The 48,357-nt window shown below is 66.9% G+C and carries 57 protein-coding genes (1 of these 57 cut by a window edge); 21 read left to right on the top strand and 36 right to left on the bottom strand.

The features are described 5' to 3' along the window. Positions 1 to 748: DUF222 domain-containing protein (locus RMCB_RS26450; protein WP_131805584.1), on the bottom strand; the 748-nt coding region annotated here is incomplete at its 3' end. Positions 749 to 873: 125 nt separating this feature from the next. Here RMCB_RS26450 and dapB point away from each other — a divergent pair. From dapB to RMCB_RS26430, 4 genes are all read left to right on the top strand, one after another. Continuing rightward, positions 874 to 1,611 (top strand): 4-hydroxy-tetrahydrodipicolinate reductase, encoded by a 738-nt coding sequence (gene dapB / locus RMCB_RS26445; protein WP_062831136.1) that lies wholly within the window; start codon positions 874 to 876, stop codon positions 1,609 to 1,611. Beyond that, positions 1,608 to 2,072, top strand: coding sequence for a hypothetical protein (locus RMCB_RS26440; protein ID WP_062831122.1), 465 nt, complete (start codon positions 1,608 to 1,610; stop codon positions 2,070 to 2,072). The genes dapB and RMCB_RS26440 overlap by 4 nt, the downstream gene beginning before the upstream one ends. A gap of 2 nt (positions 2,073 to 2,074) precedes the next feature. Continuing rightward, positions 2,075 to 2,530 (top strand): flavodoxin family protein, encoded by a 456-nt coding sequence (locus RMCB_RS26435; RefSeq protein ID WP_062831121.1) that lies wholly within the window; start codon positions 2,075 to 2,077, stop codon positions 2,528 to 2,530. A gap of 106 nt (positions 2,531 to 2,636) precedes the next feature. After that, entirely contained in the window at positions 2,637 to 3,098 is a 462-nt protein-coding gene (locus RMCB_RS26430; protein ID WP_062831120.1) for a hypothetical protein, read from the top strand. On the opposite strand, the gene RMCB_RS26425 is transcribed toward RMCB_RS26430, so the two are convergent. Together RMCB_RS26425 and RMCB_RS26420 are read right to left on the bottom strand one after the other, a co-directional pair. Continuing rightward, a complete protein-coding gene (locus RMCB_RS26425; RefSeq protein ID WP_062831119.1) occupies positions 3,092 to 4,012 on the bottom strand; it encodes an HpcH/HpaI aldolase/citrate lyase family protein in 921 nt (306 codons plus the stop codon). The genes RMCB_RS26430 and RMCB_RS26425 overlap by 7 nt on opposite strands. A 42-nt stretch (positions 4,013 to 4,054) precedes the next feature. Beyond that, a complete protein-coding gene (locus tag RMCB_RS26420; RefSeq protein WP_062831118.1) occupies positions 4,055 to 4,792 on the bottom strand; it encodes a dienelactone hydrolase family protein in 738 nt (245 codons plus the stop codon). Between the two features lie 42 nt (positions 4,793 to 4,834). On the opposite strand from RMCB_RS26420, the gene RMCB_RS26415 reads away from it, so the two are divergent. Both RMCB_RS26415 and RMCB_RS26410 read left to right on the top strand, forming a co-directional pair. Beyond that, a complete protein-coding gene (locus RMCB_RS26415; RefSeq protein WP_062831117.1) occupies positions 4,835 to 5,635 on the top strand; it encodes a thymidylate synthase in 801 nt (266 codons plus the stop codon). Continuing rightward, a complete protein-coding gene (locus RMCB_RS26410) occupies positions 5,632 to 6,123 on the top strand; it encodes a dihydrofolate reductase (protein ID WP_201028353.1) in 492 nt (163 codons plus the stop codon). The genes RMCB_RS26415 and RMCB_RS26410 overlap by 4 nt, the downstream gene beginning before the upstream one ends. Here RMCB_RS26410 and RMCB_RS26405 read toward each other — a convergent pair. After that, on the bottom strand, positions 6,102 to 7,361 hold the full coding sequence (locus tag RMCB_RS26405; protein WP_165606326.1) for a DUF4303 domain-containing protein: 1,260 nt from the start codon (positions 7,359 to 7,361) through the stop codon (positions 6,102 to 6,104). The genes RMCB_RS26410 and RMCB_RS26405 overlap by 22 nt on opposite strands. A gap of 62 nt (positions 7,362 to 7,423) precedes the next feature. Here RMCB_RS26405 and RMCB_RS26400 point away from each other — a divergent pair, with 62 nt between their 5' ends. Both RMCB_RS26400 and RMCB_RS26395 read left to right on the top strand, forming a co-directional pair. Next, complete coding sequence (locus tag RMCB_RS26400; RefSeq protein WP_062831115.1) at positions 7,424 to 8,626, top strand: winged helix-turn-helix domain-containing protein; 1,203 nt, start codon at positions 7,424 to 7,426, stop codon at positions 8,624 to 8,626. 7 nt (positions 8,627 to 8,633) lie between these two features. Further along, on the top strand, positions 8,634 to 9,335 hold the full coding sequence (locus RMCB_RS26395; protein WP_062831114.1) for an RsiV family protein: 702 nt from the start codon (positions 8,634 to 8,636) through the stop codon (positions 9,333 to 9,335). Here the strand turns inward: RMCB_RS26395 and RMCB_RS26390 are convergent, their stop codons facing one another. Beyond that, positions 9,336 to 10,739 carry an APC family permease gene (locus RMCB_RS26390; RefSeq protein ID WP_062831113.1) on the bottom strand — a complete coding sequence of 468 codons (1,404 nt, stop codon included), beginning with the start codon at positions 10,737 to 10,739 and terminating at the stop codon, positions 9,336 to 9,338. 30 nt (positions 10,740 to 10,769) lie between these two features. Further along, positions 10,770 to 11,687: a proline iminopeptidase-family hydrolase gene (locus tag RMCB_RS26385; protein WP_234792251.1), complete on the bottom strand. Its 918-nt coding sequence runs from the start codon at positions 11,685 to 11,687 to the stop codon at positions 10,770 to 10,772. A 103-nt stretch (positions 11,688 to 11,790) separates the two neighbouring features. On the opposite strand from RMCB_RS26385, the gene RMCB_RS26380 reads away from it, so the two are divergent. Continuing rightward, entirely contained in the window at positions 11,791 to 12,558 is a 768-nt protein-coding gene (locus RMCB_RS26380; RefSeq protein ID WP_062831111.1) for a FadR/GntR family transcriptional regulator, read from the top strand. 189 nt (positions 12,559 to 12,747) lie between these two features. Here RMCB_RS26380 and RMCB_RS26375 read toward each other — a convergent pair whose 3' ends face one another. From RMCB_RS26375 to RMCB_RS26340, 8 genes are all read right to left on the bottom strand, one after another. Continuing rightward, the gene (locus RMCB_RS26375) at positions 12,748 to 13,821 is read right to left on the bottom strand and encodes an NADPH:quinone oxidoreductase family protein (protein ID WP_062831110.1); all 1,074 of its coding nucleotides are present in this window, start codon (positions 13,819 to 13,821) and stop codon (positions 12,748 to 12,750) included. After that, positions 13,818 to 15,080, bottom strand: a complete 1,263-nt coding sequence (locus RMCB_RS26370; RefSeq protein WP_062831109.1) for a sulfotransferase family protein — start codon at positions 15,078 to 15,080, stop codon at positions 13,818 to 13,820. The genes RMCB_RS26375 and RMCB_RS26370 overlap by 4 nt, the downstream gene beginning before the upstream one ends. Continuing rightward, positions 15,077 to 16,153 carry a DUF1214 domain-containing protein gene (locus tag RMCB_RS26365; protein WP_029370784.1) on the bottom strand — a complete coding sequence of 359 codons (1,077 nt, stop codon included), beginning with the start codon at positions 16,151 to 16,153 and terminating at the stop codon, positions 15,077 to 15,079. The genes RMCB_RS26370 and RMCB_RS26365 overlap by 4 nt, the downstream gene beginning before the upstream one ends. Further along, positions 16,150 to 16,761: a TetR/AcrR family transcriptional regulator gene (locus RMCB_RS26360; RefSeq protein ID WP_062831108.1), complete on the bottom strand. Its 612-nt coding sequence runs from the start codon at positions 16,759 to 16,761 to the stop codon at positions 16,150 to 16,152. Before RMCB_RS26360 ends, RMCB_RS26365 begins: the two co-directional genes overlap by 4 nt. Before the next feature lie 107 nt (positions 16,762 to 16,868). Further along, positions 16,869 to 17,150, bottom strand: a complete 282-nt coding sequence (locus tag RMCB_RS26355) for a hypothetical protein (protein ID WP_062831107.1) — start codon at positions 17,148 to 17,150, stop codon at positions 16,869 to 16,871. 125 nt (positions 17,151 to 17,275) lie between these two features. Further along, entirely contained in the window at positions 17,276 to 18,142 is an 867-nt protein-coding gene (locus RMCB_RS26350; protein ID WP_062831106.1) for a DMT family transporter, read from the bottom strand. Positions 18,143 to 18,200: 58 nt separating this feature from the next. After that, a complete protein-coding gene (locus tag RMCB_RS26345; protein ID WP_062831105.1) occupies positions 18,201 to 18,776 on the bottom strand; it encodes a TetR family transcriptional regulator in 576 nt (191 codons plus the stop codon). Then, positions 18,773 to 20,242 carry an FAD-dependent monooxygenase gene (locus tag RMCB_RS26340; RefSeq protein WP_062831104.1) on the bottom strand — a complete coding sequence of 490 codons (1,470 nt, stop codon included), beginning with the start codon at positions 20,240 to 20,242 and terminating at the stop codon, positions 18,773 to 18,775. The genes RMCB_RS26345 and RMCB_RS26340 overlap by 4 nt, the downstream gene beginning before the upstream one ends. Before the next feature lie 110 nt (positions 20,243 to 20,352). Between RMCB_RS26340 and thyX the strand changes: the two genes are divergently transcribed. The 3 genes from thyX to RMCB_RS26325 all read left to right on the top strand — a co-directional run bounded on the left by thyX (position 20,353) and on the right by RMCB_RS26325 (position 23,764). Beyond that, positions 20,353 to 21,117, top strand: a complete 765-nt coding sequence (thyX, locus tag RMCB_RS26335) for an FAD-dependent thymidylate synthase (RefSeq protein WP_029370778.1) — start codon at positions 20,353 to 20,355, stop codon at positions 21,115 to 21,117. A 91-nt stretch (positions 21,118 to 21,208) separates the two neighbouring features. Beyond that, entirely contained in the window at positions 21,209 to 22,078 is an 870-nt protein-coding gene (gene dapA, locus RMCB_RS26330; RefSeq protein ID WP_234792253.1) for a 4-hydroxy-tetrahydrodipicolinate synthase, read from the top strand. A gap of 9 nt (positions 22,079 to 22,087) precedes the next feature. Next, positions 22,088 to 23,764 carry a ribonuclease J gene (locus tag RMCB_RS26325; protein ID WP_062831102.1) on the top strand — a complete coding sequence of 559 codons (1,677 nt, stop codon included), beginning with the start codon at positions 22,088 to 22,090 and terminating at the stop codon, positions 23,762 to 23,764. Here RMCB_RS26325 and RMCB_RS26320 read toward each other — a convergent pair. From RMCB_RS26320 to RMCB_RS26305, 4 genes are all read right to left on the bottom strand, one after another. After that, positions 23,761 to 24,198 (bottom strand): hypothetical protein, encoded by a 438-nt coding sequence (locus tag RMCB_RS26320; protein ID WP_062831101.1) that lies wholly within the window; start codon positions 24,196 to 24,198, stop codon positions 23,761 to 23,763. The two genes, RMCB_RS26325 and RMCB_RS26320, sit on opposite strands and share 4 nt — an antisense overlap. Before the next feature lie 73 nt (positions 24,199 to 24,271). Next, on the bottom strand, positions 24,272 to 25,144 hold the full coding sequence (locus RMCB_RS26315) for an SAM-dependent methyltransferase (RefSeq protein WP_072278547.1): 873 nt from the start codon (positions 25,142 to 25,144) through the stop codon (positions 24,272 to 24,274). Then, positions 25,141 to 25,968, bottom strand: a complete 828-nt coding sequence (locus RMCB_RS26310; protein ID WP_062831099.1) for a mycofactocin-coupled SDR family oxidoreductase — start codon at positions 25,966 to 25,968, stop codon at positions 25,141 to 25,143. Before RMCB_RS26310 ends, RMCB_RS26315 begins: the two co-directional genes overlap by 4 nt. Then, on the bottom strand, positions 25,968 to 26,282 hold the full coding sequence (locus RMCB_RS26305) for a putative quinol monooxygenase (protein WP_029370772.1): 315 nt from the start codon (positions 26,280 to 26,282) through the stop codon (positions 25,968 to 25,970). The genes RMCB_RS26310 and RMCB_RS26305 overlap by 1 nt, the downstream gene beginning before the upstream one ends. Before the next feature lie 178 nt (positions 26,283 to 26,460). Here RMCB_RS26305 and RMCB_RS26300 point away from each other — a divergent pair, with 178 nt between their 5' ends. Then, a complete protein-coding gene (locus RMCB_RS26300) occupies positions 26,461 to 29,016 on the top strand; it encodes an FtsK/SpoIIIE family DNA translocase (protein WP_201028352.1) in 2,556 nt (851 codons plus the stop codon). A 58-nt stretch (positions 29,017 to 29,074) separates the two neighbouring features. Here RMCB_RS26300 and RMCB_RS26295 read toward each other — a convergent pair whose 3' ends face one another. Further along, positions 29,075 to 29,557: an amino-acid N-acetyltransferase gene (locus RMCB_RS26295; RefSeq protein ID WP_029370104.1), complete on the bottom strand. Its 483-nt coding sequence runs from the start codon at positions 29,555 to 29,557 to the stop codon at positions 29,075 to 29,077. An 81-nt stretch (positions 29,558 to 29,638) separates the two neighbouring features. Between RMCB_RS26295 and pgsA the strand changes: the two genes are divergently transcribed. The 5 genes from pgsA (at position 29,639) to pspM (ending at position 32,899) form a co-directional block, all read left to right on the top strand. After that, positions 29,639 to 30,244, top strand: a complete 606-nt coding sequence (gene pgsA, locus RMCB_RS26290; RefSeq protein WP_062831097.1) for a CDP-diacylglycerol--glycerol-3-phosphate 3-phosphatidyltransferase — start codon at positions 29,639 to 29,641, stop codon at positions 30,242 to 30,244. Further along, positions 30,222 to 30,710 (top strand): CinA family protein, encoded by a 489-nt coding sequence (locus RMCB_RS26285; protein ID WP_029370225.1) that lies wholly within the window; start codon positions 30,222 to 30,224, stop codon positions 30,708 to 30,710. Before pgsA ends, RMCB_RS26285 begins: the two co-directional genes overlap by 23 nt. Before the next feature lie 84 nt (positions 30,711 to 30,794). Further along, positions 30,795 to 31,106: a transcriptional regulator ClgR gene (gene clgR, locus RMCB_RS26280; RefSeq protein ID WP_029370106.1), complete on the top strand. Its 312-nt coding sequence runs from the start codon at positions 30,795 to 30,797 to the stop codon at positions 31,104 to 31,106. Between the two features lie 152 nt (positions 31,107 to 31,258). Next, the gene (gene pspA / locus RMCB_RS26275; protein ID WP_029370107.1) at positions 31,259 to 32,068 is read left to right on the top strand and encodes a phage shock protein PspA; all 810 of its coding nucleotides are present in this window, start codon (positions 31,259 to 31,261) and stop codon (positions 32,066 to 32,068) included. 18 nt (positions 32,069 to 32,086) lie between these two features. Beyond that, positions 32,087 to 32,899, top strand: coding sequence for a phage shock envelope stress response protein PspM (pspM, locus tag RMCB_RS26270; RefSeq protein WP_029370108.1), 813 nt, complete (start codon positions 32,087 to 32,089; stop codon positions 32,897 to 32,899). Between the two features lie 4 nt (positions 32,900 to 32,903). Here the strand turns inward: pspM and RMCB_RS26265 are convergent, their stop codons facing one another. After that, a complete protein-coding gene (locus RMCB_RS26265) occupies positions 32,904 to 33,314 on the bottom strand; it encodes a DUF5313 domain-containing protein (RefSeq protein ID WP_029370109.1) in 411 nt (136 codons plus the stop codon). Between the two features lie 11 nt (positions 33,315 to 33,325). After that, the gene (locus RMCB_RS26260; protein WP_062831096.1) at positions 33,326 to 33,760 is read right to left on the bottom strand and encodes a limonene-1,2-epoxide hydrolase family protein; all 435 of its coding nucleotides are present in this window, start codon (positions 33,758 to 33,760) and stop codon (positions 33,326 to 33,328) included. Between the two features lie 42 nt (positions 33,761 to 33,802). Here RMCB_RS26260 and RMCB_RS26255 point away from each other — a divergent pair, with 42 nt between their 5' ends. From RMCB_RS26255 to RMCB_RS26245, 3 genes are read left to right on the top strand one after another with little or no spacing between them, the layout of a single operon-like run. Further along, positions 33,803 to 34,975 (top strand): glycosyltransferase, encoded by a 1,173-nt coding sequence (locus RMCB_RS26255; protein ID WP_062831095.1) that lies wholly within the window; start codon positions 33,803 to 33,805, stop codon positions 34,973 to 34,975. A gap of 9 nt (positions 34,976 to 34,984) precedes the next feature. Next, positions 34,985 to 35,176 (top strand): DUF3046 domain-containing protein, encoded by a 192-nt coding sequence (locus RMCB_RS26250; protein WP_029370112.1) that lies wholly within the window; start codon positions 34,985 to 34,987, stop codon positions 35,174 to 35,176. A gap of 41 nt (positions 35,177 to 35,217) precedes the next feature. After that, complete coding sequence (locus RMCB_RS26245; protein ID WP_062831094.1) at positions 35,218 to 35,421, top strand: hypothetical protein; 204 nt, start codon at positions 35,218 to 35,220, stop codon at positions 35,419 to 35,421. 1 nt (position 35,422) lies between these two features. On the opposite strand, the gene hypD is transcribed toward RMCB_RS26245, so the two are convergent. The 15 genes in view from hypD to RMCB_RS26170 are tightly spaced (at most 23 nt apart) and all read right to left on the bottom strand, a layout consistent with a single transcriptional unit that may run on beyond the window. Continuing rightward, the gene (gene hypD, locus RMCB_RS26240; RefSeq protein ID WP_062831093.1) at positions 35,423 to 36,547 is read right to left on the bottom strand and encodes a hydrogenase formation protein HypD; all 1,125 of its coding nucleotides are present in this window, start codon (positions 36,545 to 36,547) and stop codon (positions 35,423 to 35,425) included. Position 36,548: 1 nt separating this feature from the next. After that, a complete protein-coding gene (locus RMCB_RS26235; protein WP_029370115.1) occupies positions 36,549 to 36,824 on the bottom strand; it encodes a HypC/HybG/HupF family hydrogenase formation chaperone in 276 nt (91 codons plus the stop codon). A 12-nt stretch (positions 36,825 to 36,836) separates the two neighbouring features. Further along, positions 36,837 to 37,928 (bottom strand): hydrogenase expression/formation protein HypE, encoded by a 1,092-nt coding sequence (gene hypE, locus RMCB_RS26230; protein WP_062831092.1) that lies wholly within the window; start codon positions 37,926 to 37,928, stop codon positions 36,837 to 36,839. Next, positions 37,925 to 38,599: a D-sedoheptulose-7-phosphate isomerase gene (locus RMCB_RS26225; RefSeq protein ID WP_062831091.1), complete on the bottom strand. Its 675-nt coding sequence runs from the start codon at positions 38,597 to 38,599 to the stop codon at positions 37,925 to 37,927. The genes hypE and RMCB_RS26225 overlap by 4 nt, the downstream gene beginning before the upstream one ends. Next, the gene (locus RMCB_RS26220; RefSeq protein WP_062831090.1) at positions 38,596 to 39,327 is read right to left on the bottom strand and encodes a hydrogenase assembly protein HupF; all 732 of its coding nucleotides are present in this window, start codon (positions 39,325 to 39,327) and stop codon (positions 38,596 to 38,598) included. The genes RMCB_RS26225 and RMCB_RS26220 overlap by 4 nt, the downstream gene beginning before the upstream one ends. Continuing rightward, on the bottom strand, positions 39,324 to 40,079 hold the full coding sequence (locus RMCB_RS26215; RefSeq protein ID WP_062831089.1) for a DUF6390 family protein: 756 nt from the start codon (positions 40,077 to 40,079) through the stop codon (positions 39,324 to 39,326). The genes RMCB_RS26220 and RMCB_RS26215 overlap by 4 nt, the downstream gene beginning before the upstream one ends. Before the next feature lie 3 nt (positions 40,080 to 40,082). Beyond that, positions 40,083 to 42,359 carry a carbamoyltransferase HypF gene (gene hypF, locus RMCB_RS26210; RefSeq protein WP_062831088.1) on the bottom strand — a complete coding sequence of 759 codons (2,277 nt, stop codon included), beginning with the start codon at positions 42,357 to 42,359 and terminating at the stop codon, positions 40,083 to 40,085. Further along, complete coding sequence (locus RMCB_RS26205) at positions 42,356 to 42,610, bottom strand: HypC/HybG/HupF family hydrogenase formation chaperone (protein ID WP_062831087.1); 255 nt, start codon at positions 42,608 to 42,610, stop codon at positions 42,356 to 42,358. The genes hypF and RMCB_RS26205 overlap by 4 nt, the downstream gene beginning before the upstream one ends. 2 nt (positions 42,611 to 42,612) lie before the next feature. Next, positions 42,613 to 43,074, bottom strand: coding sequence for a hydrogenase maturation protease (locus RMCB_RS26200; protein WP_201028355.1), 462 nt, complete (start codon positions 43,072 to 43,074; stop codon positions 42,613 to 42,615). A gap of 23 nt (positions 43,075 to 43,097) precedes the next feature. Then, entirely contained in the window at positions 43,098 to 43,217 is a 120-nt protein-coding gene (locus RMCB_RS36995; protein ID WP_109784434.1) for a DUF6893 family small protein, read from the bottom strand. 11 nt (positions 43,218 to 43,228) lie between these two features. After that, the gene (locus tag RMCB_RS26190; protein WP_062831085.1) at positions 43,229 to 44,551 is read right to left on the bottom strand and encodes a hypothetical protein; all 1,323 of its coding nucleotides are present in this window, start codon (positions 44,549 to 44,551) and stop codon (positions 43,229 to 43,231) included. Beyond that, positions 44,548 to 45,204 (bottom strand): DUF6084 family protein, encoded by a 657-nt coding sequence (locus tag RMCB_RS26185; RefSeq protein WP_062831084.1) that lies wholly within the window; start codon positions 45,202 to 45,204, stop codon positions 44,548 to 44,550. Before RMCB_RS26185 ends, RMCB_RS26190 begins: the two co-directional genes overlap by 4 nt. Beyond that, on the bottom strand, positions 45,201 to 45,833 hold the full coding sequence (locus RMCB_RS26180; protein ID WP_062831083.1) for a DUF5947 family protein: 633 nt from the start codon (positions 45,831 to 45,833) through the stop codon (positions 45,201 to 45,203). The genes RMCB_RS26185 and RMCB_RS26180 overlap by 4 nt, the downstream gene beginning before the upstream one ends. Then, positions 45,830 to 46,729 carry a NifU family protein gene (locus RMCB_RS26175; RefSeq protein WP_062831082.1) on the bottom strand — a complete coding sequence of 300 codons (900 nt, stop codon included), beginning with the start codon at positions 46,727 to 46,729 and terminating at the stop codon, positions 45,830 to 45,832. Before RMCB_RS26175 ends, RMCB_RS26180 begins: the two co-directional genes overlap by 4 nt. A gap of 3 nt (positions 46,730 to 46,732) precedes the next feature. Further along, positions 46,733 to 48,357: the 3' portion of a nickel-dependent hydrogenase large subunit gene (locus RMCB_RS26170; protein WP_062831081.1), read on the bottom strand. 172 nt of this gene lie beyond the right edge of the window; 1,625 of the gene's 1,797 nt are visible here — the last part of the coding sequence; its start codon lies off the right edge, out of view; its stop codon occupies positions 46,733 to 46,735.

Genomic DNA, 48,357 nt, shown 5'->3' with positions numbered 1-48,357 from the left:
CGGCGGTGCAGGGGTGTTCGTCGTCGGGGTTGCACATGCCCGGTGCGGCCCATTTCTCCATCACCGCGCCGAGGGTGGCGCCCAGTTCGGCGGTGAGGCGGCCGCGGATGGTGCGGGTGCCGTCGGGTTCCTGGGGGCCCAGCGTGATGCCGCGGGTGCGGGCGGCGAGGTCTTCGGGGGGTTCCTCGCCGTCCTGGTTGAGCAGATACAACGCTTCAGTGATCGCGGTGTGCAGCACATCGGGGCAGTTGCTCGCGGCGACGGCGACCAGCTTCTCCTCCATGTGCTGGCGGCGTTGGGTATCGACCCAGGCGGGGCAGGCGGTGAAGAACTTCTCCAACTCCTCGATGTGGTCTGGGGTCAGCCAGCCGCCGGCTTGGGCGGCGGCGGTCGCGGCCCGCCGCGGCGGCAGCGGTTGGCCGGTGAGGGTGTGGCGGGGTCCGAAGTTGATGGCGTCACGGACGCGGCGGCGGGCTTCTTTGTGGGAGATGCGTAGCCGGATCCGTAGGGCTTCGGGCCAGGATTTCGCCCCGATCCGCGCCGGGGTGCTCTGATCGGCCAGCGCGGTGATCGCGGCATGCTCGACGGTGGGTGCCAGGTTGCGCAGCTCCTGGATGCCGGAGCACACGTCGAGCAGCTCCGCGGGTGACAGGGACCCGAACGGCAGGCCGCGCACCCTGTCGAGTGCCGCGCGTACCGCGGCGAGCGCGGCGGCAACCTCCGACTCCGACTCCGACTCCGACTCCATGCTCGAACACTAGTTCGAGCCACCGACAAAACCCCGCGCGATGTGACCCGTGAGGCCACATTGACCAAAGTTGTTCGGTGACCAGCGCGGATGCCGCCGAGGTGCCGGGCAGTAGGCTGCAACGCATGCGTGTTGGAGTTCTGGGTGCAAAGGGAAAAGTCGGCGCGGCAATGGTCCTGGGGGTGGAGCGAGCCGAGGACCTGACGTTCTCGGTGGGCGTCGACGCCGGTGATTCACTGAGTCTGTTCACCGATTCCGATACCGATGTGGTCATCGACTTCACCCATCCCGATGTGGTGATGAACAATCTGAAGTTCTTGATCGACAACGGGATTCACGCCGTCGTCGGTACCACCGGCTTCACCGCCGAACGGTTGGCCCAGGTTCAGGACTGGCTCAAGGAAAAGCCCGAGGTCGCCGTACTCATTGCGCCGAACTTCGCCATCGGCGCCGTCCTGTGCATGCAGTTCGCCAAGCAGGCCGCGAAGTTCTTCGACTCGGTCGAGGTCATCGAGTTGCACCATCCGCACAAGGCCGACGCGCCCTCTGGAACCGCGGCGCGTACCGCCGAACTCATCGCCGAGGCGCGAAAAGAGTTGCCGCCCAACCCGGATGCCACCAGCACCGGTCTCGAGGGTGCACGAGGTGCCGACGTCAACGGCATCCCGGTGCACTCGGTGCGGCTCGCCGGTCTCGTCGCCCACCAGGAGGTGCTGTTCGGCACCGCGGGGGAGACGCTGACCATCCGGCACGACAGCCTCGACCGCGCATCGTTCGTCCCCGGTGTGCTGTTGGCGGTGCGCAACGTGCAGCAGCGGCCCGGGCTGACCATCGGCATTGAGCCACTCCTCGACCTCTCGTGACCGACGGCGCGCGGTCACTGCGCATCCAATTACTGATCGGCTTCATGTGCCTGGCGCTGGTCGTCTATTTCCTCATGCTGGGCCGCACTGCCGTCGTGTTCATCGGGTCAGGTAAGCCCGCGGCCATCGGACTCGGGGTTGCCCTGCTGGTCTTTCCGCTGATCGGTGTGTGGGTTCTGGTCACCACACTGCGCGCCGGCTTCGCGCATCAGCGTCTGGCCCGGCTCGCTCGCGAGCAGGGCATGGAACTCGACGTGACCGACCTGCCGCACCGCCCGTCAGGCCGGGTCGAGCGGGATGCGGCCGATGCGCTGTTCGTCACGGTGAAACGCGAATTGGAAGCCGACCCCGACAACTGGGTGCGCTGGTACCGGCTGGCCCGCGCGTATGACTATGCGGGCGACCGGAGCCGGGCCCGCGAGACGATGCGCACCGCTGTCCGCATGCAGGAGAGTGGGTGAGCATGGCAACGCTGCTCATCGTCCACCACACGCCATCGCCGTACTGCCAGGCGATGTTCGAGGCGGTGGTCTCCGGCGCCACGGACCCCGAGATCGAGGGGGTCGACGTGGTGCGTCGTCCCGCCCTCACGGTCTCGTCGGCGGACATGTTGGCCGCGGACGGCTATCTGCTGGGCTCCCCGGCCAACCTCGGATACATGAGTGGTGCGCTCAAACACGCGTTCGACGTCTGCTACTACCCGTGTCTCGACAGCACCAGGGGCAGGCCATTCGGCCTGTACCTGCACGGCAACGAGGGCACCGAGGGTGCCGAGCGGGCCATCGACTCCATCACGACGGGCCTCGGCTGGATCAGGGCCGCCGAACACGTGGTGGTGTCGGGTAAGCCGAGCAAGGACGATCTCGAGGCGTGCTGGAACCTCGGTGCGACGGTGGCCGCCGGGTTGATGCGCGACTGAACCGGCGAGGTCACCCGAGACGTTATTGACGGACCGGCAGCCCGCCCGGTGTCGCCGCGTGGTCGGGACGATACGGTGACCGCCAGACTGAACAGAGAGGATCACCATGCCGGGTATCGCCGAATTGGCCCTGGGCGCCGCGCCGATCGCCGGCGGTGCGCTGCTGGGGATGGCGGCGGGCAATCTGAAACCGCCTGACGTACGCGGTCTCATTGTCAAGGACATGGACCTGCTGGACCGACTCCCTGCGGAGCAGACCGAGCGCAGGGCACGTCTGCAAGCCAGCATCGATCAGCGCATCGACGATCTCGTCACCGCCAACGAGCGCGGCCGCCAACTCCGGCTGGCCGCCGCGTCGTATGAAGGCAACTGGCGCGACATCGTGGTGTTCATCTGCGCGGTGCTGTTCACCATCGTCTGGTGGAACGTCAGCCACAGCCGGGCCAACTGGATGGTGATGTTCATCGTGATGATCATCGTGTCCGTGGTGGCGGGCATCTACGCCGGACGCGGGATCCTGCGGGTCGTGACGACCCGCGTCCTGCACCGCGATCGACAAACTCAGTAGTGGAAGGTGTCCGACGGGGCGGGCACGTGGTCAGGGTCGTCGCCGTACTCGGACTCGTGAATGCCGTAGGCCTTCGCCAGGTCGAGGATCTTGTTGGCCCGGGCGATCCGTGGCAGGTCTGAGCCGTTGCGGATCTCCCCGCCGTCACGCTGAAACTCGGCGAAAAACTCTCGTGCCCAACTGATCTCGTCCTGCGACGGGGACAGGCCCTCGTTGACCGTCGGGCACTGGTCCGGGGTCAGGCAGATCTTGCCGGTCATCCCGAACTCGGCCGACACCGCGGTGGCTTCCGACAGTCGCAGCGCGCTCGAACCCACGGTGGGCCCGTCGATCGCGCTCGGAAGATGAGCAGCCTTGGCCGCGATGGTGAACCGCGAGCGGGCGTACGCCAGCGTCGCCGGATTGTCGCCGAATCCGGTGTCGCGGCGGAAATCGCCGATGCCGAATGCGAGTCGGAATGTGCCCTTGGTCGCGGCGATCTCGGTGATGCGTTCGAGCCCGCGTGCGGTCTCCACGAGTGCGACGATCGGCACGTCCGGAAGACGCTTGGCGGTTTCGGTGATGTGGTCGACGGACTCCACCATGGCGAGCATGATCCCGCCGACCGACGTCCCGGACAGCATCTCCAGGTCGTCGGCCCACCACCGGGTGCCGAACCCGTTGATCCGCACCCAGTCGGTGTTGTCCTCGCCGAGCCAGCGGATCACGTTGTCGCGGGCGGAGTCCTTGTCCTTCGGTGCGACCGCATCCTCGATGTCGAGCACGACGATGTCGGCGCGTGAGCGCGCAGCAGGGGCGAAGCGTTCGTACTGCGCGCCGTTGACCAGCAGCCAACTGCGGGCGAGTACCGGGTCGATGCGGAAGCCAGGGGCGGCGTTGGGATCCGGTTCACTGATGCTGGTCTGGTCGTACACGCCTCAATCGTCGCTTACGGGGTGACGGCGCGACGCGGCGGGTCAGCCGAGCCGCGAGCCGAAGAAGCTCTCCATGGCTTCCCAGTGCTGTTCGTCGGCGGCCTTGTCGTAGGGGGCGTTGTCGGGAACCGCGAATCCATGTGCGGCTGCGTAGGTTTCGATGATGTGCTCGACGCCTGCGGCCGTCAGCGCTTTGTCCAGGGTTTCCGCCTGCTCTGCGGTGAACGATGAATCGTTCTCGGCGCCGCCGACGTAGACGGCTGCCTGGATCTTGTCGGCCAGCAGATGCGGGCTGCCCGGGTCGTCGCTGGCCAACCCGCCGCCGTGGAACGACATGGCCGCCGCAACCCGATCCGGCACCCGGCCTGCCACCACCAGGGATGTGCGCCCACCCATGCAATACCCGGTGGTGCCGAATTTCGCGTCGGTGACCTCGGGCCTGCCCGCCAGATAGTCGAAGAACGCCGTCGCGTCGGCCGCCATGACGTCCGGGGTCACTTTCCGCATCATCGAGAACAACCTGTCGCGTTCGCCGGCATCGCCGAACACCGTCGCCATCTCGAACGGCTTCCAACCCGGGTCGCGGTAGTAGACGTCGGGCACCAACACGGCGAAGCCGTACCCGGCCAGCTTCGCGGCCATGTCATCGAACGTCGCCCGCGCGCCGCCTGCGTCGGGATACATGACCACGCCCGGCCACGGGCCGTGGCCGTCTGGGGTCGCGAGTGTCACGGCACAAGTGCCGTCGGGCGTGGTGATGGTGTCCTTGATCGTCGGCATGGCTACCGTTCTACCCCTAACCGCTGCCCGTAAGCTGAGGGTGTGCCTATCGCGACGCCGTACGAGGATCTGCTGCGGCTGGTGCTGCAGACCGGAACGCCGAAGTCCGACCGCACCGGCACCGGAACCCGCAGCCTGTTCGGCCACCAGATGCGCTACGACCTCGCCGAGGGTTTCCCGCTGATCACCACCAAGAAGGTGCACACCAAATCCATCGTCTACGAGCTGCTGTGGTTTTTGCGCGGTGACTCCAACGTGCGGTGGCTGCAGGATCACGGGGTCACCATTTGGGATGAATGGGCTTCTGAGACAGGCGATCTGGGGCCGGTCTACGGCGTGCAGTGGCGGTCCTGGCCGACGCCGTCAGGTGAACACATCGACCAGATCAGCAACTCCTTGGCGCTGCTCAAGCGTGATCCGGACTCCCGCCGCAACATCGTCTCGGCATGGAACGTCGGCGAGATTCCGCAGATGGCCCTGCCGCCCTGCCACGCGTTCTTCCAGTTCTACGTCGCCGACGGCAAGTTGTCCTGCCAGCTCTACCAGCGCAGCGCGGACCTCTTCCTCGGGGTGCCGTTCAACATCGCCAGCTATGCCCTGCTGACGCACATGATGGCGGCGCAGGCGGGTCTCGATGTCGGCGAGTTCGTATGGACCGGCGGGGATTGCCACATCTACGACAACCACGTCGAACAGGTCACGCTGCAGCTGACCCGCGAACCCCGCCCATACCCGGAACTTGTTCTGGCGCCGCGTGATTCGATCTTCGACTACACCTACGAGGACATCGCGATCCTGAACTACGACCCGCACCCGGCCATCAAGGCCCCCGTCGCAGTATGACCTTGGGATTGATCTGGGCGCAGTCGCGCACCGGCATCATCGGCCGCGACAACGGGATTCCCTGGCGACTACCCGAGGACCAGGCCCGTTTCAAAGAGCTGACCATGGGCCAGACCGTGCTGATGGGCCGGTTGACCTGGGAATCGCTGCCGGCGAAGGTGCGGCCGTTGCCCGGCAGGCGCAACGTCGTGATCACCCGTGATGCGGGGTTCGTCGCCGAGGGCGCCGACGTGGTGACAGCGCTGCCGGAACACGCGGACGGCTGGGTCATCGGTGGTGCGCAGATCTATGCGATGACGCTGCCGTACGCCGATCGGTGTGAGCTCACCGAGATCGATGTCGACCTGACACCGCTCGACGGCGATGCGTTGGCGCCTGTGCTCGACGACTCGTGGGTGCTGACGCCGGGCGAGTGGCAGACCAGCGCGTCGGGCTTGCGCTACCGCTACTGCAGCTACCGTCGCGATCAGCGGCCCTCGACCACGTAACCGGCCAGCCGCCGCACATCGGCGTCGGTGTCGCTGGTGGTCAGCTCGGAGATCCGGGCCCGCAGCGCGTCTGTGTCACGGTCATCAAGGTCCGCCGGGCCCCGTAGACCGATCAGTTCACCGATCGTGACGACGGCGTGCCGCCGGATCACCGGCTCGCAGTGGTCGAGGCCGGGTCGCACGCCGGGCAGGTCGGCAGCGTCGAGTGTGCAGTACCCGCGTCCCGGTTGCAGTTCTTCGGCCACGATCGCGGCGACTGCCGGATCGGCCAGCCCCGCTGCGAGTAACGCGTAGTCCAGCGGCGGGTGGCTGGGCGCGTGGTCGCGAAACGAGCGATACGGCCCGGCCACCGCCGCCGCTCTGCTCTCGGCCGGCAGGTCGCGACGCGCCAGGACCTCCAGGCCGGCACCCAGGCGCCCCAGCGCGGTGGCCACCCAGTCGTGGGCGTTGCCGCGCAGCGGTAGCGCTGCCCACAGTGCCGCCATGACCTCGGGTGTCGCCAAACCTAGATCGGCGAGAAGTTTGGCACCCGTCCAGGCGGTGTCATGGTGCTCGAGGGCGGCAATGCCGACCGGTACCGCGGCCATACCCGTATCCAGTAGCAGGGTCAGCGCGCGTTCCCGGCCCAGCAGCTGCCCGAGTTCACGCCGGCCGGGGCGCGTCGTCAGACCCGCCGCCTCGGCCAACAGCGGCACCCGCTGCTCCGTCGGCATGGCCAGCACGTCGCGTTCGGCCTCCGCTGCGGCGACGTACGCGGGGAAATGGCGGTTCATCTCATCAGCGGTGAGTGAGCGGACCAGCAGATCCGCGTCCTCGTCGTCGAGGTAGACGACCACGTCCTGCGGCAGCGTCCCGTCGGTCACCAGCAGCGTGCGCACACGCGCGGCGATGTGCAGCATCGCCTCGGCAAAGCGGTCCCATTCCTGCTCCCACCGCGCTCGGGGCAGCCCCGATGCCGCAGCGACGAGCTGCTCACCCCACCGCGAATCGGTCTCACCCCACTCGTAGTCCTGGTACTCCCAATCCGGTGGACTGAACCGGCAATCCGGGTCCGTGACCGACTCCTCGGTGGCGACTGCGAGATTGGGCAGGTAGATCACGCCTGTCAGCTCCGAGTAGAACTCGCTGAAGGCCACGGCGTATGGCCGCTCCGGTGCGGCTGATGCGACGAGTGCACGTACGGCATCGGCTGCTGCCAGGGTCAACTCGGTCTCGAACGCATCCCAGTCGAACGCCACGTCGACCAGTATCACCAAGGTGGTGCAGCCGACTTGTCGGTGGCTTGAGGAACGATGGAGCGGTGGCCTCTCTCACTACAGCGCAGGCTCGCCGCATCGCCGTCGCGGCGCAGGGATTTCATGAACCGAAACCCAGCGGTGCGGTCACGCGTGCGCACCTGCGCCGGTTGATCTCCCGGATCCAGGTACTGCAGTTGGACTCGGTGTCGGTCGCGGTGCGCGCCCACTACGCGCCGGTCTTCAGCCGGCTCGGGCCGTACGACCGCGATGTGCTCGACCGGGCCGCCTGGTCGCATACTGCGCGCGCACCACGACTTCTGGTGGAGTACTGGGCGCACGAGGCAGCGCTGATGGCGGTCGAGGATTGGCCGCTGCTGCGGTGGCGGATGCGCGAGTACACCCACGGCCGGTGGGGCACCGAGATCGTCCGGAAGAACGCCAAACTCGCCGAGGACATCGTCGCTGCCGTCGCCGAGCTTGGCCCGTCGACGGCGGGGCAGATCGAAGCTCATCTGGAAGCGGAGCCGCGGGGACGCAAAGGACCGTGGTGGGGGCGCAGTGACACCAAGTGGGTGGCCGAGGCGCTGTTCGCCTCAGGAGTGTTCACGACGGCGACGCGTGTCGGATTCGCCCGGCACTACGACCTCACCGAGAACGTCCTGCCACCCGAGGTGGTGTCCCGTGAGGTCGGCGACGACGAGGCGATTCGTGAGCTGACCCTGCGTGCGGCGACGGCGCTTGGAATCGGCACGGAAGCCGACATCCGGGACTACTTCCGCCTCGGCGCAAAACAGGTGAAACCGGCCATCGCCAAGCTGGTCGCCGACGGTGACTTGGAGCCCGTCGACATAGACGGCGTGCCGGCCTACCTGCGGTCGGGACAGATCGTGCCGCGGCGGGACCGGGGCACCGCGCTGCTGTGTCCGTTCGATCCGCTGATCTTCTTCCGGCCCCGGGTCGAGCGGCTGTTCGATTTCCACTACCGCATCGAGATCTACACCCCGGCTCCCAAGCGCCAATTCGGTTACTACGTATGGCCTTTCCTGCTCGACGGGCAGCTGGTGGGGCGCGTCGACCTCAAACGGACCGACGGTGCGCTGCACGTCGTCGGCGCGTTCACCGAAGACGGGCAGGACCGGTCCCGGGTGGCGTCCGCGTTGGCGGGGGAGTTGCGAACGATGGCCGTGTGGCTCGGCGTGAACGACGTGACGGTCGGCCGGAACGGGGATCTTGCCGCGGAGTTGGGGCAGAGCCTGCACCGATAATCGAGTGATGCCGATCAAGGGATTGTCAGCGGCGCTCGGCGCCGTCGTCGTGCTGGTGTTCGGTGGCACCGGCATCGCTGTCGCGGACACCGGCACGAGCAACGGTGTGACGTACACGGTTTCGTCGACCCCGGTCGATCCCGGCAATGGCTGGAAGCTTGAGGTCGGGCATATAGCCGGAGGCGACAGTGCGGTGGCTGCGGCATTCAACGGGGCCAGCGTGGCGTCCGGCAAGACCATGGCCGGAATGCTGGATCGCGACGAGGTGCTCCGCGACAACGCGACCTTCTACGCAAAACCCGCGGTGAGCTTTCGTCCCGCGACCGTCGCGCAGGTGTTGAGCGGCGTGTACTTCCATCAGGGCGCCGCTCACCCGTTGGACTATGTCACCACGGTCGTGATCGACAGTCGAACAGCCCGTCCCATCACCCTCGACGACCTCTTCACCGACAAGCAGGCGGGGTTGAACCGGCTGTCCCAACAGACCAAGCTGATCTTCCCCAAGGTCTACGGAGGAGACGCGCCGATGCCCGACCTGCGTGGCAATGCACCCGTCGAGGAGAACTTCCACAACTGGATGCCGACCGGGGACGGACTGGAAATCCATTTCGAGGACTACCAGTTCGCCCACGGTCAGCCTGTCATCACCGTGCCGTGGTCGCAGCTGACCGATGTGCTCGCACCGGACATGCAGGTGCTGGCCCGGTAGTCACTCGGCGAGGTCGGGTACGCCGCGTCCACGAATCACGTTGGTGGCAAATATGATTGCCCCGATGATCAGCCATACGATGCCACCGATCTTGGCCAGCGCGTCGGCGTTGACCAATACGTAGCCGATGATCAGGAAACCCACCGTCGGGACGACGAGGTGCAACAGGTAGTTCTTCGACTTCTTGCGGACCAGGTAATACCAGGCCACCGAGATGTGCAGCAGGCAGAACCCGAACAGCGCTCCGAAGTTCACCAGCGATGAGATCAGGCCGATCTGGCCGACGAAGAACAGCACGAGCACCAGGCTCAGCGCGCTGACCACCAGGATCGCCGCGATCGGCACCTTGCGGGCACTGATCGTCGACAGGAATGCCGGCAGTTGCCGGTCGCGGCTCATCGAATACAGCAGGCGGCTGGTGGCGGCCTGGGCGGCCATGGCGTTGGCGAAACCGACCGCGAGCACGTTGACCACGAAGAACGCATTCATCCATCCGGTACTCGAGGCGGCTTGCACGAGCTGGAAGAACGCGTTGCCCATCTCGTCGTCGCTGAACGATTCGCGCCCTCCGGCCAGCAGACTGGCGAGCCAGGTCTGGGTGATGAACAGGAACGCCACCACGAACAGCGCGACGATCATCGCCCGGCCCGCCGGGTTCTTCTTACCGGTGGACTCCTCGGCGAGTGTCGAAATGCCATCGAAACCAAGGAAACTCAGCACAGCGATCGACAATGCGGCCGCGATCAGCGGGGCGCTGACCACATCGGGATTCCAGATCGGTGTTGTGCTCCAGCCGACGTTGGGCAGAGTTTGTCCGTTGATGGCGCGTACCGCGATGACGACGAACAGCACGACGAACACCAACTCGACGGCCAGGAACATGCGGTTGACGATCTTGAGCGATCCGACGCCGAGCAGGTTGATCACCGTGTTGACGACCACGAATACGATGGCCCACACCCAGCGCGGTGTGCCCGGAAACAGGCCGACCATCGACTCGGCGGCGAAGACGTACAGCAGCGTGGGAATCAGCAAGTAGTCCAACAGGATTGCCCAGCCTGCGAAGAACCCCAGGCTCGGATGGATGCCGCGGCCCACATACGCGAAGACCGATCCGGCCAGCGGAAATGACTTGGCCATCTGGGAATACGCCAATGCGGTGAACACCATGGCGATCAGGCCGATGAGGTAGACCAGCGGGACCATGCCCGAGGCGCTGTTGTAGACCGTGCCGAAGATCGTCCACGGCGCGATGGGCACCATGAACACGAGCCCGTAGACGATCAAATCGACCGTGGAGACCGAACGATTGAGTTCCTGCTTGTAGCCGAATGATTCGAGGCTGCGCTGGCCCTCACCGGTGGTGAGGTGGCTGGCATCCGCCGCGCCGGTATCAGTTGCCATAGGGGTCCTGTCAGGTCGTGGGAAGGGGTGTCAGACCCGGGCGGCGGCGGCCAGATCGTGTTGGTGCAGGAAGTCCGCGATGACTGCGCGGAATTCCTCGGGCTTCTCCAGGTGCGTGCAGTGACTGCTGTCGGGGAACACGTGGGCCCGGACATCGGCGATGTTGTCCACATAGGGCTGCCATGTGGCCGGGGTCGCTTCGTCGAACTCGCCGGCCACGACAAGCACGGGCGCGCTGATCGCCGGCAGACGGTCGATGACGCTCCAGTTCCGCAGCGTGCCGATCACGTGAAACTCGTTGGGGCCGTTCATGGTGTAGTACACGGTCGGGTCGGCCACCATCTGCGCCTCGCTGTCCGCGAAGTCCTTGGGCATCGGCTCCACCCGGCACACGTGCCGTCGGTAGAACTCGTGCGTGGCGGCGACGTACTCGGGGTCGTCGACACTGCCGTCGGCCTCGTGGCGGCGCATCGCGGCCAGCATGTCGGGCGGGAGTTGCGCCCGGAGTTCGGCGGCGCCGTCGAGCCACAGCTGCATGGACGCCGGGGAATTGCAGATGGACAGCGAAGCCAGGCCTGCCGGTTCTCGCACGGCGATCTCGGCGCCGAGCATGCCGCCCCACGACTGTCCGAGCACGTGGTAGCGGTCGATGCCCAAAGCCGTCCGCACCGTGTGGAACTCGTCGACGAAGAGCTCCGGCGTCCAGAAGTCGGTGGGTGCGTCCGGGAGGTGGGTGCTGTTGCCGCACCCGAGTTGGTCGTAGTGGATGACGGTGCGCCCGGTCTCGTCGGCGAGCGCGGCCAGGTTGGCGACGTAGTTGTGTGCCATACCGGGCCCGCCGTGCAGGACGAACAACGGCAGGGCCTCGGCATGGGCGGTTTCGGGGGTCGTGATCTGGACCCAGGTCTCGTGTCCGCGGAAAGGGACGGTGCGGGTGGTACGTGGCATGGAGGCCAGCATGGAACATTAATGGTCTCGCGGCAAGACCATTAATCGTGTTTTAACAATTGGTGCCGATACTGTGGGGGCGGTGCGGGAGAGGGGAGACGCGATGACGCAGCCAGCCGGCGCCGGAGTGCCTGGTTTGCTGGAGAGCGAGCTCGAATCGCCGTCGCGGATCGACGAGATCACCGATCGGCTCGTCACCGCGATCGCGCTCGGCGAGTACCTGCCCGGTGCGCGACTGCCTGCCGAACGAGACTTGGCCGCCGCCCTCAAAGTCGGGCGCATGACGGTGCGCGCAGCGCTGGCGAGGCTCGTGGACCGTGGATTGGTCGAAACCCGGCGGGGCCGCGGCGGGGGATCGTACGTACTGCAGCAATGGCCGGAATCGTCGACCGAGTCGGTGTGTCGGACGCTGACCATGCGGCTCGACGAGCTCCGTGATCGTTGCGACGCCATCTGCCGGCTGCACGGCGCCATCTGCCGGGCCGCGGCCGAGTCCCGGTCGGATCGCGATATCGCGGTGCTGCAGGAGCACCTCGCGGCGTATCGCCGCGCCGAGAGCGGGCTGTCAGCTCAACAAGCCGACAGCGCGCTACACCTCGCGATCATCGATGCCGCGCACAACGACATCCTCAAACAAGTGCTGCTCGACCTCGAAGCGTCCGTGAGCATCGGTGCGCCTGCGCATCTTTGGGGCGAGCAAGTGACCATGCGTGAGATGGAGATGCGCGCACTGGCCGAGCACGAACAATTGGTCGGCGCGATCGCCGACGGTCGCGGCGACGACGCGGACGCGCTCGCCCGCGCCCACGTCGCCATCGACTTCGAATTGATCTCAGCCGCTATGCGCCGGGCCGGGGTGCTCACGGAATAGTCCCGCCAATGGCCCCGGACTTGGTGGCCGAAAAGGCCGGGGGCCACGAGCGCGTGCGTAACGCCACGGCGGCCCAGAGCGCGATTTCCCGCCATGGCGTTACGTGCGCGGACCAGACTTTCGCGGGCACCTCAATCGCAAACGCGGGTGACGCCCCGTCATATCCGCTGTCGGGCCGGGGCGCAGCGACTAGTCGTGTGCGCCGGTGCTCACCACCAGACGCCCGGTGGTCTCCCGCGCAGCCATCCGCCGAAGTGCTTGCGGCAGTTGATCCCATGGCACGTTCTCGCCGACCACGGTCTGGAGCTTGCCGGTACGCATCAGCTCGAGAATCTTGACGTGCGCATCGAGACCTTCGGAGCGGGCCGGCCAGTTGAACCCGAGCGTGCGGCGGACGGCAAGCGGATCGGTCACGTAGACCAGGCATACCCCGCAGACATCGAAGTTGCCGTAGGCGATCGGCCGCGGCGAGATGTAGTCCCCGTCCTCGAGGGCGATATCCTCGGCGAACCCGGCCATCAGGTGTCGCCCGTTGAAGCCCATGCAGCGAAACGTATCTGTCGTGACGCTGCCGCCCACCGCGTCGAACGCGACGTCCACGCCGCGGCCGTAGGTGAGCTCCATGACCTCGTCCACCCAGCCGCTGCTGCGGTAGTTGACGGCATGGTCGGCACCCAGTTTGCGGCAGAACTCCAGCTTCTCGTCGCTGCCCGCAGTGGCGATCACTCTGGCGCCCAAAGCCTTTCCGAGCACCAGCGCGCCCGATCCGGTGCCGCCCGCGGCGGCGTGCACCAGCAGCGTCTCACCGGACTGCAGGCGCCCGCGTTCGCGCAGTGCGAACCACCCCAGGTGAAATGGGTAATGCAGGGCGGCGCCGTCGACGTCGCTGACCCAGTCCGGCAGATCGAGCACCGTCGCGGCGTCGACGATGGCGTAGGACGCGTAGCCGCCGAAGGCCATCACCGGAATCCCCACCACGCGGCGGCCGACCAGGTGCTCGGCACCCAAGCCTGCGCTTTCGACGGTACCGACGGCTTCCATGCCGGGCACGAAGGGCGGCTGCAGGGGCAGCGTGGTGTAGCGGCCCTTGATGATGTCGATGTCGTTGAAGTTCAGGCAGAATGCCCGGACCGCGACCCGGACCTCGTTGGGGCCCGGGGCGCGCACTTCCACCGACTGTCGTTCCAAAACCTCTGTGGGCTCACCGAGTGCGGTGGCCACCCAGGCCTCCGCCGAGATGGGCTGTGGTGCAGTCTGATTCATCTGTTCTCCGGGGTGGTCAGGAAACGTTCGCGGTAGGCGCGGAATCTCTCGGCGATGGCCGCGGTGTCCAGTTGCAGGTCTGCCGGGTCGTAGATGACCCCTCCGTACCGCCCGCGTGGATGTTCGGTGAGGAAATCGTTCATCGCTGCACGGACGTCGTCGTCGAACGGTTGGTCGGCGACGCGATAGATGTTGCGCAGCGTGGCTTCTTCGTCGGCCATGAAGTCGTCGAATCGCACATCGATGGCTTGCCCGGCGGGCAGTTTGTCGCGATCGCGGATACAGCCGGTCAACAGATCGTCGATGCGGTCCAGCCAGTATCCGGTCAACTTGCCCACATCCGGGCGCGCGACCGCCATGCGCGTCGCATAGCAGATCATCGTCATCATCGATAGCGTCACCTCGACCGGGTCACGGTGCGTCACAATGAAAGTCGCATCCGGGAAGGTCGCGGCCAGGGTCGGGAACTGCTCGAGATGCTGCGGCGACTTCAGTACCCAGCGGGTGCCCCCTCGCAGGTACTGCATGGCCTGCAGGCTGCGCTTGACGTAGCGATACGATGCAGCCTGATCGTGCGCCTTGTAGTGAGCGGCGAAACTCGGTACGTAGTACATGGTTTCCCAGAGCATGCCCGAGATGTCATTGGCCAGCAGCTGGATCTCTTCGTGCGCGTGCTCGACGGTCATGTCGTGCATGCGGCGAAACTCCGGCATGGACGAGTTGATCACCTCCAGGCCCGCCGCGCAGCGATCTCGTCGCGGTCCCGGCGTATCTTCACCGGCAGCGGGCACCGGTTCGAGGCTTTCCCAGTACGGCAGATGCCGCAGCGCCGGATCCGCCGCGAGCAGATTGTGCAGATGCGTGGTGCCGGTGCGGGGTAGCCCACAGATGACGATCGGCCGCTGGATCTCGATGCTCTCGATCTCTGGATGCTCGGCGATCAGGGCTTCCAATCGCAACCGGTTGACCAGGTTGCCCACCAACTGTTCGAACGTGATGGCCACGCCGGTGTCGGACAGGTCCGCTTCGTCGCGCAACGCCGTACACAGCACATCGAGACGTTCCCGGAACGCCGGGTCGCCGAAATCGCTCAGCCCTGACCGCTCGGTCGCGGCGGCGAGCAGAGTTGCCGGGTTCAGGTCGAGATTCGCGCCGTAAGCGGCGAGGCCGTCGCGGATGGGTTGGGCTGCAGCGGGATACACCGGGTTGGCGAGGTCGGCGAATCGGATCGGCGCCGGACGCTGCACACCGGCGGTCACAGCGTGGCCACTTCGGCGACGTCGACGACCCGGCACTGCGGGTGGGCAGGCGTCTCCTCGGGCAGGAACCAGCGCAGCCAGATCAGGCCCTTGGCCCGGCCTGCCGTCGAGACCCAGTTCGGATGGCCTGGGTCTTTCTCGCTGATGACGATCCGCCAGGAGCCGTCGGGTTCATAGCTGACGTGCGCGCCGTTGATGGTGACCCGCTCGTGGGTGTAGTCGTAGGTATGCAGGAACGGATTCCATAGACAGAGGTTCCAGAACACGCAGTCCGGTGAGGTGCCCTCGATGATCAGGGCTTGATCCGGCTCGAGTTCGTAGGCACCCATCGAGTAGGCCGCGTCGGCGGCCGACCAGCCGTAGGCGTTCTTCGGCACCGGGAACGGTGGGTGCAGTTGGTTGGCGGGTTCCACCTTGGTCGGCAAGAAGGAAACCTGTTCGTGCAGCCAGTTTTTGGCGTAGCGGAAGCGCCGGGCCAGTTCAGCGGCGCTGTCGGTGCGCCGGGCAGGTGGGTCGAGTGACTCGATCCGCCATACGGGTCGGCGCTCGGTGCTCGGATCGTTGAGATAGTCGCGCGTCAAGGCGAATTCGGCGTCCGGGTCGAGTTTGAGCCATGCGCCCGGCTGCGGATCGGGACTCATGATGAACTCGAAGTTGCCGTCCTCGTCGAAATCCAGGCCGTGGTCGTTCATGGTGCCCACGATGCGATCGCTGTAGCGACCTTGCCCTGGCCCGCCGTAGACGGTCATCGACAGATACACCGCGTCACCGCGGTTGCCCGTGACGCGGTAGGTGCGCTGCGGATCCAGCGGGGCGAGCTGATAGTAGGCATCCGAATTGTCGCCGCCCCATTTGAGATACGGGCTGATGACGTCGACGAGGATGGGCTTGTCGCGGTCACCCCACACATAGGCGTCCACGCCGACTCGCAGCAGGCTGAACGGCAGGCGGTACCCGTCGAGCAGGTCGGCCTCACTCAGCGGAGGGTCTGCGGCGAGCAGTTTCTGCTCGATGCCGCGCACCTCGTCCAGCAGGGCGTTGAACGCCTCGGAGAGTTCTTCCCGGTCGGTCATGCGGTGCCCTTCTTTCGTGGTGGATGTTGTCCGGCCCCTTGGATGAGCAAGGAGCACAGTCGATCTGCGGTTTTCTCAGCGTCGATGTCCGGTTCCATGTGAGCGGCGTAGAACGCGGTGCCGATCAACGTCTGGTAGATCATGTCGACGTCGACATCGGGGCGGATCCGGCCCTGCTCCACGCCACTGGCGAGCAGCGCGCGGAAGGCGTCACGGGTCCGTTCATCGAGCAGCTGTTGGGTCCGGATGTGCAGCTCGGGGTCGCGGCGTCGCTCGGTCAGGATGCCCAGGGCGGCCGCTTCGACCACGGGATCGCCCCAGAACGTGAGAACCGCGTAGGTGAAGGCGCGCAGATCGGCTTCGAAAACGCCTGACACCAACAGGAGTTCGCCCTCCGGCGGCTGGCCGAACGCGGCGTCGAAGGCCAGGTGGGCCTTGGATGGCCAACGCCGGTAGATGGTGGGGCGGCTGACACCGGCCTCGCGGGCGACCGCCTCGATGGAGAGCTGGTCGTAGCCGTCGCGCGCCAGCAGTCGACGGGTGGCGCTCATGATGTCGTGCTGGGTTTGCGGGTCACGCGGCCGCCCGGGGCCTGTGAGCGAGGACACACTATTACGTTACGATACGTAACGTAATCAAGACAAGGGCTTCGCCGAATTCGACGAAAAGGCTGTTGTCCGCGTCGATCAACAACCTTTGCGTCGGATTCGATGCGTCAGATCATGGTCAGGGTCTCGAGGTGGACCGTGGTGGACGCGAAGCCCTGAGTCGGAGTGGTGCGCTGGTGCCACTTGCCGTCCTGACGCTTCTCCGTCTGGACGATCCGGCCGTCGACGTTGAACGTGATCTCCAACTCGAGCGGTTCTCCGGCTCCCGCTGAGCATCGTTGTTCCCAAACGATGGTGCGCCGGTCGCCGTTCGGGCCGCTGTCGAAGATCAATTCCCAGTCGCGCTCGTTGGCGCGCTCGCACACCAGATCCATGACGTGGTAGCTCATTTGGTTCCTTTCGGGACGATGCCAGTGCTCGATGGCGTCAAGCCTCGCGCATCGACAGCCCGGAGTCTGTCCGCCGATCGGACGGCTTCGAGATGAACCGGTTGTCCGCCGATCGGGGGAGGGAACTAGCCGGCGGCCCGCTCATACTCCGCCGCGCCGAAGACCGCGACCGCGACGGCGCCCACGATGGCCGCCGCGAAGGCCAGCGCGACGAGCCAGCCATAGCCCGGCCGCGCGGAGTCGCCGAGCAGCACCACCCCCACGATGCCCGGCACCACCGTCTCGCCGACGACGAGCGCGGCGGCGACACCGTTGACCGAGCCGACTTGCAGCGCCACGGTGAACAGGTAGAAGCCGCCGAGGCCCGCGACGATCACCGCCCACAAGGCCGGATCGGTCAGCAGCACTCGGAGCTGGAACGGCTCCAGGCCGTGGACCACGCGCACCGCGACGGCCATCGCGCCGTAGAGCACCCCGGCGATCAGTCCCGCGGGTACTGCCGCTTTACGACCGAGCAACCGGACCAGGGCCGCTCCTGCCGCCAGGATGACGGCGGACACCACGAGCACGCCCCAGTGCATGGCCGCGCCCGGATCGCCGTCGCCCAGCTTGCCGGCAGTCGCGCCCAAGATACACAGGGCGACAAGCACTATGGCGATGGCGGTCCAGTCCCGTCGGTGCAGCCTCACGTGCAGCACGAAGATGCTGAGGATCGCGGTCACCACCAGATTGGCGCTGATGATGGTCTGGGACAAGAACAATGGGATCAGCCGGGCCGACACCAGGCTGCCGACGAAGCCCAACAGATCGAGAGCCATCCCCGCGATGAAGATCGGTGCGAGCATGGCCGTGATCGTCGAGCGCAGCGTGGGGCCGCCCTCCGGGGTGGCGCCGTGGCCTGACCCGGAGCCGTTCGCGGCATACGACTGCAGGACCGACGCTGTCCCATAACCGACGCAGGCCAGCAGTGCGGCTGCGACACCGATCAGCACGGTCGGCGGTCTTGCTCGGCGTACTGGGCTCCAGGCATCCGCCAATTGTAGGAAGGTGTCACGTGCCCGCTGCCACCGCGGCGAACGCCGCGTCGACCAATGCGATGAGATCGCGATCCTCGTCATGGGCCCAGGCGGTCAATGCGGGTGCCACCGCGGCGAGAGCGGCGGAGGCCTGCACGACGCACGACAGGTCGGGTTCGGACAGGCCCGCGCGGCGAGCCAGGGCCCTGGCGAACAGCTCACGGGTCTCGTCCTGCGCGATGACATTTCGAGCGCGCAGCGCGGGATTGTCGAGGATGAGCCGCGTGCGGATCAGCAGGGCGTCATGGTCGGTGGCCAGGACATTCTCCAGGCCTGCGCGCAGCGCGTGATGGATCGCCGTGATGGATGGCAGCTCGGGCGGCTGCTCGGCGATGAGCTGCTCGATCATCGGGTCGTACTCGTCGTACTCGACGACCTCCTCCTTGCGGGGGAAGTAGCGGAAGAAGGTCATGTGGGATACGCCGGAGGCAGCCGCGATCTCCTCGACCGTGGTTGCGTCATAACCCTTTTCGACGAACAGCCGCAGCGCGTGTTCTTGGATCGACTGCCGGGTGGCAGCCTTCTTGCGCGTCCGCCAGTCGACACTCATGCCGAACGTTCCAGTGCCGGACGGCCCAGCGTGGTGTCCAGCCAGCGGTGCAGGCTCTCGGGCGTCGAACCCTTCCACGCGAGATGGCCGTCAGGGCGCACAAGCATCGTGTCGCCTGACCCGCGCAGCGCCACCACGTCGCCGAGGCGATCGCGGGCGACGGCGGCCAGAGCCTCTGACCCGATCACTGCCCACCGCGGACCAAGGGCCTCGTACAACCGCGTCGCCGTACCGTCGGTGCGCAGCAGATCGCGGTCGGGCACCCGGTCACCGGGCTGCAGCCCTGGAAGCCAGCGTTGGGCGAGCGAGCCCGAGCGGTAGGACACTTCGAGCTGGGAGGCTCTGTCCGTGATGCGGCGCTGCATCCACGGATTGTTCAACATGGGAATTGCGAGCTTGTCACGGATCAGCCGGGACGCTCGAGTCTGCCCGGTCAGGATCTGGGTGAGCCCGGTTGTGGTCTGCAGGACACCGCTTGCGACGGGCCGTCGTTCGCGCTCATAACTGTCCAGCAGTCGCGTGTCGGCGCGTCCAGACACCACGAGCGTGAGCTTGAATGCCAGGTTCTCGGCGTCGCCCATGCCGGTGTTCATGCCCTGGCCGCCGAACGGGCTGTGGATGTGCGCAGAATCCCCGGCCAGCAGCACGCGGCCCCATCGATACGTGTCGGCCAGGCGGCGCTGGATGCGGAACACCGAGGTCCACACCACCGAGCTGATGCTCCCGCCCGCGTCCTCGGCCAGCCTGCTGCCGAGATGGCCGACGATCTCGTCCGGGCTGGGGTTGTCGGGAAGATCATCCGGTGCGGGTGCCATCACACGCCACAGGTCGGCGCCGGGCAGCGGAAACGCCGCCAGCAGTTTCCTGCCGTGCAGCCACGAGGTGGCACCCTCGCGGTTGTAGGCGAGCTCGGCGTGAACATCGGCGAGAAGGAACCGCTCGATCAGCGGTATGCCGGGGAAGCCGATGCCCATCGCTTTACGGACCGCGCTGTGCGCGCCGTCGGCGCCGACGACCCATCCGCTGCGGATCCGCTGACCACCCGCCGTCACTGTCACGCCTTCGGGATCTGCCGTCACGTCGGTGACGGGCGTGCTCCATTCGACCGATCCGCCGAGCTCTGCCAGTCGCTTCCGCAGATTTTCCTCGATTTCGGCCTGTGAGATCAGCAGTGCCGCGGGACCGTGCAGCCGTGCCGCCTGCCCGACCGGGAAGCTGGCCAGTGGCCGGCCGTCGACGTTGACGTCGACCCGTTGCACGGGCAGTCCCCGCTGCGGCAGATCACCCAGCGCGCCCAGCCGGTCGAGCACCTCCACGCCGCGCGGCTGCAGGCCGAGCGCCCGCGACGTGACCGCTGGGCCTTCGGCCTTGTCGAGCACCCGGACGCTCACACCGGCCGACCGCAGGCTGCACGCCGCCGTCAACCCCGTCGGTCCTGCGCCTACCACCACGACCTCTTGATCCACGGCTCCTCCTCGATGTTAGTTACTAACATGTTAAACACTAACATCATTGTGGGCAACGCCGGAATCGTGGGCTCACGAGCGCGGCAAGGCGGCGACAGTAGGGTGATCGCGTGGCCGAGACCGCCCCGCTGCGCGTGCAACTGATCGCCAAGACCGAGTTCCTGGCACCGCCGGACGTGCCGTGGCAGACCGAAGCCGAAGGTGGTCAGGCGCTCACCGAGTTCGCCGGCCGCGCGTGCTATCAGAGCTGGTCGAAGCCCAACCCGAAGACGGCCACCAACGAGGCCTACATCGGGCACATCATCGACGTCGGTCACTTTTCGGTGTTGGAGCACGCGTCGGTGTCCTTCTACATCACGGGGATCTCCCGCTCGTGCACCCACGAACTGGTTCGTCACCGGCACTTCTCCTACTCGCAGCTGTCGCAGCGGTACGTGCCCGAACACGATGCGGAGGTGGTGATCCCGCCCGGGCTGGAGGACGACCCGGAGCTGATGGGCATCTTCACTGCGGCCGCCGACGCCAGCCGGGTCGCCTACACCGAACTGCTGAACCGCTTGGAAGCCAAATTCATGGGCGACCAGCCCGGGGGAGGCTCTGCGGTCCTGCGTCGCAAGCAGGCGCGGCAGGCCGCGCGCGCGGTGCTGCCCAACGCCACCGAGACCCGCATCGTGGTCACCGGCAACTACCGCGCCTGGCGGCATTTCATCGCGATGCGGGCCAGCGAGCACGCCGATGTGGAGATCCGCCGGCTGGCCATTGCCTGCCTGCGTGAACTCGTCGATGTGGCGCCCGCGGTATTCGCCGATTTCGAGATCTCGATGCTTGCGGACGGCACGGAGGTGGCAACGTCGCCTTTGGCCACGGAGGCTTGACGGAGTGGCCCGTCGACATCGCGACAGAAGCGTGAAGGGGAGCGGGTAATCTTGGCGCGTGAGCACCAGCGGAATTGACGTTACCGCCCAGATGGGCACCTTGCTGACCGCAATGGTGACGCCGTTCAAGCCCGACGGCTCGGTCGATCTCGATACCGCAACCAAGCTGGCCACGCACCTGGTCGACGCCGGGTGCGACGGTCTGGTGCTGTCGGGCACCACCGGCGAGTCGCCGACGACCACCGACAACGAGAAGCTGGCGCTGTTGCGTGCCGTGCTCGATGTGGTGGGCGACCGGGCCCGCATCATCGCGGGGGCCGGCAGCTATGACACCGCGCACACCGTGCGACTGGCCAAGGCCAGCGCCGAGGCAGGCGCGCACGGACTGCTCGTCGTCACGCCCTACTACTCGCGGCCGCCTCAGGCGGGGCTGCTCGCACACTTCACCGCGGTCGCCGACGCCACCGAGCTGCCGATCCTGCTCTATGACATTCCTCCGCGGTCGTCGATTCCGATCGAGTGGGACACCATCCGTAAGCTGGCCGAACACCCGAACATCGTGGGCGTGAAAGACGCCAAGGGCGACCTGCCCGGCGGGGCGCAGATCATCGCCGAGACCGGCCTGGCGTACTACTCGGGCGACGACGCGCTCAACCTCCCGTGGCTGGCCATGGGTGCGGTCGGCTTCATCAGCGTCTGGGGTCATCTGGCCGCGGGTCAGTTGCGAGACATGTTGACCGCGTTCAATTCCGGTGACGTCGCCACGGCCCGCAAGATCAACGTTTCGCTGGGCCCGCTGGGCGCCGCGCAGTCCCGGCTGGGAGGTGTGACGATGTCCAAGGCTGGTTTGCGATTGCAGGGCATCGACTGCGGTGAACCCCGGCTGCCGCAGATCCCGGCCGCGCCGGACGAGATCGAGGCGCTGGCCGCCGATATGCGCGCCGCAGCGGTGCTCAGGTAGGGCCGGCCGTTGAGCACCGATCTCGCGCCGCCCGAGCCGCTGGCCCCCGGAGGGCTGAGAGTCACTGCGCTGGGCGGCATCAGCGAAATCGGCCGCAACATGACGGTTTTCGAGCACCTGGGCCGGTTGCTCATCGTCGACTGCGGCGTGTTGTTCCCGGGGCATGACGAGCCTGGTGTCGACTTGATCTTGCCCGACCTGCGGCACATCGAGCATCGCCTCGATGATGTCGAGGCGCTCGTCATCACCCACGCGCACGAGGACCACATCGGCGCCATCCCGTTCCTGCTCAAGCTGCGGCCCGACATTCCGGTGGTGGGCTCGAAATTCACCATTGCCCTGGTGCGCGAGAAGTGCCGCGAACACCGCATCAAACCCGTCTTCGTCGAGGTCGCCGAGCGGCAGAGCAGTACGCACGGTGTCTTCGAGTGTGAGTACTTCGCCGTCAACCATTCGATTCCCGGGTGCTTGGCGGTCGCGATCCACACCGGCGCAGGCACGGTGCTGCACACCGGTGACATCAAACTCGACCAGATGCCCCTCGACGGTCGTCCCACCGACCTGCCGGGTATGTCGCGCCTGGGGGACTCCGGTGTCGACCTGTTCTTGTGCGACTCCACGAATTCCGAGCATCCGGGTGTCAGCCCGTCGGAGAGCGAGGTGGGCCCGACGCTGCACCGGCTGATCCGCGGTGCCGAAGGCCGGGTGATCGTGGCGTGCTTCGCGTCGAATGTCGATCGGGTGCAACAGATCATCGACGCCGCGGTGGCTCTGGGCCGCAAGGTGTCGTTCGTCGGGCGATCGATGGTGCGCAACATGGGCATCGCGCGCGAGCTCGGGTATCTGCGGGTCGACGATTCCGACATCCTCGACATCGGCGCAGCCGAGATGATGCCTGCGCACAAGGTGGTGCTGATCACCACCGGGACCCAGGGTGAGCCGATGGCGGCGCTGTCGCGGATGTCGCGTGGCGAGCACCGCAGCATCACGTTGACCGCGGGCGACCTGATCATCCTGTCGTCGTCGCTGATCCCGGGCAACGAGGAGGCCGTCTACGGTGTGATCGACGCGCTGGCCAAGATCGGGGCCAGGGTGGTCACCAATGCCCAAGCGCGCGTTCATGTTTCCGGGCACGCCTATTCCGGCGAGTTGCTGTTTCTCTACAACGGTGTGCGGCCGCGCAATGTCATGCCGGTGCACGGCACCTGGCGGCATCTGCGGGCCAACGCTGCGCTGGCCGCACGCACCGGGGTGCCGCCGGAGAACATCGTGATCGCCGAGAACGGGGTCAGCGTGGACCTGGTCGCGGGCAGGGCATCGATATCGGGGGCCGTGACCGTCGGCAAAATGTTCGTCGACGGATTGATCACCGGTGACGTCGGCGATGCCACGCTCGGTGAACGGCTCATTCTCTCATCGGGTTTCGTCGCGGTGACCGTTGTGGTGCACCGGGGAACCGGGCGCCCCGCGGGACCGGCGCATCTGCAATCCCGCGGCTTCTCGGAAGATCCCAAGGCCTTGGAATCGGTTGCGCAGAAGGTCGAGCGCGAACTGGAAAGCCTTGCCGCGGAGAACATCACCGATCCCACGCGGATCGCGCAGGCGGTGCGGCGCACGGTCGGCAAGTGGGTGGGCGAGACCTACCGTCGCCAGCCGATGATCGTGCCGACCGTTATCGAGATCTAGCCTGCCAGCAGCAGTATCCCGCCGACGAGCAGGCCGACGATCTTGACGGCCTCGAGCGCTACGTAGACGTAGTGCACGCGTGAGCGCCCGGCGGGTGCCTGGCCCGGGGCGGCCGCCAGTACGGCGTCGGAGCGCTGTGTCAGCTTGGGGCGCACGGCCAGCAACTGCACTGCCAGCGCGGCGATGGCGATCACGAACGCCGCGATGACCGCCGTTGACGGTCGACTGATTGCAAGGGTGACGATGACGATTGCCGCAAAGGCTGTTTCGGTGGCGTTGAGGGCGCGGAACACCAACCGTCCGATGCCGAGCCCGATCTGCAGGGTGACTCCCGGTGCGCGGAACTTCAGCGGGGCCTCCAAGAACGAGATCGCCAGCACCATGCCGATCCAGCAGTAGGTGACGGCGACTGCCACGGCCGCGGCGGTGTTCATCGGGTAGCTCCTTCGGTGGTGAGGCGCACCAGGCCGAGGCCCGGTTCCGCGAACGCGTCCAGCATGAGGGCGGCTACCGCCGCAACGCGTAGGCCGTCCACTCCACTTGGGATGCGCCGAGGTTGCGGCCCGCCGGGTTGACGTAGTGCTCGATCAGGTACTCCGGGCCGGCCTGCTGCATCAGCTGCCAGCCGTATGGCTCGATGAACGGCGCGATGTCGTCGGGATTGAGCCCGAACCGCCAGATCTTGCGACGGACGCAGAACCTCCGATACAGCGATTCCGCGCCGTAGCGGTGGGTGCCGTCGATGAAATCGGCACGGACATAGGTGAACACCAGCCGGCTGCCCGGCGCTGCCGTGGCGAGGTAGTCGAACGTCGCCCGCACGCCGCCTTCGGTGAGGTACTGAGTCACGCCCTCCCATACGAAGAACGTCCGGTCGGATGCGCGGTGACCGTGCCGGGCGAGTTCGGCTGCCAGGTCGTCGTGTTCGAAGTCGACCGGTATCAGCCGCACCGAGTCCGGAACCGCGCCGAGCACCCGACGCACCACGGCGCGTTTGCGGTCGATGTTGACCGGCAGGTCGACCTCGAACACCGGTATGGAGCTGCGTCGCGCCAGTCGATAAGCCCGCGTGTCCATACCGGCACCGAGAATCACCACGGCGTCGATGTCGGGCAGTGCGGCGTCGAGCATGTCGTCGATGAACCGCTTGCGGCAGGACAGGTTTGCCCACAGGCCGGGCTGGGACCGTTCCGCGGCGCGGATGGACCATTCGCGGGGTAAGCGCCAGCGCATCATCCGAGTCATGGCACGCAGTGACGCCGGCAGAAACGACTCCGCGAGATCGTCGTCGACCAGCCGGCGTGGGCCCTCGTACTGCTCAGTGGCGGCCAACACCATTGGGCCGAAGGCGGTTTGAGCTACCGGATCTGTGCGGCTCATCGCTTGTTGACGATACCTGCGTCCACCGGCAGTGTCACGCCTGTGATATAGCGGGCCTGATCTGACACGAGCCAGGCCACCGCGTTGGCGATGTCCTCGACCTGAACCACCTGCACCGGCAGGGCGTTGCCGAAATCCGTTGGTGCGTGCAGCTCCTCGGCGACATGCTTGAGCCATTGGCGGGTGAACTCGTTGTTGATCATTGGGGTGTCCACGCCGGTGGGATGGATGGAGTTGACCCGAATACTATGCGGGGCAAGGTAGTTGGCGTACGCGCGCATCAAGCCGACGACGCCGTGCTTGGCCGCGGTGTAGCCGATCGAGCCGCGGTCGCCGCCACCTACGCCGATCAGCCCCGCCGCCGAGCTGATCAGCACGATCGAACCGCCGTCGCCCTGTTCCACCATGGTCGGAAACGCCACCTCGACCGTGTTGTGTACGCCGGTCAGATTGACGTCGATGACGTCGCGCCAGCCGTCGGGACCGGACTGCATGGGTGCGATCCCGGCGTTCGCGACGACGATGTCGAGCCGGCCCAGTTCGGCGATCCCGGCCTGCAGCGCGGTACGCAGGGCGTCTTCGTCGCGCACGTCGGCCTGCCGCGCGACGATGCGGGCGCCGGTCTCCTCGACGAGCTTCACCGTCGCGGCCAGATCATCGGGTGTGGCCATGGGGTAGGGGACCGATGCGATCTGATCGCACAGGTCGACGGCGATGATGTCCGCGCCGTCCGAGGCCAGCCGCACCGCCTCGGCGCGGCCCTGGCCCCGTGCCGCGCCGGTGATGAACGCGACCTTTCGGGCCAGGGGACCGTCCGCACTCATTACGGCCGCAATTGGCCCTTGGCCGGATCGCCGGCGACGACGGGCTGCAACATCTTGATGTCGGGCGCACCGTCGAGCAGTTCACCGATCGTGCCGAACAGGGTTCCGACCGCGGGCGCCGTGCTGTGCGTCTTCAGCGCATCGGCGTCGGCCCACTGCTCGACGAAGACGAAGGTGCCGTCGGCCTCGTGCAGCGAGTACAGCTCACATCCCGGTTCGCCGTGTACTGCCTCGATGGCCTGCTTGCAGGCTTCGCGCACCGCGTCGACGGATTCGGGCTTGGCCTTCATGGTGGCGACGACGACAACTGGCATGGGTGCAGACTCCTCGGGTCAGTATGGCCGGACAGGTGTCCAAGCGTACTCATGGAGCGCGATGCCCGGTTGACGGTGTCGTTGCGGACAACCGACGCTCATCTGCCAGAACTGCAACATTTCTGTGACCTGTGTGGCAGATGGTGAATATGAGGCCACTGCGACTAGGCTGGCGGACATGGCTAACAAGACCGCTGCGCGATCTGGAGCCCGTTCGAGCAGGTCAAAGCCCAGCTCACGCTCCGGCCGACAGGCGCCTGCCCGCCCTGCGCCAGCCAGGCGCAAGCCGGCCCGTCGGTCCCAGGGCTCACCGGTGGCCGTCGCCGGACAGAAACTCGGCCGCGGCGCACGCGCGGGGTGGCTGATGCTGGCCAAGGGCGCCGGTTCGACGGCTCGCTCGGTCGGGCGGGCCCGCGAGATCGAACCGGGACACCGCCGCGACGGTCTCGCGCTGGCACTTTTGGGCATCGCCGTGGTGGTCGCGGCCAGTTCCTGGTTCGACGCGGCCCGTCCGGTCGGCGCGTGGATAGACACCGCACTGCGGACCGTCGTCGGCGAGCCCGTCGTGCTCGTTCCGATCGTGCTGGCCGTGGTCGCCGTCGTGCTGATGCGTACCGAACCCGACCCGGATTCCCGCCCGCGGATGATCCTCGGCGTCGCCATGGTCGCGCTGCCCGCACTGGGACTCTGGCACCTGTGGGCGGGTTCGCCGGAGGATCCCGCCGGACGCCGGTCGGCGGCCGGATTCGTGGGATTCGCCATCGGGGGACCGCTCTCGGACGGACTGACCGCGTGGATCGCCGCGCCGTTGCTCTTCATCGGCGTGCTGTTCGGCGTGCTGCTGATCACCGGCACGACCATCCGCGAAGTGCCCGCGACATTGCGCGCGATGTTCCGGACCCGCGCGTTCGATGACGACGACGAGTACTACGACGACGACTATGACGACGAGTACACCGACGCGCAGCCCGCCGACGACTTCTCCGACGGCTACTACGACGATCCGGCGTACACACCTGATCAGGCCAAGAACTGGCCCACCGCAGCCATCGAGGCGCCCAAAGCGCTGACCGGCACGCCGATGGAGAACTACCCGTTGGCCGAAGAGTCCGAAGCGCCAACGGTTCCCGAGCCTGCGGTCAAACCCCGCCGCAAGAAAATCGCCGAGCCCAAGCCTGCCAAGAAAGCGGACGACACCATCGTCGTCGACCGGGTGGTCGAGGGCCCGTACACGCTGCCGTCGATGGACCTGCTCATCGCGGGCGATCCGCCGAAGCTGCGCACGGCCGCCAACGACCAGATGACCGACGCCATTTCGTCGGTGCTCGAACAGTTCAAGGTCGACGCAGCCGTGACCGGCTGCACCCGCGGCCCGACCGTCACCCGTTACGAGGTGGAACTCGGACCGGGCGTCAAGGTCGAGAAAATCACTGCGCTGCACCGCAATATCGCCTACGCGGTCGCCACCGAGAGCGTCCGTATGCTGGCCCCCATCCCGGGCAAATCGGCCGTCGGTATCGAGGTGCCCAACACCGACCGTGAGATGGTGCGGCTCTCCGACGTCCTCACCGCACCGTCCACGCGACGTGACCACCACCCCTTGGTGATCGGCCTCGGCAAGGACATCGAAGGGGACTTCGTCTCGGCCAACCTGGCGAAGATGCCGCACCTGCTGGTCGCCGGTTCGACTGGTTCCGGTAAGTCGAGCTTTGTCAACTCGATGCTGGTCTCGCTGCTGGCGCGGGCCACCCCCGACGAGGTCAGGATGATCCTGATCGACCCGAAGATGGTGGAACTCACGCCCTACGAAGGCATTCCGCATCTGATCACGCCGATCATCACCGAACCCAAGAAGGCTGCCGCGGCGCTGGCCTGGCTGGTCGAGGAGATGGAACAGCGCTACCAGGACATGAAGGCGTCGCGGGTGCGGCACATCGACGTGTTCAACGAGAAGGTGCGCACCGGGGAGATCAGCACGCCGCTGGGTAGCGAGCGGGTCTACAAGCCGTACCCGTACATCCTCGCGATCGTCGACGAGCTCGCCGACCTGATGATGACCGCGCCGCGCGATGTCGAGGACGCCATCGTGCGCATCACGCAGAAGGCGCGAGCGGCAGGCATCCACCTCGTGCTGGCCACCCAGCGGCCGTCGGTCGACGTCGTCACCGGCCTGATCAAGACCAACGTGCCGTCGCGGCTGGCCTTCGCGACGTCATCGCTGACCGACAGTCGCGTGATCCTCGACCAGCCCGGCGCCGAGAAGCTGATCGGTATGGGCGACGGCCTGTTCCTGCCGATGGGCGCGAACAAGCCGCTGCGCATGCAGGGCGCGTTCATCACCGACGAGGAGATCCACGCCGTCGTCGAGGCCACCAAGGCGCAGGCCGAGCCCGAGTTCGTCGACGGCGTCACCGCGGTCAAGGCGGGCGAGCGCAAGGACGTCGACCCCGACATCGGCGACGACCTGGACGTCTTTTTGCAAGCCGTCGAGCTCGTGGTGTCCTCGCAGTTCGGGTCCACCTCGATGCTGCAACGCAAGCTGCGCGTCGGCTTCGCCAAGGCGGGCCGGCTGATGGACCTCATGGAGACCCGCCAGATCGTCGGGCCGTCCGAGGGCTCCAAGGCCCGCGAGGTGCTCGTCAAGCCCGACGAATTGGCCGGCACGCTCGCCCTGATCCGTGGTGGCGCCGACGCCAACGGCGCCGACACCGAAGACGACCCCGACGAGTTCTGACCCCGGTGATTTGTGGGGTCTCACCCGTAGCGAGTACGGGTGAGACTCCGCAAATCCCTCAGAGCGTCAGCAGCATGCGGGTGTTCCCGAGCGTGTTCGGTTTGACGTAGGACAGATCCAGGAACTCGGCCACACCGGTGTCGTACGAGCGGCACATCTCCTCATAGACCTCGGCGGTCACGGGGGTGCCGTCGATCTCCTTGAAGCCGTGCTTGCCGAAGAAGTCGACCTCGAAGGTCAAGACGAAGATGCGGCTCAGATGAAGATCGCGCGCGGCGCGCAGCAGCTGCTCGAGCAGAACGTGGCCCACGCCGGTGCCGCGGACCTTCGGATGGACCGCGACCGTGCGCACTTCGCCGAGATCGGCCCACAGCACGTGCAGGGCACCGCAGCCGACCAGTTCACCGTCGAGCTCGACCACCCAGAATTCCTGGACCGCCTCGTACAACGTCACCAGGTTCTTTTCCAGAAGAATCTTGCCTGCGTAGATGTCCACCAGCTCCTTGATGCGGGGGACATCGGACGTGCGGGCCCGGCGCACCAAGGGCCTGGTCGCCGGTGGCGCACTGCCTTCGTTCACAGCTGGAAGAGTATCGGTTTCGGCAACCGATATTCTGTTGCGGTGCCGGGCCAACCTTCTACTGATCCGTTGGTGCCGCATGCCTTCATCGCCAGCTTGCCCAACATCCTCACCGGCGCCCGGCTGGTGCTGGTGCCGGTGTTCCTGGTGTTGCTGTTCGTCGGCGATGGCCATGAAACATTTTGGCGGATAGTCGCTTTCGCGGTGTTCGCGGTCGCGGTGATCACCGACCGGTTCGACGGGGCCCTGGCTCGCAGCTACGGCGTGGTCTCGGAGTTCGGCGCACTGGCCGACCCGATCGCCGACAAGGCGCTCATCGGGTCGGCGTTGATCGGCCTGTCGATGCTGGGGGACCTGCCCTGGTGGATCACGGGCGTGATTCTGCTGCGCGAGATCGGAATCACCATTCTGCGTTTCGTGGTGTTGCGTCACGGCGTCATCCCGGCCAGCCGTGGCGGCAAACTCAAGACGCTGGTGCAGGCGGTAGCGATCGGGTTGTTCGTGCTGCCGCTGCACAACTGGCCGGGAATCTGGCTGACTGTGGCGTGGGTGATCATGTGGGCGGCCGTCGTGCTGACCATCGTCACCGGCGCCGACTATGTGGTTTCGGCGATCAGGAATTCACGTGGACGATCCGCTCGTAACTGACGACGCGAAGGCGCTGGTCGCCGATCTGACGGTGAACGGCCAGAGCGTGGCCACCGCAGAATCGCTGACCGGAGGTCTGCTCGCGGCCACGCTGGCAGGCGTGCCCGGTGCCAGTGCCGTGCTGCACGGCGGGCTGGTCACCTACACCGAGGACACCAAGATCTGGCTGGCCGGCGTCGCACCCCAGGTGCTCGACGCGGTCGGACCGGTCGCGGCGCCCACGGCCCGCGCGCTCGCGGTCGGTGCGCGCCAGCGCTGTGCCGCCACCTGGGGCGTCAGCCTCACCGGTGTGGCCGGCCCCGAGCCGCACGGCGGCCATGCGCCGGGAACGGTGTTCCTCGGATTGGCCGGTCCCGTCGACACCGAGGTGGTCGAGCTGGCGCTGTCGGGTTCACGCTGGGATATCCGGGTGGCCGCGGTCAACGAGGCGATCGCCCGGTTACGCCGTCTGGTCGAGCAGCAATGAGTTTCTTGCCGCCGGGAACCATCACGGTGGGTCACAGCGTTTGGCAAGTAATAACCGTCGAGTAGGTACCCGAAGGAGGGCGCGATGACGGAATTGCTGCGTGAAGTGATCGGTGATGTGCTGCGCACCGCCCGCACCGAGCAGGGGCGGACCCTGCGTGAGGTGTCCGATGCCGCCAGGGTGAGCCTCGGCTATCTGTCGGAGGTGGAGCGTGGCCGCAAAGAGGCTTCCAGCGAACTGCTCAGCTCCATCTGCGATGCCCTCGACGTGCGGCTCTCGCGTGTGCTGACCGACGCCGGTGAGCGGATGGCGCGCCGTGAACAGGCCAATGTCGCCCACATCGACGCTGCGACCAAGGTGGTCATCCCGCAGCCGGTCTCCATGGCCGTCGCCTGAGGCAGGCTCAGACCCGGCGAAACGCCCATCGGGGGCTGTGGGGGTCTGCCCGAACCCGATAAGTTGGCACTTGAGCACGACAACTTGACCGACCAGGCGTCCACAGGCCCGATCAACCGGGCCCAAACATCAGCGAAGGCGGAAACGTTCCCATGGCCAATCCGTTCACCAAGGCATGGAAGTACCTGATGGCGCTGTTCAGCTCCAAGGTCGATGAGTACGCCGACCCGAAGGTGCAGATCCAGCAGGCCATCGAGGACGCACAGCGTCAGCACCAGGCACTGACCCAGCAGGCCGCCCAGGTGATCGGCAACCAGCGTCAGCTGGAGATGCGGCTCAACCGCCAGCTGGCCGACATCGAGAAGCTCCAGGTCAACGTCCGCCAGGCCCTCACTCTCGCCGACCAGGCAAACGCCTCGGGCGATGTCGCCAAGGCCACCGAGTACAACAACGCCGCCGAGGCGTTCGCTGCTCAGCTGGTGACCGCCGAGCAGGGCGTCGAGGACCTCAAGACCCTGCACGACCAGGCTCTGCAGGCCGCCGGTCAGGCGAAGAAGGCCGTCGAGCAGAACGCGATGATGCTGCAGCAGAAGATCGCCGAACGCACCAAGCTGCTGTCGCAGCTTGAGCAGGCCAAGATGCAGGAACAGGTCAGTTCCTCGCTGCGGTCGATGACGGACCTTGCCGCGCCGGGCAACACCCCCAGCCTCGACGAGGTCCGCGACAAGATCGAGCGGCGCTACGCCAACGCCATCGGTTCGGCGGAGCTCGCCCAGAACTCGGTGCAGGGCCGCATGCTCGAGGTGCAGCAGGCCAGTGTGCAGATGGCCGGCCACTCGCGGCTGGAGCAGATCCGCGCGTCGATGCGCGGCGACACTCTGCCTGCAGGCGGAAGCACCGCGACGCCGGCCGCCCCGGCCACCAACCCGGCTCAGACGCCCGAAAACCCGCTCGGCCAATAGTGTTTCGGTGATGTGATCATGGCTACCAAGACCGGAGAGGCCTGGCGGTCAGTGCTGCAGCGGGGTGTCGATACCGCCGCGGACCTGTCCGGAGCGCTTGCCGAAAAGCTCAGTGCCGCTGCCGATCCGCGCGCGAAGCTGCTGCGCAAGCGGCGGTGGGCTGCGCGGCTCGGCGTGTTCTTCACGCTGGCCTGCGGGTTCTGGGTGCTGGTGACGGCCGTGCTCGCATCGTGGAGCACCCCCGTCTGGGTCTTGATCATCACCGGTGCCTTCGCCGCGGGCGCCGCGTTCCCCGCGACGCTGCTGTGGCTGCGCTACCGCTGGCTGCGGTCCGAACCTCTACCGGCCGAACGTCCCGTCGCCGGCCGGCGGCTCCCGCCGTGGGGTTCGGCCGCCCGTCAGCCGATGTCGGCGCTGGTGGCTTCCGAGCGGGGCATGTTCTCGCTGCTCGGCGTCATGGAACGTGGCCACATGCTGCCCGCCGACGAGCTCCGCGAACTCACCGCGGTGGCCAACCAGACCGCGCGCACCATGGCCGCCACCGCCACCGAGGTGGTGTCGATGGAGCGGGCGATCAGCAACGCGCCGCAGTCGCGGCAGTACCTGGTGCCCACCATCAACGCGTTCACCGCTCAGCTCGGCCAAGGCGTTCGTCAGTACAACGAAATGGTCACCGCGGCAGCACAACTGGTGTCCGCGGTGAACAGCGGGCCGGTGTCGGCGGCCCCGCTGTCGCAGCAGCGCTACCGCGGCGAGTTGACCAATGCCACCGACCGGCTGATGGGCTGGGCGCAGGCCTTCGACGAGCTCGGCAGGCTGCGCCAGGCCTGACGGTTCAGACCGCGCTGCTGCTCGGCGGCCCCGACCGGGGACCGTACTTCTCGATGTAGGCCTGATGGATATGGGCGTTCTTCTCGCGCGCGATCTTGTCGACCAGGTTGGGATCGAGGCCGTGCACCCGCAGCATGTGCCGCCGCCAGATCTTGTTCAGTGCGTGCGAGAAGTAGATGAACGGGATCAGGATCGGCACCGTCATGCTCAGGTGCACGTACAGCGACGTGTCGATCAACCAGAACGGGGCCAGGATCAGCACCGCCGGAACCAGCACCCGCAGCATCATCCGGCGGGTGGCGCCCTTGCCGGTCAGGTCCTCACGCACCCAGTCGAGCATCGAATCCGGCAGTCGGCGCCCGCAGCAATAACGCAGGAACTCAACGGCGTTCGGCTTGGCGCGCTCGCTCGTCATCGGCTCAGCCGCTAAAGCGACGCGCGCAGCGATGGGATGACCATCCCGACCAAGCCGCGGACCGTCGCCTTGGCCATGTCGAGAAAGTCGAAGTAGTCCCGCCACAACGTGATTCGGCCCTCGTGCACCTCGAACACGCCGCACACCCAGAACTGCAGCCGCAGCGGCCCGAAGATCAGGGCGTCGGTGCGTTCGGTCAGCACCGAGGCTCCGTCGGCAGCGATCCGGTGGATCTTCACCTCGAAGCCGACGCGGCCCTGCATGGAGCGGAACAGTTTCACCGTGCGGTTGCGGCCGTAGATGGTCGGCAACCCGACGTTCTGATACACCAGGTTCTGCGCCAGCGCGTTCTCGGCGGTTTCGAAGTCCTGGTCCTGAAGCGCATTGAGGAAGATCTCGACCGTGCCAGCGGCGCTCGTCACCGCGGTAGATGATTGGTCAGCCATGGCCGAAGCCTAGTTCTCCTTGGCTGTGGCAGGGTAATCCGAATGCGCGTAGCGGTGGTTGCCGGACCCGATCCCGGGCATGCTTTCCCGGCCCTGGCGCTGTGTCTGAAATTCCTGGCGGCGGGGGATACGCCGACCCTGCTGACCGGCGTGGAATGGCTGGACACGGCCCGCGCCGCCGGGGTCGATGCGGTCGAACTGGCCGGCCTGGATCCCACCGAAGGCGACAACGACGCCGACGCCGGGGCGAAGATCCATCAACGGGCGGCCCGCATGGCGGTGCTCAACGCCCCGCAGCTCCGGGAAATGGACCCTGACCTGGTGATCTCCGACGTGATCACAGCGTGCGGCGGACTCGCCGCCGAACTGCTGGGCGTTCCGTGGGTGGAGCTGAACCCGCATCCGCTGTACTTGCCGTCGAAGGGGCTGCCGCCGGTGGGCAGCGGTTTGGCACCGGGCGTCGGGTTGCGCGGCCGCCTGCGCGACTCGGTGTTGCGCGCCCTGACGGCGCGGTCTGTGCGGACGGGTCTGGCACAGCGCGCCGAGGCCAGGGTCGGCATCGGCCTGCCCGCGACCGATCCCGGACCACTGCGCCGGCTGATCGCGACCCTGCCCGCGCTCGAGGTTCCTCGTCCGGATTGGCCGGCGGAGGCCGTCGTGGTGGGGCCGCTGCACTTCGAGCCGACCGACGCGGTGCTGACCGTGCCCGACGGTGCGGGCCCCGTCGTGGTCGTGGCGCCGTCGACCGCAACCACCGGCACCCAGGGGATGGCCGAGCTGGCGCTGGCCTCGCTGCGGCCCGGAGAGACCCTGCCCGAGGGGGCTCGGCTGGTGGTGTCTCGGCTCGGCGGGGCCGATGTCGATGTCCCGCCGTGGGCGGTGGTCGGGCTGGGACGCCAGGACGAGCTGCTCACCCACGCCGACCTGGTGATCTGCGGGGGCGGTCACGGCATGGTGTCCAAGACTCTGCTGGCCGGTGTGCCGATGGTGGTGGTGCCCGGCGGTGGTGATCAGTGGGAGATCGCCAATCGTCTGGTGCGCCAAGGCAGTGCGCAGCTGGTACGACCGCTGACCGCCGACGCGTTGATCGCCGCCGTCGGTGAGGTGCTCGGCTCCGCGACGTATCGCCGGGCTGCTCAGCAGGGCGGGGCATCGGTGGGCGAGGTGGCAGATCCGGTACGGGTGTGCCATGACGCGTTGGCACCCGCTCGGTAGGTTGGGCGTGTGCGCTTGACGGAATTCCACGAGCTGGTCGACGGCCGGTTCGGCTCAATGCGAGGGCGGTCCATGCTCGTCGATCACGTGCTGAGCAGCATGGGCCGCACCGCCGCGCAGGCGATCGAGGCCGGCGTGGAGCCGCGCGATGTATGGCGGGCCCTGTGCGCCGATTTCGACGTCCCTCGCGACGAGTGGTAGCGAGGTATGACGTAGCTCACGTATGCGCGTATACCGGAGTTATGCGACTAGGTGAGCATCCTCAACGCACGCCGCTCTACGGTGTGTTGCTGGTCATCGCCGCTGTTCTGTTGTGCTGGCTGGTCGCGTCGACGCTGGGTGGATGGCATGCTGCGGTCGGGTACTTCCTGGCCATCGCCGTCGGCGCGGTCGGCTTTGTCATGACGCTGCGGGACCTCGACAACTTTCCGAACTGGCGTCGCTGAATCAGCGCTGGATCAGTAGCTGCGCGGTCTCGCGGTGCAGCCGGCCGAAGTTGTAGTACGCCGCGCACGCGCCCTCCGGCGACACCATGCATGTGCCGATCGGGGTCTCGGGTGTGCAGGCCGTCCCGAACACTTTGCACTCCCACGGCTTGATGACGCCCTTGAGCACCTCCCCGCACTGGCAGGCCTTCGGGTCGGCCACGCGCACCCCGGGCATGTCGAACACCAGCTCGGCGTCGTACTCGGCGTAGTCGCGGTGAATCTTCAACGCGCTCTGTGAGATGAAGCCGAGGCCGCGCCATTCGAAGTGGGGCCGCAGCTCGAACGTCTCCGCCATCAGCTTCAGGGCCTGGATGTTGCCCTCGGGCCGAACCACGCGGGTGTACTGGTTTTCCACCTCGCAGCGGCCCTCGCGGATCTGCTGCAGCAGCATGTGCACCGAGGCCAGAATGTCGAGCGGCTCGAACCCCGCGACGACCATCGGCTTGCCGTAGACGGCGGGGACGAAGCGGTACGGCCGGAGCCCGACCACGGTGGAGACGTGACCGGGACCGAGGAACCCCGACAGTCTCAGGTCTGGAGATTCGAGGATGGCCTTGATGGGCGGCACGATCGTGACGTGGTTGCAGAACACGCTGAAGTTGTGCACACCCAGCGTGCGGGCTCGCACAAGCGTGACGGCCGTCGACGGTGCGGTGGTCTCGAATCCGACCGCGAAGAACACCACATGCCGCTCGGGGTTGTCGCGCGCGATCTTGAGAGCGTCCAGCGGTGAATAGACGAAACGCACGTCGGCGCCACGGGCCTTGGCTTCGATCAGGTTTCCGCGTGAGCCGGGCACGCGCATCATGTCGCCGAACGTGGTGAAGATGATGCCGGGCTGTTCGGCCAGCCACATCGCGTCGTCCACCCGGCCCATCGGGATGACACACACCGGGCAGCCCGGCCCGTGTACCAACTCGATGGAACTCGGCAGGAGGTGTTCGATGCCGTGCCTGTAGATGGTGTGCGTGTGGCCGCCGCACACCTCCATGAATTTGAACTCGTCGTCGCCGGCCAGTTCGGTGATCGATTTGACCAGGGCCCGCGCGGCGGCCGGATCGCGGAATTCGTCGACGAACTTCATGTCAAACCTCGATTTCGGAGTCGTTGAACGCGTCGATCTCCTGCTGGTAGTTCTCGCCCATCTTCTGCACCTGATCGAGGGTCAAGGCGGCTTCGCGTTCATCGATCTTGGCCATCGCGAACCCGACGTGCACCAGCACCCAGTCGCCGACCCGCAGATCGTCTTCGGCGAGCAGCCGGACACTGATGGTCCGGCGGACCCCGTTGACGTCGACCTTGGCCAGGTGCGCTTCGGCGTCGACGAAATCGACCACCTGGCCGGGGATTCCGAGACACATTGCGATTTCCTCTCAACAGATCCGCGGCAGCGGGTCGCCGACGAGCATGTCGACGATGCGGGTGCCGCCGAATGATGTTCGCAGCGCGACGATCCCGTGCGGTTCGGGGATGATCTCGCCCACGACGGCGGCACGCGCGCCCAGTGGGTGGGTGCGCAGGGCGGCGACGGCGGCATCGGCCTCCTCGGGCGCGACGACGGCGAGGAACTTGCCCTCGTTGGCGACGTAGAGCGGGTCGATGCCGAGCAGATCGCACGCACCGAGCACCTGGGGTTGCACCGGCAGCATGGGCTCGTCGAGGACCACCGCGAACGGCCGGTCCTTGACGAGTTCGTTGCACACGGTTCCCACCCCGCCTCGGGTCGCGTCCCGCATCCACCGCGTCGACGGCGCGGCAGCCAGCAGGGCTTCGACGAGCACATGCACGGGCGCGGTGTCCGACGCGATGTCGGCGTCGATCGCCAGGTCGCCGCGAGCCAGCATGACCGCCATGCCGTGATCGCCGATGGTGCCCGACAACACCACCTTGTCGCCCGGCTGCACGAGTTCACGTGCCAGGCGCCGGCCTTCGGGAATCACGCCGACTCCGGCAGTGCAGATGTACACGCCGTCGGCCGCGTCTTTTCCGACCACCTTGGTGTCGCCGGTGACGATCAGCACTCCCGCATGCGCGGCGGCTTCGGCCATGTCCGCCACGATCTCGCGCAGTTCACTGATCGGGAAACCCTCCTCGATCACGAATCCCGCCGACATCCAGCACGGCCGGGCGCCGGAGACGGCGAGGTCGTTGATCGTCCCGTGCACTGCGACGTGGCCGATGGACCCACCGGGGAAACGATGCGGCGCAACGACATACGAATCGGTGGAGAACGCCAGCCGGTCTCCGGCCGGGGTGGTCACCACCGCGGCGTCCCCGAGCTGCTCCAGCTCAGGGTTGCGAAAGGCTTCCACGAACACCGCATCGACCAGTGCCGCAGACGATTTCCCGCCCGCACCGTGGGCCAGCGTCACGACGTCGTCGAGCAGTCGCGGGCGCCGCTGCCGGAACTTGTCGATCCGTTCCAGCGCGCGGTCCTCGCGTTGGGCCGCCGCACTGGTGGTCATGATGCGTGCTCCCGCGCGCGGGCCAGCCGCTCCTGGGCCACCGACCACAGCCGGTAGCCGAGCATTGCGTGGCTTTCCTGGATCCGGTGAATGCTCTGGCTGTGCACGGTGAAACAGAAGTCCAGGTCTTCGGCGGTCCCCATGCGCCCGCCGTCGTGACCGGCGAATCCGATGGTGAGCAGTCCCCGCCGCTTGGCCTCGGTGATCGCCGTCATGAGGTCTTCGGAGTTGCCGGACGTCGACAGCGCGATGGCGACATCGCGGTCACGGGCATGGGCGATGATCTGGCGTTTGAAGATCAGCTCAAATCCCACGTCGTTGCCCAGGGCCGTGACGACGGCTTCGTCGGCAGCCAGCGACCAGGCCGCCACCGGCCGGCCTCGGGCCGGGCGGCTGAACAAGGTGGCCAGGGTGGCCGCATCGGTGGAGCTGCCCCCGTTGCCCAGCGTGTAGAGCCTGCCACCGCGAGTGAAGCGGTCGGCCATGGCCTGGCCCGCCGCGACCAGCCCGGCCTCGTATTCACGTAGTGATTCCTGCTGTAGCCGGGCGCTTTCCGCCGCTTTCCCGCGCGCCGAGGACGCCAGGTCGTCGAGCAGCGACCGCGCGTCGGTCTCTTCGGACTCGATGAACGGGTAGAGGAATCCGGTGCTGTCGGATTGGTTCGTGGTCATGAGGCCGACTCCGTTTCCAGCAGGGCGATCCCGGTGCCGGCATGCACGAGGATCAGATCGTTGGGTGACACTGCGCCGAGCAGTGCGACATCGACCCACTGCTCGCCTTCACGGGTACGCACGAGCGCCTGATTACTCGAATCGTTCTCTACCAGAACAACTTCCGCGAGCTGGCCCTCGTCGCTGCAGGTCAGGCAGACCTCGTCGGTGCACTCGGCGTCGGCGGGCTTGAGCAGTCCCGGATGTTCGAAGCACACGTGGGTGAGCTCCCAGAGCAGGTGATACATCAAGACGAATCGGCCGGTTGCGGGCACCATCGGATCGTCGGAGTCGACCCACAGGATGTGGTGGGCAGCTCCGGGCGCAGGGCGTGGGCCCGATCCGATCCACACCGTGGTGACGCCCCAGGCGGGTGCCCGGCGCATGGCATCGATGACCGCGGGCTCGTCCGCCGACGCGACAGCCAGCAGCAGATCACCGGGCTGGCTGGCCACCCGGGCCTGGGCGACGGGATCCGGCTCGACCAGCGCCACGGACGGCAGGGCCCGTTTACCCATGATGACCGGGTGGACGAATTCGACGGCGACGTGGTGCGCGTGCGGCTGCCATTGCGGCGCAATGACCCACAGTGTGGCGCCGTCGTGGAACTGGCGGGCGACGTCCAGTGCGGCCGCCGCGAGGTCCGCCGACAACTGGGTGTCGACGAACGGTTGTGCGGTGACGGTCATGGGAGACCTCCTCTTGTTCTTCGGGCGGCGTTCACCATGTCCAGCGTTGTCGTGGTGGCCTCGCGCAGCGCCGCACACTCGTCGTCGGTGAGGATGTCGCACACCCAGTCCCAATGGGCTGACACGACAGTGCCGGGCGTCGGGGCGGTGACGAACGACGCGCCGTCGCGGCTCCAGCGCACCCGCTCGGGGCTTTGCGGGCCCAACCGCAGCAAGTCGTCGTCGAGGACCAGGGGACAGGCGTCGATGACGGCATGTTCGCCGTCCACTGCCGTGACGGTGCCCCATCGGATGCGGCAACTCTGCAATACCTTCAGTGCCGTGGCGGGTTCCCGATCGAGGAAGCGCACCCATGGGTAGACGGCGAAGACGTGAAAGCTGTGGTGTGCCAAGACGGCCGGTGTGGACTCGACATCGTCGAGCAGACCGGTCACCTGACCCGAAAACGCTGCCCGCAGCGTCGCGAGCAAGACGGCGGGGTCGACGCGCCGCAGCGGCGGGCCGCCTAGCCAATATCCGCGGACCACGTCCACGTCCAGCGGGTCCGATCCCGTGGCGCGGGCGATTGTGCTCAGATACGGCCAGGCTCCGTCGAACTCCCTGGCATGGCTTGCCACCCGGGCCGCGTCGTCACCACGCAGCAGCACACCGGAGTCGCCCGGCCCGCAATACCCGAGTTCGTTGGGCGGGTACGCGTAGCGCGCGAACAGCGCCGATCCCGCGGGCAGGGTGTGCAATCCGGTGACCGTCATGGCTCACCCGGCGTTTCCGACCAGGAGCTGGCCCAATGCGATACCGCCGTCGTTCGGCGGCACCCGGTGGTGGGTGAACACCTGGAATCCTTTGGCGCGCAGCGCGGTCAGCGTCTGGTGCAACAGCAGCGCGTTCTGGAACACCCCGCCCGAGAGGACCACGGGCTGACCCGGCACGGCGCGGGACTCGGCCAGCGCGACGATCAGATCGGCCACCGCCCGATGGAACCGGGCCCCGATCACCCCGACCGGTACGCCGCCGCGCAGATCGTCGATCACGCCCGTGAGCACCGGCGCGGGATCGAACACCAGCGGATACCGGTCGGTGTCGACGGTGAACGCGTACCGCGTGACACCGGTGTCGATATCGCGCGACACCCCCTCCAGCTCGATGGCGGCCTGGGCCTCGTAATCGACCACCTGACGCACCCCGATCAAGGCGGCGACTGCGTCGAAGAGCCGGCCCATGCTGGAGGTCGGGGCGCACGCGGTGTCCCCGCGCAGCTGATGGTCGAGGACGTGCAATTCGTCGGACGGACAGGCCCGCACCGGCGGCAGGTCGGTGTCCCAGGCGAGCCCGGCTGCGCGTAGATGCGATAGCGCCATCCGGTACGGACGTCGCACGCTGATGTCGCCGCCGGGCATGGGCACATATCGCATGTGCGCCAGCCGCCGGTAACCCTTGTAGTCCGCTTCGAGGAGCTCGCCACCCCACACCGCGCCGTCGGGGCCGTATCCGGTTCCGTCGAAGGCGAATCCGAGCACCGGACAGTCCAGACCGTGTTCAGCCATCGCCGCGACGATGTGGGCGTGGTGGTGCTGCACCGTCCGCACCGGTCGCCCGTCGGCGTTGCGGTGCGCCCAGGCGCTCGACCGATACCCCGGATGGGCGTCGGTGACAAGCACTTCGGGCGCGACGCTGGTGAGTGCCTCGAGGTGCCGGACTGCTTTGCCGAACGCGGTGAGGGTGGCCAGCCCGTCCATGTCGCCGATGTGTGCGCTGAGCCAGGCGTAGCGCTGATCGGCCACGGCGACGGTGTTCTTGACATCGGCACCCACGGCCAGCGTGGGCGGTACTGCTACGGGCAGGGCAACGGGCAGTGGCGCGTATCCCCGTGAGCGGCGAATCGGCACGTCGATGCCGTCGACCACGCGCAGCACGGAGTCGTCACAGGGCACCAGGATCGCCCTGTCGTGGGTGAGCCAGCCGTCGGCCAGGAACGAAAGCCGTTGCAGTGCATCGTCGTCGGTGTGGCAGATCGGTTCGCCACTGAGATTGGCCGATGTCATCACGAGCACGCCCGGCGCGGGCCTGTCGCCGGGCAACCCGAACAGCAGGGTGTGCAGGGGACTGTATGCGAGCATCACCCCGAGGTCGGGATTGCGTGGAGCCACCGCGTCGGCGACCACCGCGCCCGGACGCCGTGGCAGCAGGACGATCGGGCGCGCCGCGCCGGCCAGCAAACGCGCTGCGGCAGGGGCGATGTCGGCGATGGCATGTGCTGCGTCGAGGTCAGGCACCATCACCGCGAAGGGCTTGTCGCCGCGGCGTTTGCGGCGGCGCAACTCGGTGACCGCTCGATGATCGCTCGCATCGCAGGCCAGATGGTAGCCGCCGATTCCCTTGACACCGAGGATCGCGCCGTCGGACAGCAGTTGCCGGGCAGCCTGCACGCCGGATGCGGCTGTGGTGGTGGTGCCGCCGTGGAAGGTCAGGGTGGGGCCGCAACGCGGGCAGCACACCGGCTGCGCGTGGAATCGCCGGTCGGCAGGGTCGGTGTATTCGCGCGCGCAGTCGGCGCACATGGCGAAAGGAGCCATCGCTGTCGCCGAACGGTCATAGGGCAGTGACGCGATGATGGTGAAGCGTGGGCCGCAGTTGGTGCAGTTGATGAAGGCGTGCCGGTAGCGGCGGTCAGCCGGATCGCGCTGTTCGGCCGCACATTCGGCGCACATCGCGACGTCAGGTGAGGCCAGGGTGCGGCCGCCGTCGGCCTTCGAGGTGTCGGCGATGACAAATCCGGTCCCGCCTGCGACCGGGAGGCACGCCGTTTCGATCGACTCGACGACGGCCAGCGGAGGGGGACTGTCGCGCAGCCGATTCAGGAATTCGTCGATGGCGGTGCGGTCGCCCTCGACTTCGATGACCGCACCCGAGCTGTCGTTGCGCACGTTGCCGGTCAGGCCGAGCGCTGCCGCCGTGGTGTAGACGAATGGCCGGAAGCCCACGCCTTGCACCACGCCCTGGACAGCGACCCGAAGCCGTTGCCGCCCGATCATGGCGGCGCCTCCGGGTCACGACCGCGGCCCATCAGTTTCAATCCCCGCATGGCCGCCTCCGCGCCGGCTGCATCGGTCTTCTCGACGGCGAAGCCCATGTGGATGATCACCCAGTCGCCAGGCCCGAACGTCTCGTCGGCCAGCATACCGACGTTGACCTTGCGCTGCTCACCGGCGACGTCGACCACGGCGAGCTGACCGCCGTAGCCCTCCAGCATGCGCACCACCTGCCCTGGGATTCCCAGACACATGGTCAGACCTCCCGGTTCGCGAGGCGTGCCGTCGCGGCTTCGATCGCCGCGACCGCACCGGGAATCGCTGCTGTGACACTGTCGGACAAGCCGATGCCGTCGGCGACTGTCTCGACTTCGCAGCCGATCACCACCGTGTAAGGCGGTGCGCCGCCGAGCGCGGTGAGACCGGCGAACACCGCCGCGGGATCCATCGCGTGCGCATCCAGACCGGCCGGACCGGGCAGGCCCGCGAAGTCGGCCTCGAACACGTGCAGCGTCCCCGGCGACCCTTGGCATGGCAGGGCGTCGACCAAGATGAGGGCATCCCAGTCGTCGAGGAGGTCGTATGCCAGATGCATGCCGCCGATCCCATAGTCGCGCAGGCAGATTCGCTCGTCATCAGGGTGTCGGGGCACATGCCTGATCGCCTCGGGCCCGAATCCGTCGTCTCCGAGGAAGATGTTGCCGATACCGGCTATCAGTACTCCGGACGTGGTGTCACCGGCTACATGCGACGCATCTTCAGGTAACGCTGGGCATCGGGAATTGACCTCAGGCCGAGCACTGCTGCGACGGCCACGACAGCCGCCACGATCACGACGGCGATCCAACCCACGACTTCCATTGCGACTCCTCTCATTGCACCAGCGGTTCGACTTCATCGGGTGAGAAGTACAGGTAGCGGCCATACCATTCGTGAAGGTCGGCGGCGGGGTCGTCGTCGAGCACGACGCCCAGATGGCGCTCGCCGTCGACATCCTCATGCACCGACGTCACGTGCGCGATCTTGTCGACGAAGAACAGGTCCTGGGCGTCGGCCCGGCGTGACGGGTGCAGGCGGACGCGGCTGCCGCGACTCACTCGCACCCCGTTGACCAGCACAGCATCGACGGCAGGGTCGACGGCGCCATCGGCAAGGGGATCCCACCACTGGATTCCGTCGGGCAGCTCCGGGATGAGTCCGGGTTCTCCGGCAGCATGCGGATTGCGCAGCACGCCATGCAGATTGAGCATCGCCTCGGGTGACATCGACTCACAGCGGTCGATGATGTCGGCGGCTCGCGGGTCGGTCGCCCGGGCGTACACCTTTTCCTGGTCGGTCATCGTCATGATCCGCAGTGTGAGGATCTCGTCGATCTCGGTGGAGTCGTAGAGCGCGCCCCCGCTCTGCTCGGCGATCTCGGGATGGTCGTAGAGGATGATCGGTGAGACCAGCATGAGCCGGTTCTCCTCGGGTGGGCCGGCCAGCACCGGGAAGCAACGGTGATGACGGCACCTGGTAGCCGCGGCGCTCGCGTCCGCAGGCGGGTCCAGCAGGGAGACGAATTCTCCGTCGGCGACGGACACCACGAGATGGGTTCCGATCAACGACACCGCGACGGCCTCGTGCTTGCCCGATGCGGGCGCCGCGGTGTTCACGACCGACACGCTCAGCCGGAGCAGACCGTCGTCGGGCTCGCACGCGACGCTCAGCTGCCCCCGTAGTTCGCGTCGCGACCGCACCAATCGGCCGCTTTCGAGATACTCGATGTCGGTGCCCGGCCGGACGGCCACATGACATCTCCGTGCCACGCCGAGCTCGGCCAGATCGAACGGGCCGAACTGGATTTCGTGTTCGATGGCCTCGTCCCAGGTGAGCCACGATCCGTGTGCGGTCACCAGTTCGTCGACGGCTTCGAACCGGTGTCCAGAGCGGCGGCGCTCGGCTGTGCGGCGTTGCAGCTGGAGGAACCGGACGACGATCGAAACCTTCGGGCGGTCGTGTTGGCGGACGAGCAGCTGGCTCGACAGCACGCTGTCCTCCCCGATCCCGGTCTGGGCCGCGCCAGGCGGGCCCAGCACGCCGAATTGCCAACGGGATTGGTTCTTCTGCGAGTCGGCCCGATAGGGATACAACAGATAGCCCTCGTAGAGGACCGCGTCGGCGACCGCCCGCACCTGTTCCCAATCGGCGGTCATGGTATTTCCTGTCGCGACAGCAGCGACGTGATGGTTTCGTCGAAGGACAGCAGGCCGTGGCGGGACTTGTAGGCGGCCAGGTCGGCGATCGTGTCGTGCCGCAGGCGCAGCCAGCCGGTGTTCGGGAAGTGTTGTGCGATCAGGTTCTGCCACATCGCAACCGGCATGTCGAATCGATCCTCGCGGTCCCATGGCACCTGGGTGACGGCGAAGCCTCGCGATCCGCGGGTGAATACGGTGCCGCTGAACAGGAACTGCAGCGGGACGATCCCGCCGCGCAGGGCGTGCAGGTACTTTGCGGCGGCCACTTCGAAGTCGTAAGTGCATCCGAGGGCGAGCCCGACCTGGGTGGTGCCGGTGAACCCGGGCACCATTGCGGTGGCGTGCTGCCACAAGAAGGTGCGCTGGGTGGTGTTCCAGCGTTCGCGCGGGCCGAAAAGGTCGAGCAGACCGGCGGCTTCGTCATCGTGGTAGCTGCGCCGCATCGGTTCGATCCGCACCTGACAGCGCAGCGCGAGCGCATGGACGGGGTCGTCACCGATCGAGGCCACGCCGATGCGCGCGGTGAGAATCGGTGTCACGGCATAGGGTTCGGGGCTGACCTCGAGAACGGCGAAGGTCAGCTCCGTCGCCGGTGCGGCCGGGCCGGTCATGGTGGCACCACCCGGCTGCGGTGCGCGAGCGCGTCGAAGTACTCGTCGATGTAGCGGCGGACGTCTTGCCCACCGTCGAATCCGCGCCACAGCAACCGGATTCGGCCGACGAACTCGTAGCACGAGTCGATGGGAACGACGTAGCACTCTGGCGCGAGAGAATCGTCGTCGGACAGGCGGATCAGCAACGCCTCGGTATCGGCGGCAGGCAGGCCGAGCCTGGAGTCGGCGTCGAGGATCGCGTTCCAGGCATCCAGATCGAGTTCGGATTCGGTGGCGCCCGCCGGTCCCGGATAGAACGCGACGATGCGGCCGAGCGCGGAGTTGCGGAAGAAGAACGCCAGACCGACGGGAATCTGCAGGGCTTCCCAGTCCGCCCTGCTGACAGCACAATCGGGAAACGCCAGATAACGATCGGGGACGGCGCGGTACCGCAGCTGGGCCGCGCTGTCGGTGAACAGCAGGTAGCAGCCTCGGCATACGCACATCAGTTGGCGGCCTTCGACATTGACGACGTGTTGGTGTTCGTCGCTGATGGGCTCCGAGCACATCTCGCACTGCTCACCGGGCTGCTCCGGTGCACCGCGGCCCGCACGGATCCGGGCCAGTACGTCCACCGGGCTGTTCACGTCACGGCTTCCTGTGCGATCGCCATCGATGGCACGCCGTCACGCCTGAGCACCGGGACGGGCTCGAGGTGCTGATCGCTGCCGTCGTCCTGCGCACGACCGGCGTGAACCGCGTCGAAACCGGAACCGCAGTGCGGGCAGGTCAGCACCGCGCCGGTCAGTGTCGCCCCCGCCATTCCGCTGGTGCAGACCGGACAGCGATCGCGGTAGCCGAACAGTTCGTCGTCGATGCGGCATACGAGCACCGATGTGCCTGCGACGGCGAAACCGCCCACCTCTGCGGGCATCAGGTCGTCGACGGCGGGCACGGGATGCCAGGTGGCAGGTCGGTGCCCGTTGGTGTGCACCCGGTTCAGCAGCGCCTGTGCGGGTATCAGCTGACGAGCGTCGCCGTCGGGCACCACCTCGATCGCAGAGACTTCGGGCGCGGCGTTCTTGACCGCGTCCTCGATGGCCAATTCGAGGGTGGCTGCCGAGGACGGGCAACTCTTGCAGCTTCCGCGGAATCGCAGCCGGACCACGGGCCCGTCGACCTCGAGCAGGTCGACGTCGCCGCCATGCGATCCGAGGTAGGGGCGGACCCGGTCGAGCGCGTCGGTGATCCTCCGTTCGACCGGATGCGGATGCAGGCCGTGGACGAGCAGCAGACTGGCCACCAGATCGTCGGCTGCCACCGCTTCGACAATGGACGGATCCGCGGAGACGATCGTCAAGATCCGTCGCAGCCCGGCGCCATAGAGATCGGTGACCTCGCGTACGAGCCGTTCGGCGCGATCGAGTGCCGCAGCCCCGCCTGCGGCGCTGGCGTCCAGGAGATTCTGTATTCGGTCGCCTGCCGAGCGCCAGTGCGCTACGTCATCGGGTCCGTCGTGGACCGGCGTTACGGCGGGCGTCATGTGTCAGTCCGCGGTGGCTGACTGGGTGGGGGAGTGCATGAGCTCCAAGGACTTTCCGTTCCCGAGGTACATGTGCACGCCGCACGGCAGGCAGGGGTCGAAGCTGCGCACCGTGCGCATGACGTCGATGCCCTTGAAGTGCTCGCGGTCGTTCTCCTCGAAGATCGGTTGACCCTGCACCGCATCCTCGTACGGCCCCGGAGTGCCGTAGCTGTCCCGCGGATTGGCGTTCCACGGTGTCGGTGGATACGGGTGGTAGTTGGCGATCTTGCCGTCGCGGATCACCATGTGGTGGCTCAGCACGCCACGAACGGCCTCGGTGAAGCCGCACCCGATGGCTTCGTCGGGCACGTCGAACTTCTCCCATGTCTTCGTGCGGCCTGCCCGGATTTCCGCCAATGCCTGCTCGGCGAAGTGCAGCGCGCACGCCGCGGCGTAGGCCTGGAAGTAGGTGCGGGCCCGGTTGCGTTCGATGGTGTTGCTGCCCTTGTCCGGAATCTTCCATTCGAACTCGACGGGGCCTTTCAGCGCGGTCTTCGGCAGGTTGATCTGGACGCTGCGACCGGTCGCCTTGACGTACCCGATGTCGACGAGCCCCGCGAGCGCCGTCGACCACAGCCGTGCCAGCGGACCACCGCCGGTGTCCAGCGCCAGGTGATCCTTGCCGTCGTACCAGCGCGGGGACATCACCCAGCTGTAGTTCTCGTCGAAATCGCGCTTCTGCGGCTTGGGGTTGGTGTGTTGGTTCCAGGGGTGGCGGCGGTCGACGGCGTTGCCGAGCGGATCGGTCTTGACGAACATCTCCTGATCGGACCAGTCGTCATAGTAACTGTGGCCCAGGAGGATTCGGATGCCGAGGTTGATGTCCACCAGTGAGTGGGTGACGAGTTTGCCGTCGACCACCACGCCGGGTGTGACGAACATGGCGTCGCCCCAGCGTTCCATGTCCTTGTAGGCGAAATTGCACACCTCGGGATCCTGGAAGGACCCCCAGCAGCCGAGCAGGGTGCGGCGCAGACCGACCTGGTCATAGCCCGGAAGGGCCTCGTAGAAGAAATCGAACAGATCGTCGTGCATCGGCACGACCTTCTTCATGAATTCGACGTAACGCATCAGCCGGGTCATGTAGTCGGTCATCAGCTGCACCGTTGCGGTCGTCCCGATGCCGCCCGGATACAGCGTCGACGGGTGGACGTGACGACCTTCCATGAGGCAGAACATCTCTCGCGTCCACCTGCTGACCTGCAGGGCTTCCCGGTAGAACTCGCCGGTGAACGGATTGAGGGCCCGCATGATGTCGGCGATGGTGCGGTGGCCGTGCGCGTCGGCATGCGGCGCGGCGGTGTTCTCGGCCTTGGCCAGCACGCTGGGATTGGTCTCGGACACCATCTTCTCGCAGTAGTCCACACCCACCAGGTTCTCCTGGAAGATGTTGTGGTCGAACATGTATTCCGCGGCCTCGCCGAGGTTCACCAACCATTCGCCGAGATGCGGCGGCTTGACCCCGTAGGCCATGTTCTGGCAATAGCACGAGCAGGTGGCGTGGTTGTCGCCGCAGATACCGCAGATGCGACTGGTGATGAAATGGGCGTCGCGTGGGTCCTTGCCCTTCATGAAGATCGAGTAGC

Source organism: Mycolicibacterium brisbanense (assembly GCF_001570425.1).
In the GTDB taxonomy this organism is placed as follows: domain Bacteria; phylum Actinomycetota; class Actinomycetes; order Mycobacteriales; family Mycobacteriaceae; genus Mycobacterium; species Mycobacterium brisbanense.
This window is presented reverse-complemented; position numbering and strand designations above follow the sequence as displayed.

Coding starts and splice junctions, on each gene's coding strand:
- dapB (WP_062831136.1), top strand. CDS start 874: ATGCGTGTTGGAGTTCTGGGTGCAAAGGGAAAAGTCGGCGCGGCAATG.
- RMCB_RS26435 (WP_062831121.1), top strand. CDS start 2,075: ATGGCAACGCTGCTCATCGTCCACCACACGCCATCGCCGTACTGCCAG.
- RMCB_RS26430 (WP_062831120.1), top strand. CDS start 2,637: ATGCCGGGTATCGCCGAATTGGCCCTGGGCGCCGCGCCGATCGCCGGC.
- RMCB_RS26420 (WP_062831118.1), bottom strand. CDS start 4,792: ATGCCGACGATCAAGGACACCATCACCACGCCCGACGGCACTTGTGCC.
- RMCB_RS26410 (WP_201028353.1), top strand. CDS start 5,632: ATGACCTTGGGATTGATCTGGGCGCAGTCGCGCACCGGCATCATCGGC.
- RMCB_RS26395 (WP_062831114.1), top strand. CDS start 8,634: ATGCCGATCAAGGGATTGTCAGCGGCGCTCGGCGCCGTCGTCGTGCTG.
- RMCB_RS26390 (WP_062831113.1), bottom strand. CDS start 10,739: ATGGCAACTGATACCGGCGCGGCGGATGCCAGCCACCTCACCACCGGT.
- RMCB_RS26385 (WP_234792251.1), bottom strand. CDS start 11,687: ATGCCACGTACCACCCGCACCGTCCCTTTCCGCGGACACGAGACCTGG.
- RMCB_RS26380 (WP_062831111.1), top strand. CDS start 11,791: ATGACGCAGCCAGCCGGCGCCGGAGTGCCTGGTTTGCTGGAGAGCGAG.
- RMCB_RS26375 (WP_062831110.1), bottom strand. CDS start 13,821: ATGAATCAGACTGCACCACAGCCCATCTCGGCGGAGGCCTGGGTGGCC.
- RMCB_RS26365 (WP_029370784.1), bottom strand. CDS start 16,153: ATGACCGACCGGGAAGAACTCTCCGAGGCGTTCAACGCCCTGCTGGAC.
- RMCB_RS26355 (WP_062831107.1), bottom strand. CDS start 17,150: ATGAGCTACCACGTCATGGATCTGGTGTGCGAGCGCGCCAACGAGCGC.
- RMCB_RS26345 (WP_062831105.1), bottom strand. CDS start 18,776: ATGAGTGTCGACTGGCGGACGCGCAAGAAGGCTGCCACCCGGCAGTCG.
- dapA (WP_234792253.1), top strand. CDS start 21,209: ATGGGCACCTTGCTGACCGCAATGGTGACGCCGTTCAAGCCCGACGGC.
- RMCB_RS26320 (WP_062831101.1), bottom strand. CDS start 24,198: ATGAACACCGCCGCGGCCGTGGCAGTCGCCGTCACCTACTGCTGGATC.
- RMCB_RS26315 (WP_072278547.1), bottom strand. CDS start 25,144: ATGAGCCGCACAGATCCGGTAGCTCAAACCGCCTTCGGCCCAATGGTG.
- RMCB_RS26310 (WP_062831099.1), bottom strand. CDS start 25,968: ATGAGTGCGGACGGTCCCCTGGCCCGAAAGGTCGCGTTCATCACCGGC.
- RMCB_RS26305 (WP_029370772.1), bottom strand. CDS start 26,282: ATGCCAGTTGTCGTCGTCGCCACCATGAAGGCCAAGCCCGAATCCGTC.
- RMCB_RS26300 (WP_201028352.1), top strand. CDS start 26,461: ATGGCTAACAAGACCGCTGCGCGATCTGGAGCCCGTTCGAGCAGGTCA.
- clgR (WP_029370106.1), top strand. CDS start 30,795: ATGACGGAATTGCTGCGTGAAGTGATCGGTGATGTGCTGCGCACCGCC.
- pspA (WP_029370107.1), top strand. CDS start 31,259: ATGGCCAATCCGTTCACCAAGGCATGGAAGTACCTGATGGCGCTGTTC.
- pspM (WP_029370108.1), top strand. CDS start 32,087: ATGGCTACCAAGACCGGAGAGGCCTGGCGGTCAGTGCTGCAGCGGGGT.
- RMCB_RS26265 (WP_029370109.1), bottom strand. CDS start 33,314: ATGACGAGCGAGCGCGCCAAGCCGAACGCCGTTGAGTTCCTGCGTTAT.
- RMCB_RS26260 (WP_062831096.1), bottom strand. CDS start 33,760: ATGGCTGACCAATCATCTACCGCGGTGACGAGCGCCGCTGGCACGGTC.
- RMCB_RS26255 (WP_062831095.1), top strand. CDS start 33,803: ATGCGCGTAGCGGTGGTTGCCGGACCCGATCCCGGGCATGCTTTCCCG.
- RMCB_RS26245 (WP_062831094.1), top strand. CDS start 35,218: ATGCGACTAGGTGAGCATCCTCAACGCACGCCGCTCTACGGTGTGTTG.
- hypD (WP_062831093.1), bottom strand. CDS start 36,547: ATGAAGTTCGTCGACGAATTCCGCGATCCGGCCGCCGCGCGGGCCCTG.
- RMCB_RS26235 (WP_029370115.1), bottom strand. CDS start 36,824: ATGTGTCTCGGAATCCCCGGCCAGGTGGTCGATTTCGTCGACGCCGAA.
- hypE (WP_062831092.1), bottom strand. CDS start 37,928: ATGACCACCAGTGCGGCGGCCCAACGCGAGGACCGCGCGCTGGAACGG.
- RMCB_RS26225 (WP_062831091.1), bottom strand. CDS start 38,599: ATGACCACGAACCAATCCGACAGCACCGGATTCCTCTACCCGTTCATC.
- RMCB_RS26220 (WP_062831090.1), bottom strand. CDS start 39,327: ATGACCGTCACCGCACAACCGTTCGTCGACACCCAGTTGTCGGCGGAC.
- RMCB_RS26215 (WP_062831089.1), bottom strand. CDS start 40,079: ATGACGGTCACCGGATTGCACACCCTGCCCGCGGGATCGGCGCTGTTC.
- hypF (WP_062831088.1), bottom strand. CDS start 42,359: ATGATCGGGCGGCAACGGCTTCGGGTCGCTGTCCAGGGCGTGGTGCAA.
- RMCB_RS26205 (WP_062831087.1), bottom strand. CDS start 42,610: ATGTGTCTGGGAATCCCAGGGCAGGTGGTGCGCATGCTGGAGGGCTAC.
- RMCB_RS36995 (WP_109784434.1), bottom strand. CDS start 43,217: ATGGAAGTCGTGGGTTGGATCGCCGTCGTGATCGTGGCGGCTGTCGTG.
- RMCB_RS26190 (WP_062831085.1), bottom strand. CDS start 44,551: ATGACCGCCGATTGGGAACAGGTGCGGGCGGTCGCCGACGCGGTCCTC.
- RMCB_RS26185 (WP_062831084.1), bottom strand. CDS start 45,204: ATGACCGGCCCGGCCGCACCGGCGACGGAGCTGACCTTCGCCGTTCTC.
- RMCB_RS26175 (WP_062831082.1), bottom strand. CDS start 46,729: ATGACGCCCGCCGTAACGCCGGTCCACGACGGACCCGATGACGTAGCG.